Origin of the sequence: Pseudomonas sp. AD21 (genome assembly GCF_002878485.1) — a bacterium.
GTDB lineage: Bacteria > Pseudomonadota > Gammaproteobacteria > Pseudomonadales > Pseudomonadaceae > Aquipseudomonas.
The window spans coordinates 1-56,180 of the sequence record NZ_NQYG01000026.1; the positions used below are offsets into that span (position 1 = coordinate 1).

Annotated in this window: 52 protein-coding genes (1 of these 52 running past the window's edge); 27 read left to right on the plus strand and 25 right to left on the minus strand. The window is 61.5% G+C overall.

Going from position 1 to position 56,180, the window contains the following annotated elements; translation table 11 throughout:
- Positions 1-100: 100 nt before the first annotated feature.
- From PseAD21_RS16615 to PseAD21_RS16625, 3 genes are all read left to right on the plus strand, one after another.
- Positions 101-1,027 carry a LysR substrate-binding domain-containing protein gene (locus PseAD21_RS16615; protein ID WP_102356614.1) on the plus strand — a complete coding sequence of 309 codons (927 nt, stop codon included), beginning with the start codon at positions 101-103 and terminating at the stop codon, positions 1,025-1,027.
- A gap of 103 nt (positions 1,028-1,130) precedes the next feature.
- Entirely contained in the window at positions 1,131-1,757 is a 627-nt protein-coding gene (locus PseAD21_RS16620; protein ID WP_102356615.1) for a glutathione S-transferase family protein, read from the plus strand.
- Positions 1,758-1,816: 59 nt separating this feature from the next.
- On the plus strand, positions 1,817-3,847 hold the full coding sequence (locus PseAD21_RS16625) for a pyridoxamine 5'-phosphate oxidase family protein (protein WP_102356616.1): 2,031 nt from the start codon (positions 1,817-1,819) through the stop codon (positions 3,845-3,847).
- A gap of 135 nt (positions 3,848-3,982) precedes the next feature.
- On the opposite strand, the gene PseAD21_RS16630 is transcribed toward PseAD21_RS16625, so the two are convergent.
- The 8 genes from PseAD21_RS16630 to PseAD21_RS16665 are packed head-to-tail and all read right to left on the minus strand — an operon-like array spanning position 3,983 to position 12,988.
- The gene (locus PseAD21_RS16630; RefSeq protein WP_102356617.1) at positions 3,983-5,113 is read right to left on the minus strand and encodes a glycosyltransferase family 4 protein; all 1,131 of its coding nucleotides are present in this window, start codon (positions 5,111-5,113) and stop codon (positions 3,983-3,985) included.
- Positions 5,114-6,244, minus strand: a complete 1,131-nt coding sequence (locus PseAD21_RS16635; protein ID WP_102356618.1) for a glycosyltransferase family 1 protein — start codon at positions 6,242-6,244, stop codon at positions 5,114-5,116.
- Entirely contained in the window at positions 6,228-7,604 is a 1,377-nt protein-coding gene (locus PseAD21_RS16640) for a glycosyltransferase family 1 protein (RefSeq protein ID WP_102356619.1), read from the minus strand. The genes PseAD21_RS16635 and PseAD21_RS16640 overlap by 17 nt, the downstream gene beginning before the upstream one ends.
- The gene (locus tag PseAD21_RS16645) at positions 7,601-8,866 is read right to left on the minus strand and encodes an ABC transporter ATP-binding protein (RefSeq protein WP_102356620.1); all 1,266 of its coding nucleotides are present in this window, start codon (positions 8,864-8,866) and stop codon (positions 7,601-7,603) included. Before PseAD21_RS16645 ends, PseAD21_RS16640 begins: the two co-directional genes overlap by 4 nt.
- A complete protein-coding gene (locus tag PseAD21_RS16650) occupies positions 8,866-9,663 on the minus strand; it encodes an ABC transporter permease (protein WP_102356621.1) in 798 nt (265 codons plus the stop codon). Before PseAD21_RS16650 ends, PseAD21_RS16645 begins: the two co-directional genes overlap by 1 nt.
- Positions 9,663-11,105 carry a mannose-1-phosphate guanylyltransferase/mannose-6-phosphate isomerase gene (locus PseAD21_RS16655; RefSeq protein ID WP_102356622.1) on the minus strand — a complete coding sequence of 481 codons (1,443 nt, stop codon included), beginning with the start codon at positions 11,103-11,105 and terminating at the stop codon, positions 9,663-9,665. The genes PseAD21_RS16650 and PseAD21_RS16655 overlap by 1 nt, the downstream gene beginning before the upstream one ends.
- 3 nt (positions 11,106-11,108) lie before the next feature.
- Entirely contained in the window at positions 11,109-12,077 is a 969-nt protein-coding gene (gmd, locus tag PseAD21_RS16660) for a GDP-mannose 4,6-dehydratase (RefSeq protein WP_007960806.1), read from the minus strand.
- Positions 12,074-12,988, minus strand: a complete 915-nt coding sequence (locus tag PseAD21_RS16665) for a GDP-mannose 4,6-dehydratase (RefSeq protein WP_102356623.1) — start codon at positions 12,986-12,988, stop codon at positions 12,074-12,076. The genes gmd and PseAD21_RS16665 overlap by 4 nt, the downstream gene beginning before the upstream one ends.
- Before the next feature lie 428 nt (positions 12,989-13,416).
- Between PseAD21_RS16665 and PseAD21_RS16670 the strand changes: the two genes are divergently transcribed.
- From PseAD21_RS16670 to PseAD21_RS16700, 7 genes are all read left to right on the plus strand, one after another.
- On the plus strand, positions 13,417-15,036 hold the full coding sequence (locus tag PseAD21_RS16670; RefSeq protein WP_102356662.1) for a glycosyltransferase: 1,620 nt from the start codon (positions 13,417-13,419) through the stop codon (positions 15,034-15,036).
- Positions 15,030-16,334 carry a glycosyltransferase gene (locus PseAD21_RS16675; RefSeq protein WP_102356624.1) on the plus strand — a complete coding sequence of 435 codons (1,305 nt, stop codon included), beginning with the start codon at positions 15,030-15,032 and terminating at the stop codon, positions 16,332-16,334. Before PseAD21_RS16670 ends, PseAD21_RS16675 begins: the two co-directional genes overlap by 7 nt.
- Positions 16,331-17,227 (plus strand): class I SAM-dependent methyltransferase, encoded by an 897-nt coding sequence (locus PseAD21_RS16680; protein WP_102356625.1) that lies wholly within the window; start codon positions 16,331-16,333, stop codon positions 17,225-17,227. The genes PseAD21_RS16675 and PseAD21_RS16680 overlap by 4 nt, the downstream gene beginning before the upstream one ends.
- The gene (locus tag PseAD21_RS16685; protein WP_102356626.1) at positions 17,224-18,378 is read left to right on the plus strand and encodes an acyltransferase; all 1,155 of its coding nucleotides are present in this window, start codon (positions 17,224-17,226) and stop codon (positions 18,376-18,378) included. Before PseAD21_RS16680 ends, PseAD21_RS16685 begins: the two co-directional genes overlap by 4 nt.
- Entirely contained in the window at positions 18,372-19,205 is an 834-nt protein-coding gene (locus PseAD21_RS16690) for a class I SAM-dependent methyltransferase (protein WP_102356627.1), read from the plus strand. Before PseAD21_RS16685 ends, PseAD21_RS16690 begins: the two co-directional genes overlap by 7 nt.
- Before the next feature lie 148 nt (positions 19,206-19,353).
- Positions 19,354-20,544 (plus strand): DUF3142 domain-containing protein, encoded by a 1,191-nt coding sequence (locus PseAD21_RS16695; RefSeq protein WP_102356628.1) that lies wholly within the window; start codon positions 19,354-19,356, stop codon positions 20,542-20,544.
- On the plus strand, positions 20,531-22,663 hold the full coding sequence (locus PseAD21_RS16700) for a hypothetical protein (protein WP_102356629.1): 2,133 nt from the start codon (positions 20,531-20,533) through the stop codon (positions 22,661-22,663). Before PseAD21_RS16695 ends, PseAD21_RS16700 begins: the two co-directional genes overlap by 14 nt.
- Here the strand turns inward: PseAD21_RS16700 and PseAD21_RS16705 are convergent.
- A complete protein-coding gene (locus PseAD21_RS16705) occupies positions 22,660-23,289 on the minus strand; it encodes a LysE family translocator (RefSeq protein WP_102356630.1) in 630 nt (209 codons plus the stop codon). The two genes, PseAD21_RS16700 and PseAD21_RS16705, sit on opposite strands and share 4 nt — an antisense overlap.
- 144 nt (positions 23,290-23,433) lie before the next feature.
- On the opposite strand from PseAD21_RS16705, the gene PseAD21_RS16710 reads away from it, so the two are divergent.
- A complete protein-coding gene (locus PseAD21_RS16710) occupies positions 23,434-23,907 on the plus strand; it encodes an Lrp/AsnC family transcriptional regulator (RefSeq protein WP_102356631.1) in 474 nt (157 codons plus the stop codon).
- A 98-nt stretch (positions 23,908-24,005) separates the two neighbouring features.
- Here the strand turns inward: PseAD21_RS16710 and lpdA are convergent, their stop codons facing one another.
- On the minus strand, positions 24,006-25,406 hold the full coding sequence (lpdA, locus tag PseAD21_RS16715) for a dihydrolipoyl dehydrogenase (RefSeq protein ID WP_102356632.1): 1,401 nt from the start codon (positions 25,404-25,406) through the stop codon (positions 24,006-24,008).
- A gap of 210 nt (positions 25,407-25,616) precedes the next feature.
- On the opposite strand from lpdA, the gene hflK (PseAD21_RS16720) reads away from it, so the two are divergent.
- The 8 genes from hflK (PseAD21_RS16720) to cfaB all read left to right on the plus strand — a co-directional run bounded on the left by hflK (PseAD21_RS16720) (position 25,617) and on the right by cfaB (position 34,915).
- Positions 25,617-27,593: a protease modulator HflK gene (gene hflK, locus PseAD21_RS16720; protein WP_102356633.1), complete on the plus strand. Its 1,977-nt coding sequence runs from the start codon at positions 25,617-25,619 to the stop codon at positions 27,591-27,593.
- Positions 27,590-28,630: a protease modulator HflC gene (gene hflC, locus PseAD21_RS16725; protein ID WP_102356634.1), complete on the plus strand. Its 1,041-nt coding sequence runs from the start codon at positions 27,590-27,592 to the stop codon at positions 28,628-28,630. The genes hflK (PseAD21_RS16720) and hflC overlap by 4 nt, the downstream gene beginning before the upstream one ends.
- Positions 28,627-29,688, plus strand: coding sequence for a protease modulator HflK (gene hflK / locus PseAD21_RS16730; protein WP_102356635.1), 1,062 nt, complete (start codon positions 28,627-28,629; stop codon positions 29,686-29,688). The genes hflC and hflK (PseAD21_RS16730) overlap by 4 nt, the downstream gene beginning before the upstream one ends.
- A complete protein-coding gene (locus PseAD21_RS16735; RefSeq protein ID WP_102356636.1) occupies positions 29,685-31,592 on the plus strand; it encodes a heavy metal translocating P-type ATPase in 1,908 nt (635 codons plus the stop codon). The genes hflK (PseAD21_RS16730) and PseAD21_RS16735 overlap by 4 nt, the downstream gene beginning before the upstream one ends.
- Positions 31,593-31,702: 110 nt before the next feature.
- Entirely contained in the window at positions 31,703-31,954 is a 252-nt protein-coding gene (locus tag PseAD21_RS16740) for a membrane protein (protein ID WP_025112611.1), read from the plus strand.
- Positions 31,955-32,018: 64 nt separating this feature from the next.
- Positions 32,019-32,864: a DUF692 domain-containing protein gene (locus PseAD21_RS16745; RefSeq protein WP_102356637.1), complete on the plus strand. Its 846-nt coding sequence runs from the start codon at positions 32,019-32,021 to the stop codon at positions 32,862-32,864.
- Complete coding sequence (locus PseAD21_RS16750) at positions 32,855-33,643, plus strand: DNA-binding domain-containing protein (RefSeq protein ID WP_102356638.1); 789 nt, start codon at positions 32,855-32,857, stop codon at positions 33,641-33,643. Before PseAD21_RS16745 ends, PseAD21_RS16750 begins: the two co-directional genes overlap by 10 nt.
- 84 nt (positions 33,644-33,727) lie before the next feature.
- On the plus strand, positions 33,728-34,915 hold the full coding sequence (cfaB, locus tag PseAD21_RS16755) for a C17 cyclopropane fatty acid synthase CfaB (protein ID WP_102356639.1): 1,188 nt from the start codon (positions 33,728-33,730) through the stop codon (positions 34,913-34,915).
- A 42-nt stretch (positions 34,916-34,957) separates the two neighbouring features.
- Here the strand turns inward: cfaB and cls are convergent, their stop codons facing one another.
- Positions 34,958-36,397: a cardiolipin synthase gene (gene cls, locus PseAD21_RS16760; protein ID WP_102356640.1), complete on the minus strand. Its 1,440-nt coding sequence runs from the start codon at positions 36,395-36,397 to the stop codon at positions 34,958-34,960.
- Positions 36,398-36,528: 131 nt separating this feature from the next.
- On the opposite strand from cls, the gene PseAD21_RS16765 reads away from it, so the two are divergent.
- On the plus strand, positions 36,529-37,047 hold the full coding sequence (locus tag PseAD21_RS16765) for a DUF3617 domain-containing protein (protein ID WP_102356641.1): 519 nt from the start codon (positions 36,529-36,531) through the stop codon (positions 37,045-37,047).
- An 83-nt stretch (positions 37,048-37,130) separates the two neighbouring features.
- Here the strand turns inward: PseAD21_RS16765 and PseAD21_RS16770 are convergent, their stop codons facing one another.
- Genes PseAD21_RS16770 through folE2 form a run of 6 tightly spaced genes read right to left on the minus strand, consistent with a single transcriptional unit; the run spans position 37,131 to position 42,337 of the window.
- Positions 37,131-38,462 carry a dihydroorotase gene (locus PseAD21_RS16770; protein ID WP_102356642.1) on the minus strand — a complete coding sequence of 444 codons (1,332 nt, stop codon included), beginning with the start codon at positions 38,460-38,462 and terminating at the stop codon, positions 37,131-37,133.
- A gap of 3 nt (positions 38,463-38,465) precedes the next feature.
- Positions 38,466-39,026 (minus strand): DapH/DapD/GlmU-related protein, encoded by a 561-nt coding sequence (locus tag PseAD21_RS16775; protein WP_025112617.1) that lies wholly within the window; start codon positions 39,024-39,026, stop codon positions 38,466-38,468.
- Complete coding sequence (locus PseAD21_RS16780; protein ID WP_102356643.1) at positions 39,023-39,898, minus strand: metal ABC transporter substrate-binding protein; 876 nt, start codon at positions 39,896-39,898, stop codon at positions 39,023-39,025. Before PseAD21_RS16780 ends, PseAD21_RS16775 begins: the two co-directional genes overlap by 4 nt.
- Positions 39,899-39,909: 11 nt before the next feature.
- Positions 39,910-40,776, minus strand: coding sequence for a metal ABC transporter permease (locus PseAD21_RS16785; protein WP_102356644.1), 867 nt, complete (start codon positions 40,774-40,776; stop codon positions 39,910-39,912).
- Entirely contained in the window at positions 40,776-41,444 is a 669-nt protein-coding gene (locus PseAD21_RS16790) for a metal ABC transporter ATP-binding protein (protein WP_102356645.1), read from the minus strand. Before PseAD21_RS16790 ends, PseAD21_RS16785 begins: the two co-directional genes overlap by 1 nt.
- The gene (gene folE2, locus PseAD21_RS16795; RefSeq protein WP_102356646.1) at positions 41,441-42,337 is read right to left on the minus strand and encodes a GTP cyclohydrolase FolE2; all 897 of its coding nucleotides are present in this window, start codon (positions 42,335-42,337) and stop codon (positions 41,441-41,443) included. Before folE2 ends, PseAD21_RS16790 begins: the two co-directional genes overlap by 4 nt.
- An 84-nt stretch (positions 42,338-42,421) precedes the next feature.
- On the opposite strand from folE2, the gene PseAD21_RS16800 reads away from it, so the two are divergent.
- Entirely contained in the window at positions 42,422-43,624 is a 1,203-nt protein-coding gene (locus PseAD21_RS16800) for an N-acetylmuramoyl-L-alanine amidase (protein ID WP_102356647.1), read from the plus strand.
- Here PseAD21_RS16800 and PseAD21_RS16805 read toward each other — a convergent pair.
- Complete coding sequence (locus PseAD21_RS16805) at positions 43,621-43,998, minus strand: glutamine synthetase (protein ID WP_102356648.1); 378 nt, start codon at positions 43,996-43,998, stop codon at positions 43,621-43,623. The genes PseAD21_RS16800 and PseAD21_RS16805 overlap by 4 nt on opposite strands.
- 235 nt (positions 43,999-44,233) lie before the next feature.
- Here PseAD21_RS16805 and zigA point away from each other — a divergent pair, with 235 nt between their 5' ends.
- Together zigA and PseAD21_RS16815 are read left to right on the plus strand one after the other, a co-directional pair.
- On the plus strand, positions 44,234-45,439 hold the full coding sequence (gene zigA, locus PseAD21_RS16810) for a zinc metallochaperone GTPase ZigA (protein ID WP_102356649.1): 1,206 nt from the start codon (positions 44,234-44,236) through the stop codon (positions 45,437-45,439).
- The gene (locus PseAD21_RS16815; RefSeq protein WP_102356650.1) at positions 45,439-46,089 is read left to right on the plus strand and encodes a DUF1826 domain-containing protein; all 651 of its coding nucleotides are present in this window, start codon (positions 45,439-45,441) and stop codon (positions 46,087-46,089) included. Before zigA ends, PseAD21_RS16815 begins: the two co-directional genes overlap by 1 nt.
- Positions 46,090-46,093: 4 nt before the next feature.
- Here PseAD21_RS16815 and PseAD21_RS16820 read toward each other — a convergent pair whose 3' ends face one another.
- Positions 46,094-46,450, minus strand: a complete 357-nt coding sequence (locus PseAD21_RS16820) for an NADH:ubiquinone oxidoreductase (protein ID WP_102356651.1) — start codon at positions 46,448-46,450, stop codon at positions 46,094-46,096.
- Positions 46,451-46,478: 28 nt separating this feature from the next.
- On the opposite strand from PseAD21_RS16820, the gene PseAD21_RS16825 reads away from it, so the two are divergent.
- Positions 46,479-47,450, plus strand: a complete 972-nt coding sequence (locus PseAD21_RS16825; RefSeq protein WP_102356652.1) for a GTP-binding protein — start codon at positions 46,479-46,481, stop codon at positions 47,448-47,450.
- Here PseAD21_RS16825 and PseAD21_RS16830 read toward each other — a convergent pair whose 3' ends face one another.
- On the minus strand, positions 47,451-47,864 hold the full coding sequence (locus PseAD21_RS16830; protein WP_102356653.1) for a DUF3301 domain-containing protein: 414 nt from the start codon (positions 47,862-47,864) through the stop codon (positions 47,451-47,453).
- A gap of 117 nt (positions 47,865-47,981) precedes the next feature.
- On the opposite strand from PseAD21_RS16830, the gene pdxY reads away from it, so the two are divergent.
- The gene (gene pdxY, locus PseAD21_RS16835) at positions 47,982-48,854 is read left to right on the plus strand and encodes a pyridoxal kinase PdxY (RefSeq protein ID WP_102356654.1); all 873 of its coding nucleotides are present in this window, start codon (positions 47,982-47,984) and stop codon (positions 48,852-48,854) included.
- Between the two features lie 132 nt (positions 48,855-48,986).
- Here pdxY and PseAD21_RS16840 read toward each other — a convergent pair whose 3' ends face one another.
- A complete protein-coding gene (locus PseAD21_RS16840; RefSeq protein ID WP_007934430.1) occupies positions 48,987-49,469 on the minus strand; it encodes an acyl-CoA thioesterase in 483 nt (160 codons plus the stop codon).
- A 283-nt stretch (positions 49,470-49,752) separates the two neighbouring features.
- Here PseAD21_RS16840 and PseAD21_RS16845 point away from each other — a divergent pair, with 283 nt between their 5' ends.
- Entirely contained in the window at positions 49,753-51,516 is a 1,764-nt protein-coding gene (locus PseAD21_RS16845; RefSeq protein ID WP_102356655.1) for a cation:proton antiporter, read from the plus strand.
- Between the two features lie 24 nt (positions 51,517-51,540).
- On the opposite strand, the gene PseAD21_RS16850 is transcribed toward PseAD21_RS16845, so the two are convergent.
- From PseAD21_RS16850 to uvrD, 4 genes are all read right to left on the minus strand, one after another.
- Positions 51,541-51,948 (minus strand): SMI1/KNR4 family protein, encoded by a 408-nt coding sequence (locus tag PseAD21_RS16850; protein ID WP_095113175.1) that lies wholly within the window; start codon positions 51,946-51,948, stop codon positions 51,541-51,543.
- A gap of 136 nt (positions 51,949-52,084) precedes the next feature.
- Complete coding sequence (locus tag PseAD21_RS16855; RefSeq protein ID WP_102356656.1) at positions 52,085-52,960, minus strand: Tim44 domain-containing protein; 876 nt, start codon at positions 52,958-52,960, stop codon at positions 52,085-52,087.
- Positions 52,961-53,135: 175 nt separating this feature from the next.
- Positions 53,136-53,576 (minus strand): EamA family transporter, encoded by a 441-nt coding sequence (locus tag PseAD21_RS16860; protein ID WP_102356657.1) that lies wholly within the window; start codon positions 53,574-53,576, stop codon positions 53,136-53,138.
- Positions 53,577-53,721: 145 nt separating this feature from the next.
- Positions 53,722-55,905, minus strand: a complete 2,184-nt coding sequence (gene uvrD / locus PseAD21_RS16865) for a DNA helicase II (RefSeq protein ID WP_102356658.1) — start codon at positions 55,903-55,905, stop codon at positions 53,722-53,724.
- 201 nt (positions 55,906-56,106) lie between these two features.
- Between uvrD and PseAD21_RS16870 the strand changes: the two genes are divergently transcribed.
- Positions 56,107-56,180, plus strand: the 5' portion of a protein-coding gene (locus PseAD21_RS16870) for a bifunctional diguanylate cyclase/phosphodiesterase (RefSeq protein WP_178082138.1). 2,857 nt of this gene lie beyond the right edge of the window; the window shows 74 of its 2,931 coding nt (coding positions 1-74); its start codon is at positions 56,107-56,109; the stop codon falls past the right edge of the window.

Sequence of the window (56,180 nt, forward strand, 5' to 3'; positions counted from 1 at the left end):
GCCCGCTCCCACCATTGATCTTCGTTGCTTTGAGCATTGAGTTCGCTTAACTGATCGGCATTAGCCATTGCCGCGAGTTTTTATCCACTTCGGGGACACCATGGATCGCTTCCAGGAAATGCAGGTCTTCGCTGTCGTCGCTCAAGAGCAGGGCTTTGCCGTTGCGGCGCGGCGTCTGGGGTTGTCGGCCGCCAGCGTCACCCGCGCGGTGGCGGCGCTGGAGCAGCGCATTGGTACACAATTGCTGATCCGTACCACGCGCTGCGTGCACCTGAGCGAGGCCGGCCAGCGTTACCTGGAAGACTGTCGGAGAATTCTCGCCGAGGTGCAGGAAGCGGAAGACTCCGCCGCAGGCAGCCACACTCAGCCTCGTGGGCAATTGACGGTGACTGCGCCGGTGCTGTTCGGCGAGCTGTTTGTCACGCCAGTGATGGCGAGTTATCTGACGCAATACCCGGACGTTTCGATCAATGCGTTGCTGGTCGATCGGGTGGTGAGCATGGTCGAGGAGGGCATCGATGTCGCGGTGCGCATCGGTGAGTTGCCGGACAGCAATCAGCACGCGATCCGCGTCGGCGAAGTGCGGCGGGTAATCTGCGGTGCGCCGGGGTATTTCGCCACTCACGGTCGGCCGACCCATCCGCAGGCCCTGGCCAGTGCGCCGGTGGTGGCGACCTCATCCATCGGCCAGTTGCGCAGTTGGCCGTTTCTCGATGAGGGTGAGGCCATCGGTGTGCGGCCCGAACCGAGGCTGGTGGTTACCGCCAATCAGGCGGCGATTGCGGCGGCCTGCCTGGGGTTGGGACTGACCCGGGTGCTGTCTTATCAGGTGGCCGGCAAGGTGGCCTCGGGCGAACTGGAAATTGTCCTCGCCGACTTCGAACTGCCGCCGCTGCCGATCCACGTGGTGTATCAGGGCGGGCGCAAGGCGCCGGCTCGGGTGCGCAGTTTTGTCGACTATGCGGTGAAGGTGCTGCGCGAGCACCCAGCGTTGCAGAACGCCGCGTTATTTCATCCAGTGAAATAATCGATTGCGATTGCTGGTAATTCTGTTGCTTTGAGGATGAGTGGAAGATGGCGTCCAACGGTGCTGCCATCCCGAAGCGGCGCCACCTCCAGCGGAGTCGACCATGCAAGCGATCAAACTCTACAACTTCCCGCGTTCCGGCCACGCCCATCGGGTGGAGCTGATGTTGTCCCTGCTGCAACTGCCGACCGAACTGATTCTGGTCGATCTGGCCAAGGGCGAACACAAGCAAGCGCCGTTTCTGGCGATCAACAGTTTTGGTCAGGTGCCGGCGATCGATGATGGCGGTGTGGTGTTGGCTGACTCCAATGCGATTCTGGTGTATCTGGCGCTCAAGTATGGCAATGGCCGCTGGCTGCCGACCGATCCGCTGGGCGCTGCGCGGGTGCAACGCTGGTTGTCGGTGGCAGCGGGGCCGATTGCCTTTGGGCCGGCCGCAGCACGCCTGGTCACCGTGTTCGGTGCGCAACTGAACGCTGACGAACTCATCACCCGTGCCCACAACCTGCTCAAGGTGATGGAACTGGAACTGGGCAAGACCTCGTATCTGGCTGGCAGCGAGCCGACCATCGCCGACGTTTCCGCCTACAGCTACATCGCCCATGCGCCGGAAGGCAACGTGTCGCTGGACGACTACGCCAACGTCCGTGCCTGGCTGGCGCGGGTCGAAGCCTTGCGCGGTTTTGTCGGCATGCCGCGTACCGTCGCCGGTCTGCAAAAGACTGCCTGAAGGCTCGGCCTGGTTTGACCGGACCACCCTATTGCGCCAGCGGCGCGGGGAGAGGCGTGATGGAACGTTCACCGTGGCACGCTGGCGAGCAGCAATTGCAAGCCCATGTCGGCGTTGCCGAGCGTATGGAAGCTTTTGGTCGCAAGGTGATTCGCGACTGGATGCCGGATCAGCACCGCGCGTTTTATGCGCAATTGCCGTTCATGCTGTACGGCGCGGTCGATGCCGAGGGGCGTCCATGGGCCAGCGTGCTCGAAGGGGCACCGGGGTTCGCCGGTTCGCCCGATCCGCAGCGCCTGCAATTGTCCAGTCTGCCTGCGGGCGATGATCCGGCGCAGTTACACGACGGCGCGGCCATCGGTTTACTGGGCATCGAGCTGCACACCCGGCGGCGCAACCGCCTCAACGGCCATGTGGGCGGTCTCGACGCCGGCGGTTTTACGGTGATGGTGGATCAGTCGTTCGGCAACTGTCCGCAGTACATTCAACTGCGCCAGTTCCAGCGCGTGCCGCTGACCGATCCGCAGACACGGCCAGCGCAGCATCGCGACAGTCTCGATGACGCGGCCAGGGCCATGATCGAAAGCGCTGACACCTTCTTTGTCGCCAGCTACGTCGACGTCGACGGGCAACGCGCGGTGGACGTTTCCCATCGTGGCGGGCAGGCCGGTTTCGTCCGGGTCGAGGGCAATCGCCTGACCATCCCCGATTTTGCCGGCAACCTGCACTTCAATACCCTCGGCAACCTGCTGCTTAACCCGCGTGCGGGTCTGCTGTTCATCGACTTTTCCACAGGCGATGTGCTGCAACTGAGCGGGCGTACCGACATCATCCTTGACGGGCCACAGATCGAAGCGTTTCAAGGTGCCGAGCGCTTGTGGACGTTCGAGGTAGAGAAACTGGTGCGGCGTCCGGCGGCACTGGCCTTGCGCTGGCGCTTCGACGGCATGTCGCCGACCAGCCTGCTGACCGGCACCTGGGCCCAGACCGATGCACGTCTGCAGGCCAGGGCTCTGGGCGACAGCTGGCGGCCATTGCTGGTGACCCGCATCGAGCGGGAGAGCCAGCATATTCGCTCGATCTATCTGCAACCGGACGATGGCGCGGGCATGCCGGTGTTTCAGGCCGGACAGCATCTACCGCTGCGTTTCAATCTGGGCGGTGAAACACATATCCGCACGTACAGCCTGTCGAGTGCGCCATCGGATGATTTCTTGCGCATCAGCGTGAAGCGCGAGGGCCTGGTTTCAACGCATTTGCATCAGCAGATCCGCGTCGGCGATGTGCTGGAGGCACGGGCGCCACAGGGGCATTTCACGGTTGCGCCGCTGGAACAACGGCCGCTGGTGCTGCTGGCGGCGGGTGTCGGGATCACGCCGTTGCTGTCGATGCTGCGCGAGGTGGTGTATCAAGGCCTGCGCACCCGGCGGATTCGGCCGACATGGTTGCTGCAAAGTTCGCGCAGCCTCGCCGATCAGCCGTTTCGCCAGGAACTTGATCGTCTGCTGGAAAACGCGGGTGATGCGGTACGGGTGATGCGCTTGCTCAGCCAGCCCGAAGCCGATGTGCAAGAGGGTGAGGATTTCGACCGGCACGGGCGCATCGATGGGGCCCTGCTGCGCGATCTGCTGGAGGTCGAGGATTATGACCAGATCGATTTTGTCGTCTGTGGCCCCGGCGGTTTCACCCAAGGCCTGTACGACAGCCTGCGCGACCTGGACATTCGCGATGCGCGGATCCATGCCGAAACCTTCGGTCCCTCGACACTCAAGCGCCAGCCGGACCCGGATGCGGTTGTCATCGAGCAGCCACCGGCCGCCATTACGCCAGTACCGGTGATGTTCGAACGTTCTGCCAAAGAGGCGCGCTGGCAGCCGGACGGCGGCAGTCTGCTGGAGCTGGCGGAAAGCCGTGGGCTGCGACCCGAGTTCAGTTGCCGGGGTGGTTCGTGCGGCACCTGCAAGACACGTCTGATCAGTGGCGCGGTGAATTATCCACAGGCTCCGGCCGATATGCCGGAAGAGGGGCAGGTGCTGATTTGCTGTGCGGTGCCGGCGCAGAGCGAACAACTGCTGGTGCTGGATTTGTAACCCGATCTTCCTTTCACCCAATACCCCTGTTGGAGCGAGCCTGCTCGCGAATGCAATCTGTCAGTCGCCATTGATATCTGAAAGGACGCTTTCGCGAGCAGGCTCGCTCCAACAGGGGCATTCACCGGTCAATCATCAGGCGTAGGACAGGTCTTTCTCTTCCAGCAGTTCCTGATACAACTCGGTCCACTTGCGGCCCATTTCATCGGCGGTGAACAACTGCCGGTAACGCACCTCGGCCTTCACCCCCATGGCCGCCGCACGCTCCGGGTTGTCCCACAGGGTGCGCATCGCCTCGCGAAACGCCAATGGATTGCTCGGTGGAACCACCAGCCCGGTTTCGTTGTGGATATTGATGTAACTGGTGCCGGTGCCGATTTCGCTGGAGATCATCGGCTTGCCGTACATCGCGCCTTCGAGCAGCGAGATGCCGAATGCTTCGGAACGCAGGTGCGAAGGGAACACAATGGCGTAGCTCAGTTGCAGCAGGGCGACCTTGTCTTCATCGCCCAGGCGCCCGAGGAAGTGGATATTGCGCAGGCCCAGCGCAGCGGCCTGGGCGTGCAGTTCCAGCTCCAGCGGGCCGGCGCCGACGATCACCACCGGGTAGTCCACGTCCTTCAAGGCGTCGAGCAGGATGTGCAGGCCCTTGTAGTAACGCATGACCCCGACGAACAGAAAAAACTTATCCCCAAGCTGCTGGCGCCAGCGGTTCATGCGTTCACTGTCGGCCTGTGGATAACCGGCCTTGTTCAAGCCGTATGGAATCACCCGGGTCTTGTCCTGGAACTGCTGCAACACGTCGCTGGTGTGCAGGTAGTTCGGCGAGGCCGCGACAATTCGGTCGGCGCTGGCGAGGAAGCGGTTCATCAGCGGCCGGTAGAGTTTGAGCAGATGCTTCTGGCGAATGATGTCCGAGTGGTAGGTGACCACGCTCGGTTTATTCATGCCGCTGGCGAAATGCACCAGGTCCATGAACGGCCAGGGGAAGTGGTAGTTGACCACATCGGCTTCGGCGGCCAGCTCGCGAAACTGTTTGAACACACTCCAGGAGAACCCGGTGGAGGCGAACTGAATGTCGAGTCTGGCGCGGTGCACTTCGTGCTGGCCCAGTTGCACCACGGGTGGCGTCGGGTCGGCGCTGAGGGTCAGGACCTGGCCGTCGATGCCGTGATGCGCGCCGCTCTCGCACAGTTGGAAGATCACCTGCTCGATACCGCCGACCGAGTCAGGCAGGTAGGTTTTGAAAAAATGAAGAACTCGCATTCAGCCTCCCATGGCCTGGCGGTAGGCACCGGCCGTGGCCTGTGCGCAACGTTCCCAGGAAAAAAGCCGCGTCCGGTGCAATCCGGCTTCTCGGCAGGCCTGCCAGTGCGCTTGATCGTCGATCAGGCGATTGAGCGCATCGCGCAAGCCGTGTGCATCGTCAGGTTCAATGTAGTTGCCCGCCGGGCCGGCGACTTCCGGCATGGCTGAAGAGCCGGTGAGGATCACCGGAGTGCCGCTGGCCATGGCTTCCAGTACTGGCAGGCCGAAGCCTTCGTACAGCGACGGAAACACCAGTGCGCGGGCGCCGGCCAGCAGCTGCGCCACCTGTTCATCGGGCAGATAGCCGAGCAGGCACACGTGCCCTGACGCCAAGGCCTGACGCAGTTCGTCACTGAACTGCGTCTGTTGCCAGCCGGCCATGCCGACGATCAGCAGTGGAAAGCGCTGGCGCACGGCCTCTGGCAGCAAGGCATGGGCCCGCAGGGCCAGGCTCAGGTTCTTGCGCGGCTCCAGGGTGCCGACGCACAGGAAATACTCGCGCGGGGCCACGGCGTGCGCCTTGAGCACGGTCTCGATGGTGTGCGGTTCCCGTGGGTGAAAACGCTCGGCCACACCCAGTGGCGCCACCACAAAACGCTCGGCGGGCAGGCCGAAATAGGCCTGGGCCTCGTCGGCAATCGCTTGCGAGTCGGTCAGAATCCGCTGCGCCTGTTGCACGCCAGCGGTCAGGCGCCGTTCGATTTCCTTGAGGCGCGCCGCCGGTTGGGTGTCGGGGAAATGCAGATGTGTCAGATCGTGCAGGGTGATCACGGTCGGGCCATTGAAGGCCAGCGGCCACAGGCTCGGTTCGTGATACAGGTCGAGGTCTTGCGTGCGGCCCTGATCGAAGCGTTTCTGTTCCAGCCAGCGCCGTGCCTGATAGGCGCCGGGGATCTGCCGCAGCAGCGGCGTCAGCCGTGAGTAACCGGGCATGGCTGCCTCCGGCAGGGCCGAGCTCCAGCCCCAGCCGTGAAACAGCGCCACCTCGACATCGGTGCTGCTGCGCAAGGCGCGCACCAGTTCGGCGACGTAATGGCCGATGCCGGTGCGTGGCGCCTGAAGAATCCGCGCGTTAAGAGCAATGCGCATGCTGACTCTCGGGCGCGGGCAGTGAGCGGTTCAGGTTGCGCTCGATGCGCTGGACCAATTGCGCGCTGGCTTCGCGCCAGCTCAGCCAGCGCCATTGATCCAGGTTCATGGTCGCCGGAAACACCCCGGACTGTTCCAGTCCGATCACCAGATTAGTGAGGCTCTGCGGGTTGTCCAGAGCGAAGTACGCCATGTAATCGCCGCCGATTTCGCGGAACACCGGGATGTCGCTGGCCATCGCCGGCAGCCCGCGTTGCATGGCTTCCACCAGCGGCAGGCCGAAGCCTTCGACATGCGACGGGAACACCAGCGCCGTGGCGTGGGAGTAGGCGTGCTCGAGGCTTTTGTCCGAGAGCGTGTTGAACATGAACAAGCGGCGGTTCAGTTGCGGGTGCTGGCGGATCCGCTCGATGAGTGCCTCGCACTTCCAGCCGATTTTCCCGGCGATGCACAACCGTGCCTTGGAGCCAGCAGCCCAGGCCCGTTCGAAGGCATCGAGCAGATAGGCGTGGTTCTTGCGCGGCTCGATGGTGCTGACCATCAGGAACACCGGCTCCGGGCTCTTGAACATGTGCAGAAGGTTGCGATCGATTTCCGAGGCGGCATCGCTCAGGTCCAACTCGGAACCGAGGTGGAAATAGTCGAACCAGCGTTGCTGGACCTGTTGCGTGCCGATCCGGCGCACCATCTCCTGGCGCACCTGATCGCGGATGGTGGTCGAGATCGCGACATAGCCGTCCGCCGTGCGTGCGATCCAGTCGAACCAGTCGTTGAACACCTTGACCAGGCCCGCGTCGCAAAACTGCGGATGGGTCAGCGGGATCAGATCGTAGATCACCGAAACGATGCCCACGCCATCGCGTTTGAGCTGTTCGGCCAAGGGGAAAAAGTTGGCGTGCCAGGACGAGTCGAGCAGCACCAGTTGATCGCCGGCCCGGTGTTGCAACGGCACGCAGCGCTCGGGCACGGGTTTGCCCTTGAGCAGGCGCCCGAGCACGCGCATCGGCAGGCTGAAACAGGCGAACGCCGTCAGCCGACAGAGCACGTACAGCACCCGCCGGGCGAAATGCGACTGGCTGAACGGGCGGCGGCGTTCGAGCGCGCGATGGCGCAACCAGAAGTTGTTGGCCCACTGTTCCAGCTTCACCCGCAGGCTGGTCAGATTGATTTTTGGGGTTTTGATCGGGGCCAGGCTTTTCACCTGATACAGGGCGCCGTCGAGCATCACCACGGGGATGCATTCGCGCTCGGCGTCGGCGTCGGGCAACTGTTGAATGACGTTGCGCACCACCCGTTGAATCCCCGAGTTGGCGGACGGGTGTTCGAAGACGTATGTGCACTCCACCAACAGTCGTGTCATCGCGAGATCTCCTTGTCAGGCAATTGCTCTGTGCGTTCACTGGAGCGGCTGATCTCGGTCCGGGCTTGCAGCCACGAGCAGCCGACGAAGTCTTCCTGGCGATTGTTGATGACATGGAAGACCAGGCCGTAATCGCGCCATTCGAAATTGCGATCCAGGTGCGAATCCAGCCGCGACAGGCTCAGCGCCACCGAATAGCTGCCCTTGCCCAGGCGCATGTCGAAGGCGAAGCGGAAGGTCACTTGTTCACCGGCACTCAGGTCGTTGATTGCCTGATCCTGACGATGGGTATTGATCCCGTAGATCGCCTGGCCGAGGCGATCCTTGATCAGAAAGCCCAGCACCAGGCGCTCGATGTCCTCGCGGACTTCGGCCTGCACTTCCAGCACCACCGGCTGGCCGACTTCCGCCACTTCCAGACTGCGACCCTGAGCGTCGAGCAAACGCACGCTGACTATCCCCGCCTCACCGGTACCGGAAATGGTTTGCACCTGGCCGTTGGCGAGCATTTCCTGGCGCACGATCTGGCCTTCGCGCTGGGCGAGCATGGCGTTGTAGTAGTCCATGACTTCTTCGGGTTTGCCGCGCATGGCCAGGCGGCCGTTTTCCAGCAGGATCGCGGTGTCGCAGATCGACTGAATCGCCGAACGGTCATGGGACACGATCAGCAGGGTGGTGCCGGCCTTGCGGAAGTTGCGGATGCGCTCGAAGCTTTTGTGCTGGAAGTAGGCATCGCCCACTGACAGCGCTTCATCGACGATCAGGATGTCCGGGCGCCGGGCGGTGGCAACACTGAAGGCCAGGCGCATCTGCATGCCGCTGGAATAGGTGCGCACCGGGTGGTCGATGGCTTCGCCGATTTCGGCAAAGCTCTCGATTTGCGGCATCAGCGCTTCGATCTCTTCGACCTGCATGCCCAGCAACTGACCGGCCATGAAGGCGTTCTGGCGGCCGGTGAAGTCCGGGTGAAAACCCATGCCCAGTTCCAGCAGGGCGGCAACGCGACCTTGCAGTTGTATCTGCCCGCAACTCGGTTGCGTGGTGCCGGTGATCATCTTCAGCAGCGTGCTTTTACCCGCGCCGTTGACCCCGACGATGCCGACGGCTTCGCCGGGCTGAATCTCGAAATCGATGTCCTGCAGGACCCAGTGCAAGTGGTTCCGGGTGCCCGAAAACGGCACCAGCCACTCGAACAACCGGCTCCAGCGATTGGGGTATTGCTTGTAGGCCTTGCCCAGGCCGCTGACGCGTATATGTCCCATCAGAGTTCATCCACCATTTCGCCGACGCGTTGCCGGAACAGACGCAGGGCCATGGCGCAGAACAGCAGGCCGATGATCAGCAGTGGCATCAGCGACGGCCAGTTCGGCCACTGGTTGTAGAGGAACACGTTCTGGTAGCTGGTCATCAGCGGCGTCATCGGGTTGAGGCTGATCAGGTGCTGGATACCCGGCGGCAGGATCGACAGCGGGTAAACGATCGGCGTCAGCCAGAACCAGAACTGCAGGCAGATGCCGAACATCTGCCCGACATCGCGGAAGAACACGTTGAGGATGCCGAGGATCATCCCCAGCCCGGCGGCGAAGATCACCTGCACGATCAGCAGCGGAATCAGTGCCAGCAAGGCCATGCCGGGCAGGCGTCCGCTGATCAGCAGAAAACCGAAGAACAGCGCCAGGATGATCGCGAAGTTGATCCCGGCGTTGAGCAGCGCAATCACCGGCAGGCAGATGCGCGGGAAGCTGATTTTCTTCAGCAGGTTGGCGTTTTCCAGAAACATGCTCTGGCTGCGCGAGGTGATTTCCGCAAACAGCCCCCAGGTCAGCAGGCCCGCGCACAGGTAAACGCTGTAGGCCAGGCCATCATCCACACCCGGCAGGCGTGCGCGCATGATCTGGGAAAAGATCACCGTGTACACGACGATCATCGACAACGGATTGAGCACGGTCCACAGCGCGCCGAACAGCGAATTGCGATAACGCGCCTGAAACTCCCGCTTGACGCTGCCGAGGATGAATCCGCGGTAGCTGCGCAGCGAGCGGTACAGGGAAAGCAGCATCAAACCGTCCTGCCGTATTGGTCTTCAAAGCGCACGATATCGTCTTCGCCCAGGTATTCACCGCTTTGCACCTCGATGATCACCAGATCGATCACGCCGGGGTTTTCCAGGCGATGCCGGTGGCCGGCGGCAATGAACGTCGATTCGTTCTTGGCCACCAGATGGGTACCGGTACCGTTGTTGGTGACCTTGGCCATGCCTTCGACCACCACCCAGTGTTCGTTGCGGTGATGGTGCATTTGCAGCGACAGCTTGCCGCCGGGCTTGACCACGATGCGCTTGATCTTGAAGCGCGGGCCTTCCTCGAGCACGGTGTAGGTGCCCCATGGGCGGCTGACCGTACGGTGCAGGCGATAGGCTTCGTGGGATGTGTCCTTGAGCTGTCTGGCGACGCGCCGCACATCCTGGGCGCGGTCGGCGTGGGCCACCAGCACCGCGTCGGCGGTGTCGACGATGATCAGGTTATCCACACCCACTGTGGCCACCAGCCGGCCTTCGCTCTGCACGAAGTTGTTGTGGCTGTCGATGAAGATCGCTTCGCCGCTGGCGCGATTGTTGTCGGCATCGGCCGGGACCAGCGCCGCCACGGCGCCCCACGAACCGATGTCGCTCCAGTCGAAACCGGCGGGCACCACCACGACTTTTTCCGAGCGTTCCATCAACGCGTAATCGATCGAGATATCGGTGATTTCAGCGAACAGTGCCGGCGACAGTTCCTGTTGCAGGCAACCGACAGTTTCGATCGGGGCGCTGGCGGCCATGCAGGCGCGGGTTTGCTCCAGCAGTTCAGGCGCGTGCAATTGCAACTCGGCAATCACCGTGGCGGTGGTGAAGCAGAACATGCCTGAATTCCACAGGAAATTGCCGCTTTCCAGATAATGCGTAGCGGTTTGCAGATCGGGCTTCTCGACGAAACGCTGTACTTTCGCCGCGCCTCTGGCGTCCAGCGGGGCACCGGTTTCGATGTAGCCGAAGCCGGTTTCCGGGGCGCTCGGCACCACGCCGAAGGTCACCAGGTAACCGTCCTTCGCCAGATTGACGGCGTGTTCAACGGCGCTCTTGAGTGCGTCCTGATTGACGATCAAATGGTCGGCGGGCATTACCACCATGATTGCCTCGTCACCGTGCAACGCCTGCAGCGACAGCGCGGCAGCAGCGATCGCCGGGGCGGTGTTGCGCCCGGTCGGCTCCAGCAGGAAGTGCCCGCGATGGCGCGACACGTGGGCCGCGCAATAGTGATCCTTGCTCTGGAAGTAGTACTCGCGGTTGGTCACCGTGACGATGTCGCCCCAGCCGTCCAGCAATGCGGCGGCACGCTGATAGGTCTTGCCGAGCAGCGACTGGCCGTCGGGCAGGCTCATGAACGGCTTGGGATGGCCCTCGCGGGACACTGGCCACAAACGAGTGCCGGCACCGCCGGACAGAATCACGGGGATCAGCATGACCTACTCCTTGGCGACGCGTTTCATGTCCGCATCCATCATCATGCGGATCAGGGTGTCGAGGTCGGTTTTCGGTTTCCAGCCCAGTACGCGCTGCGCCTTCGCCGGATTGCCGAGCAGCACTTCGACTTCGGCCGGGCGGAAGAACGCCGGGTCGATCTTCACGTAGTCGCGGTAGTTCAGGCCGACGTGATCGAAGGCGATACGGCACATCTCGCGCACGGTAGTGGTGACACCGGTGGCGACCACGAAATCGTCAGGTTTGTCCTGTTGCAGCATCAGCCACATGGCTTCGACGTAATCACCGGCAAAGCCCCAGTCGCGTTTCGCGTCGATGTTGCCCAGGGCCAGTTCCTGCTGCTTGCCCTGTTTGATGCGGGCGGCGGCGTCGGTGACCTTGCGGGTGACGAATTCGATGCCGCGCAGCGGTGATTCGTGGTTGAAGAGGATGCCGCTGCTGGCGTGCAGGTCGAAGCTTTCGCGGTAGTTGACGGTGATCCAGTGGCCATAGAGTTTGGCCACGCCGTAGGGGCTGCGTGGATAGAACGGGGTGTTCTCGTCTTGCTGTTCAGCCTGGATCAGGCCGAACATTTCGCTGGTGGACGCCTGATAGAAACGGGTGTGCGGGCTGAACTGGCGGATCGCTTCGAGCAGGTGGGTCACGCCCAGGCCATCGACGATACCGGTGGTCACTGGTTGATTCCAGGACGCGGCGACAAAGCTTTGCGCGGCCAGGTTGTAGACCTCGTCCGGCGCTGACTTGATCACCGCGCGCTGCACCGAGCAGGCATCGGCCATGTCACCGTCCAGGTAGACGATGTCGCCTTCGACGCCCATCTCGCGCAGACGCCAGCGCGAATCGCTGCTGCGCCGGGCGACCAGACCGTGAACCTTGTAGCCCTTGTCGAGCAGCAGTCGGGCCAGATAAGCGCCGTCCTGGCCGGTGATCCCTGTGATCAGTGCACTTTTCATTCTTGTCGTACTCGCTGCTCCCAGTCGGACAGGATCGCCCGCAGGGATTGTTGTGTTGTGATTTCAGGCGTCCATCCCGTGGTCTGGGCCAGCCTTGCGTGACTGCCGCAAACGCGACGCTGATCCGCGCGGCGCATGCGCGCCGGATCCTGGACCAGTTGCAGGTCGACCTCGGCGAGGTCACCCATCTGCTCGATCAAACTACGGATGCTTTGCTCACGGCCCGAGCAGATGTTGTAGACCCGCCCCGGCGTGCCTTTCTCCAGCAATGCGAAGTACGCCGAGATCACATCGCCGACATCGAGGAAGTCCCGCGTGACGTCAATGTCGCCGACCTCCAGTTGCGGAGCCTGCAGGCCTTGTTTGATGCGGTTGATCTGGCGCGCAGCACTGGCAATGACAAAGTTGTCTTTCTGCCCGCTGCCGATGTGGTTGAACGGTCGCGCCACCAGCACCGGCCAGCTTTCGCTCAGGCCCCATTGCAGGCTGAGAAATTCAGCCGACAGTTTGCTCACCGCGTACGGATTGCGCGGGCAGGGCGCTTGCTGTTCGGTGATGGGCAGGGCGCTTTCGTCGACCTGACCATAGACGTCGCCGGAGCTGACATACAGGAAGGTCCCCTGAAATCCGCGTGCCTTGAGGGCCTGCAGCAGGTTGAGGGTACCCATCAGATTGATTTCGAGAGTGCGGGCCGGATCGCGGAACGCTTCGGGAACGAAGGTCTGGCCGGCCAGATGAATCACCGCGTCGGGCAATTGCGGCCACAGGTCGACGAAGCTTGGTGCTGCCGTGAGATCGTAGGGTGCGGTGGCAGGCAGCAGCTCCCACGTCGAGTCAGGCTGAGCCAGACGTGACTGGAGATGTTGTCCCACGAATCCACTGAGGCCCGTGATGAACAGACGCTTTTTCAAACAGCGACCCCTTGGTCTTTAACGTTCGCCACTTTCCCACAGGCTTTGAGGAGAAGTCTGTCAGGCCGGATTAAAAAGACCGGCAAGACGACAGGCGAAGTCTTTGTTGTAGTTGTTTGTTACCAATCTGTGCCAAATGCGCAGCAATTTCAACAGCGCAAACCGTGACCGGTCAGTTCTCGTCAGCGTAGCCCGATTTATTCTCGTCGGGCGGTTCCCGGATTCGCGACGGATGTGTTTAGAATGGCCCTCGTCGCCATCTCCCAAGGTTCGCCGGGGATGTTGCGCAACAGGGTAAACCCAGCCACTAAAACAAGAACGAAGACGAGCTCCATGACGAAGGACGAGCAGCGGTGATCCCGACTCGATCCAGCGCTTGGCCGTCATAGCGTGAAACTGCCGGGATGGTGGTTTCACCGTGGGATGCCATGAATTTCATTCTTTACTCGGACGTCAACGACCGCTCCATCAGCCAGAGTCTGGGACGTGCGGAATACAGCTATTACTTCGTGCTCAAGGCCTACCGTCCCGTACTGGAAAGCCTTGGGCAAGTGCACGTGGTGTCGTCGGCGGCCGAAGTCGACCCGTTGTACCGGCAGTTGCAGCAGGCCGGTCAGGACAGCCTCTTCCTTTCGTTTGCCCCTCCGCATAAAACCCCGACCGATCTGCAATGCCCCGTGGTCTGCGTGATCGCGTGGGAGTACGACTCGATCCCGGTTGACCCTCGTGATAAAGACTCCCGCCACGACTGGAGTCAGGTACTGGCCCGTCATGGTCGGGCGATCACCTTGTCCAGCCACACGGCACAAGCCATTCGCCGGACCATGGGTGAAGACTTTCCTGTGCTGGTTCTGCCGACGCCGTTGTGGGAAGGCTTCACCGGGGTGCGTGAGCAATACCCTGCTTCGCCAGTGAACCCGGGCGCGCTGTTGCAGATCAAGGGCTGCATCATCGACAGCCGCACCCTCGGCCTGTCTGCTGACGGACTGATTGCCCCCACGCCCAATGAGCCAGTTTCGGAGCCCGACGAGCCGCTCGACGTCGCTGTGCCGTCCGAGCCTGCGCCGCCACCGGAACTGACCCTGCGCCGGCGTGTGTTCATCACCAAGCACTATTTGCGCGAAGGCTGGCGGGCAACCGCGACCCCCAACGAACACCGACCGCTGTTTCTGCTCAAACACAATCTGTTGCTGTGGTATCGCGAAGCGGTTCGCGATTTGCTGCCGATCGCCCTGCGCCGGCAGTTGTTCCGTTTGCGTGCACCTGCCGCCGCGCCCTTGCTGCCGGCCGACAGTGAGGCGCCAGCGGTGGCCGAGCATCCACAGGCCAGCCTGCCGGACACCAGTGCCACGGTGCAGGTCGAGGTCAGCGGCGTGGTGTATGTGAGCGTGTTCAACCCCGAAGACGGGCGCAAGAACTGGCATCACTTGATCACGGCCTTCTGCTGGGCCATGCGCGACGTCGAAGATGCCACGCTGGTGCTGAAGATGACGCAGAACGATCTGGCGACCTATTACGTGCACCTGATCACCCTGTTGTCGCAGCTTTCACCGTTCGCCTGCCGGGTGGTGGTCATGCACGGCTACTTGCAGGACGACGAGTTCGCCAGGCTTTACGGTGCTGCCAGTTTCTATGTCAACGCGTCCCGCTGCGAGGGCTTGTGCCTGCCGCTGATGGAGTTCATGTCCTGCGGCCGTCCGGTGATTGCGCCAGACCATACGGCGATGCACGACTACATCGATGAGCGTGTCGGCTTCATCGTCAAGTCCAGTCGTGAGCCGACGATCTGGCCGGATGACGTGCAGATCCTCTATCGCACCCTGCGCCATCGCCCGGATTGGGGCTCGTTGAAAACCGCCTACGAAAACAGTTACGCCATGGCCAAAAACGATCCGGCGGCCTACCAGGCCATGGCCCTGGCCGCCAATGAGCGCATGCGCGAGTACTGCAGTTTTGCCCCGGTACAGCTGCGCATGGCGCAATTTTTTCAGCTGACGCCGAGTGCAACCCCACAGCTGGTCGCCGAGGTCGGAACCGCATCATGCTGATCATCATTCATTCGGAAACCAACAAGAGCAACATCCAGCAGAACCTCGGACGCCCCGAGTACAGCTACTACTTTGTGCTCAAGGAATTCCGTCCGGTGCTCGAGCGCCTGGGGCAAGTGATTGAAGTGAGCAACCCCGACGAACTGGTCGATAGGCTGTACTTCGATTGCCTGAGTCGCGGCGAGGCGTGTGTGTTCCTGTCGTTCTCGCCGCCGCACCGCACGCCGATTCATTACGCCTGCCCGACCATTCCGGTGTTTGCCTGGGAGTTCAGCACCATCCCCACCGAGAGCTGGCACGGCGAACCGCGTCATGACTGGCGCGTGGTGTTGAATGCCTGCGGCATGGCGATTACCCATTCGAGCTTCACGGTAAACGCCGTCTGCGACGTGATGGGCGCGGACTACCCGATCTGCGCGATTGCTGCACCGGTGTGGGATCGCTTCGCCGCACGCGGCGCGCAGTTGCGCAAGCAGCCAGTGGTCGAAGCGGTGCAGTTGAAGCTGCGCGGCCTGTTGCTCGACAGCCGCAGCGTGGACCTGCGCGCGTACGGTCCACCGGGGTTGTGCGAAGGCACGCCGCTGTCGTTTGCCGGGCCGCCGCAGGACTGCCAGTTGCAGCTGGACGGCGTGGTCTACACCTCGGTGTTCAACCCTTACGACGGGCGCAAGAACTGGCAGGACATGATCAGCGCATTCTGTACCACGTTCCGTGACGTCGCCGACGCCACCCTGGTGCTGAAGCTCACGCACCATGACATCGCCAATGCCCTGAGCGACATGCTGCATCACCTGTACAAGAACCAGTCCTACCAGTGCCGGATCGTGCTGATCCATGGGTATCTGGCAGACGCCGATTACGAAGCGCTGGTGCAAGCCACCAGCTACGTGGTCAACAGTTCCTATGGCGAAGGGCAGTGTCTGCCGCTGATGGAATTCATGTCCTGTGGCAAACCGGCGATTGCGCCGTTGAACACGGCGATGGCCGACTACGTCGACAGCGACAACGCGTTCATCGTCGACTCCACCGATGAGCTCACGGCCTGGCCCCACGACCCGCGCGCGGCCTACCGCACCTTGCGCTACATGACCGATTGGGACTCGTTGTGCGCGGCGTATCGCGACAGTTACGAGGTGGCGAAAAACGATGTCGAACGCTATGCGCGGATGTCCGAGCATGCCGTGCACAACCTGCAGCGCTTCTGCAGTCAGGCGAGTGCAGAGGAACGCCTGCGGACGTTTTTTGCCCAGCGCGCAGAGGCCATCAAGCCGTTGTCCGTGGAAGCCTTGGGCGCATGATCCGGCGCCTGCTCGCACGCTTGCGCCCGGCACCGTTGCCTGTTGCACCTGCACCTGCACCTGCACCGCCAAGCCAGGTTTCGCCACGGGACGTGGGTTTGCATGACGCGATTCTCGATGGCTGGTTCCTGCACGACAGTGGTGAGTTGCTCAAGGGCTTCGCCATCACGGCTGATGACACCTTGCTCGACGTCGGGTGCGGTGAAGGCGTGGCGACGCTGTTCGCCGTGCGGCAGGGTGCCTCGGTGATATTCACCGACAGCCAGCATGACAAGGTTCGCGAGCTGGACCGTCAGGTTCGAGCACAAAGCAGCCAACCGAGTCTGGGGCTGGTCAGCAACAGCCTGCCATTGCCGCTGGCCGCTGGTTGCGCCAGCAAAGTGGTGTGCATGGAAGTGCTGGAACACATCGATCAGCCGGAACCGTTCATGGCCGAACTGGTGCGCATGGGCCGCCCCGGCGCGCAGTATCTGCTGAGTGTCCCGGCACCGGTGGGCGAGCACCTGCAGCAGGGCATCGCCCCGGCCAGTTATTACCAGACGCCCAACCATGTGCAGATTTTCACCGAGCAGCGCTTTGCCGAGCTGGTGGAGAACGCCGGGCTGGTGATCGAGCATCGGCAGGCCACCGGGTTCTTCTGGGTGATGGGCATGATCTTCTTCTGGGCCAGTGAACGCGCCGCCGGCCGTGACCTCGGTGGTGCGGTGCGCGACCGGATTCAGGCCCCATACCCGCCACTGATGGAGAGCTGGGCGCGGACCTGGCAAGACCTGCTGGCGCAGCCCGACGGTCTGGCGATCAAGCAGATGCTCGACCGCTTCATGCCCAAGAGCCAGGTGATCATCGCCCGCAAGCCGCTGGCTGACGAAACATGCGCCGGGAGCCGGCCATGAGTGCCAAGCGGATCATGGACATCGAGGTGCTGCGTGCCATTGCCGTCCTCGGCGTGTTGTTCCATCACCTGCAGGGCAGCCTGTTCACCGACACGGTGCCGCTGCTGGAAAAAATCCACGCCTGGGCGCAACCGTGGTGGGGCGTCGATCTGTTTTTCGCGATCTCCGGTTTTGTCATCGCCCGCAGCCTGATCCCCGCATTGCATGGCTGCACCACGCGTCAGGAGTACTGGCAACAGACGCGCAATTTCTGGCTGCGTCGGGTGTTTCGCCTGTTACCCTCGGCCTGGTTATGGCTGGCGCTGATCCTGCTGGCGTGCGTGTTTCTCAACCGCTCCGGCGCCTTTGGCAGCTTGCACGCGAACCTGCAGGCGACGCTGGCGGGGGGGTTGCAATACGCCAATTTCCGCTTTGCCGACAGCTTCTTTCATTACGAGTACGGCAGCAGTTTCGTCTACTGGAGCCTGGCCCTGGAGGAGCAGTTTTACCTGCTGTTTCCGCTGCTGATTGTTTTGTGCCGCAAGCATTTGGTCTGGGCATTGCTGGCGCTGGTCGCGGTGCAACTGTTGACCCTGCGCACGCCGTTGCTGATGGTGGTGCGCACCGACGCTCTGGCGCTCGGCGTGCTGCTGGCGATGTGGAGTGCGCAACCTGCTTACTGGCGCTGGCAGCCGACGTTTCTGCGGCGTCCGTGGGCCGGCGTATCCGTGCTGATCGGTGTGGCACTGCTGATGAGCTTTATGGCCACCGACCGTTTCACCTTCGCGCCTTACCGCATCGGTTCGATTGCCGTGCTCGGCGCGCTGCTGGTGTGGATTGCCTCGTACAACCGCGATTACTTGCTGCCGGCGGGCCATTTGCAACGGCTGATGGCCTGGATCGGCAGTCGCTCCTACGGCATTTACCTGATTCACATCCCTGCCTATCTGCTGGTGCGTGAGCTGATTTTCCGTTTGCAGGCTGCCGGTTTGCCGAGTCCGGCGGGGCACCCGATTCTGACTTTGCTGATCGCTTTCGGCCTGATCGTGCTGCTCAGTGAGTTGAATTACCGTTTCATCGAAATGCCGATGCGCAATCGTGGTGCTGCCCTGGTGCGGCGCCTTGATACGTCCCGAACCGCCGTTTCAACCCCCGGAGCCACCTCATGCTGAGCCTATTGAAAAAACTCACGGCGGCGACGCCTGCACCGGCCCCCGCCCCCGCGCAACCCCTCGCGCCGATGGTGGACAAGGTCGATCCGTACATGCTCGGCCTCTACGACGCCAAGCTCAGCGGCTGGTTCAACCAGGAGACCAACGAGCTGTTCAAGGGCTTCCCGGTGACCGCCGATGACACCTTGCTCGATGTTGGCTGTGGCGACGGTGGCAACGTGCACTTCTGCGGCATGCGCGGGGCGAAGATCATCATCGCCGACATCGACGGCGCCAAGGTCGAGGCCACCCGCCAGCGCCTGAGCGATACCCCGGCGCGCAGCGTCGAATGCCACGTTACCGACTGCAACCCGTTGCCGATTGCCGATGGCACCGCCACACGGGTGGTGTCCACCGAAGTCATCGAGCACGTCGACGACCCGGCGCAGTTCCTTGCCGAACTGGTGCGGGTCGGCCAGTCCGGTGCGCTGTACCTGCTGAGCGTGCCGCACCCCAGTTCCGAAGATTTGCAGAAGGACATTGCGGCGCCGGAGTATTTCCAGAAGCCCAACCACATTCGCATCATCAGCGAAGAACAGTTCAAGGCGATGGTCAGCGATGCGGGCCTTGAGATCATCAGCCACAGCCAGTACGGCTTTTACTGGTCGATGTGGATGTTGCTGTTCTGGGAAGCCAAGGTCGATTTCAGTAACCCGGATCACCCGTTGCTCAATCACTGGGCCGACACCTGGCAGGCTGTGCTCGATTCACCTCGTGGCGCGCAGATCAAGCAGGCGCTGGATGCGGTGGTGGCGAAAAGTCAGGTGATCATTGCCCGCAAGCCTTGAGTCGCTTTCCCTACAGGAGTGAGCCTGCTCGCGATAGCGCAGTTACAGTCGACGTCGATGTTGCCTGACACTCCGTTATCGCGAACAGGCTCACTCCTACAGGGATTTGTGTACCCTGCACGTTTGTATCAGCAGGGAACAGGCCTTCATGCGGTTCGGCGTTTCGATTTTGATCGCGGCAATGGTGTTGCTCGCTGCTTGCGAGCGGCCTGATGCCCCCGCCCTCGATCAACAACTTTATATCTGGCAACGCCAGTGGACGCCGGCGCATGACGCCGCGCTGCGCGACAGCCGCGAGAGCTTTTCGACATTGCGCGTGCTTGCCTTGCAGGCGTTCCCCAATGACGGCTGGCACCGGGCGCGAATCGATGCGCCGTTGCTCGAGCACGATGGCCGGCCATTGATTGCGGTGATTCGCCTCGACGGCCAGCTCAAGGGGCTGGATCAGGCGCAGGTCATGGCGCAGATTCTTCAGGTTGTTGCCGACTGGCAGGCGCAGGGGCTGATCCTGCACGGCGTTGAGATCGACCATGACGCGGGTAACGCGCGCCTGCCGGAGTACACCGAGTTCCTGACGCATCTGCGTTCCGCATTGCCCGCCTCGTTGCCGCTGAGCATCACCGCGCTGCCGGCGTGGCTCGGCAGTCCACAACTGCCGATGTTGCTGGCCACGGTCGACAGCAGCGTGCTGCAGGTGCATGCCGTCAGTGATCCGCGACACGGGTTGTTCGACCCCGAGCAGGCGCAACGCTGGGCAAGTGACTGGGGAAAAGTCAGCCGCAAGCCTTTCTATCTGGCGCTGCCGGCCTATGGTGTGGCGCTGCTGCCGGATGCCGGCGGTGCTCCAGTGGTGGAGAGTGAAGTGCCGGTCGAGCGCGATGGACAACGCCAGGAACTGCTCGCCGATCCGTTGCAACTGAGCTCGCTCGCAAAAGAGCTGCGCGAGGATCCGCCGGAGCATCTGGCGGGGCTGATCTGGTTTCGCCTGCCGTTGCCCAATGACCGTCGGGCCTGGAGCCTGACTACGTTGCGCGCCGTGGCCCGCGGCGATGCATTGAGCAGCCGGCTCGGCCTGACCTTCAGTGAGCGCGACGGCCTCTATGACATCCACCTCACCAACCCGGGGAATCTCGATGCGGCCTGGCCTGCGCACTTGCGCATCAAGGCGCGCGGCTGTGAAGGCGCCGATGCGCTCGCCGGTTACTCGTTGCAACAGAGCGCGGATCTGCTTACCTTCACCCGCCTGCGTGACGGCCGATTGCCGGCGGGCGGACAACGTGCCATCGGTTGGGCGCGCTGTGCATTTATTGATCAAGGAGGTTCGCATGTTGACCCGTAACTGGCCCCGCCATCTGCTTTGCCTGAGCCTCAGCCTGCCGCTGGGTTCGGCGTTGGCCTGTGGCCCGGACTTCCCGATGCGCCTGCTCGACAATCGTGGGCAAACCCTGTCCGAGCTGCCGGAGGGCAACTTCAACTTCGAGATCAGCCGTCTGGGCAAGACCATTGCCGGGCTGAAGAACGTCACCGCGGCGACGCACAACCCGAACGACTTTTACGCCGACCAGACCGAGGCGGCCGATCAGCGCGAGAAGGCTGAACAGGCCGGTCTGACAGCTGAGCAGCAGGCGCTGGTCAAGCAACTGCGCGGCCTGACCGATGCGCGTCAGGTCGAGGCGCAGGGCGCCAGTCTGCCGGCGGAAATCCGTCTGTACGTGGCCGGTGCGGTGGCGTTTGCCACAGGCGATCATCAACTGGCCGTCGAGTATTTCAACAAGGTGCTGGCGCTGCCGGCCGATCAGCGTCCGCTGCGCAGCACCTGGGCGGCATATTCTCTGGGGCGCACCTGGTTTGCCATGAGTGCCGAGGCCGGCGACGCCATCGAGGCACTGGAGGACGCGCGCGAAGCCTTCCGTCAGACTCGCCAGATGAGCATCGATGGCTTCAGCGATCCGCTGGAGCTCGGTGTGGCCAGCCTCGGTGAAGAGGCGCGGGTGCTGCGAACCGCCGGCGACTGGGACGATGCCATCGAGCTGTATGAAGCGCAGAACCTGCACGGCTCGGCCGTGGGTTATACCTCGCTGAAACAACTGATGAATGAACTGGCCGAGCTGCCTGAGCCGGAACTGGCCAAGCTGCTGAATCGAAAGGCCGTGCAGCAACTGGTCACTGCGTCGTTGATCAGCCGTATGGGCTGGTCATTCGACGAGCAGCCGCCGAACGAGAAGAAACTCATCAAACTGCTGCAGAACAGCACCCGTGGCAGCCTGGAAAACGCTGATCGACTGGCGGCGATGAATTACCAACAGGGCGATTACGCCAGCGCCAAAGCCTTCCTCGAGAACGCCGGTGACGGCGGACTGGCGTGGTGGCTGCGGGCCAAACTGGCGGTGCGTGACGGCGACAAAAATGCGGCCGCTGCCGCCTATTCCAAAGCCGCGCAGGCCTTCCCGCAGACCGAAGACTGGGGTTACCGGCGCACCCCGGACTGGGACTTCGAAACCCTGCAGCCCAAATGCCGGGTCGAGGGCGAGAGCGCGATCCTTGCACTGCAACGCGGCGAATACCTGCAAGCGTTCGTGCAGTTGTATCGCAGCAACAGCATCTACTGGTTCGACGCCGCGACGGTCGCCGAGCGCGTGCTGACGGTCGATGAGCTCAAGCGCTATGTCGATGACAACGTGCCGGCGCCTGCGGCGCTGACTCAGCAGGAACGCGACAACTACGTGCCGCTGCCGGTCGCTGCCAGCCTGCGCAACCTGTTGGGACGGCGCTTGCTGCGCGAAGGGCATTACGAGGAAGCGGTCGGCTATTTCGACAATCCCGATCTGCAGCACAAGGCCCGGCTCTACGGCGAACAACGGATGAAGGCCGACGCTGCCTGGTGGCCGACCAAACGCGCCAGCGCTTTGTACAACGCGGCGTGGACGGCGCGTGAATGGGGCATGGACATCCTCGGTTACGAGATGGCGCCGGACTACGCCACGTTAGGCGGCAACTACAGCCTGGAAAGCACCGAGCTGAAAGTCGGGCCACTGGTGGCCGAGGCCGAAGTGCAACGCCAGAAGGCCAGTCAGGCACAGCCGGATGAGCGTTATCACTACCGCTTTGTCGCCACCGCGCTGGCCGGCCGGGCTGCCGACAACTTGCCGCACAGCAGCCAGGCGTTTGCCGCTGTGCTGTGCAATGCCGCCGGTTTCAACAGCAGCCTGGAAGAGCAGAGCGCGCTGTATCGCCGTTACGTCAACGAAGGTCCGTACGTGCCTTGGGCGGTGGACTTCGGCAATCAATGCCCGTACCCGGATTTCGAAAACGCCGACAAGCGTTACGTGACCCAGGTCACCGATGCTGTGCGCAATACGTTGCGCCCGTACAAGTGGCCGGTGATCGGTGTCCTGGTGTTGTTCAGTGCTGGCGCGTTGGCGTTGATCAGTCGCCGGCGCAAGGCGCGCAAGCCCTAAGCCTGCTGGATAAACGTCAGGCGCACGGCGAAGCCGATCAACAGGCTGCCGAACAGCCATTGCTGGACTCGCTGGGCGGTTGGACTGTGTTGCAGCCAACGGCCTAGCGCGGCCCCGGTCAGGGCATAGGCGCTGTCGAACAGCAGCCCGACGCCCACCAGCAACACGCCGAGGGTGGCAAATTGGGTCAGCACCGGTGCGCCGTCATTGACGATGAACTGCGGCAACAGCACCGAGCAGAACAGCAAGGCCTTGGGGTTGAGCAGATTGGTCAGCAAACCGCGACGTATCGCTTCGCGCCATTGTCCGTGAGCGTCGGTTTCAGGGGAGGCATTGAGGTTTGGCAGCAACGTGCTGCGCAGGCACTGAATACCGATCCACAGCAAATACGCCGCACCGGCCAGACGCACCACATCGAACGTCCACGGCGCCGCCTTGAACAGCGCTGCCAGGCCCAGCGCCGCCAATGCCACATGACAGCCCCGGGCAACCCCCAGCCCCACGGCGGTCGCCAGCGCCGCACCGCGACCCTGGCGGGCCCCGGTTTGCAGCAACAGGATCATGTCCGGGCCGGGCAACAGATAGACCACTGCCAATGCCAGAAAAAACAGCCAGAAACTCGCCATGCCGCAGCCCTTTCGTTGTCGATTCGGTGACCACAGTCTATGGCTGAAGGGTGGGGCAGGTGCTTGCGTAGTCAGCTTCAAAAACTCACTGGATTGGCATAACCTGCTTTCTTTTTGCGCCTTGACCATCAGGATCTGCCAACCATGAAACTTGACGCCTTTGATCGCAAGATTCTCGCCGCGCTGCAACGCAACGGACGGCTGAGCAATGTCGAGCTGGCGGACGAGATAGGGCTGTCGGCGTCACCTTGCCTGCGCCGGGTGCGGATGCTGGAAGAGGCCGGGGTGATTCGCGGCTATCAGGCCAACCTGGATCGCGATGAGGTGGGGCTGGGGCTGACGGTGTTTGTCGGGGTCAAGGTCGAGCGTCACAACGATGAACAGGCCGAGGCCTTTTATGCCGCGGTCACGGCGCTGCCGGAGGTGATCTCGGCGTTTCTGGTGTCGGGGGAGTCGGACTTTCTGTTGCAGGTGGTGGTGCCGGACTTGCGCGCGTATGACCGTTTTCTCAGCAGCTGCTTGCTGAAGTTGCCGGGGGTGAGTGACATTCGCAGCAATTTTGCGATTCACACGGTGAAGACCCCAGGGGCATTGCCGTTGGGGCATCTACCGGATTGAGATCGAGCTGCTCCTTTCGCGAGCAGGCTCGCTCCCACATTCGAATGCGATCAAATGTGGGAGCGGGCCTGCTCGCGAATAGGTCGCCCGGTCGATACTTACATCTGCGTCGCCATCCCCTCGACATTCATTGCCGCCTGCCGCAGCGCTTCTGAACGCGTCGGGTGCGGGTGGCAGGTCAGCGCGATGTCTTCGGCCGATGCGCTGAATTCCATGGCCACGCAGTATTCGCCGATCATTTCACTGACGCTCGGGCCGACCAGATGCACGCCGAGGATTTCGTCCGTGCGCTCGTCGGCGAGGACTTTGGCGAAGCCCTCGGTTTCGTGGTTGATCTTTGCCCGGCTGTTGGCGGTGAACGGGAATTTTCCGACTTTATAGGCGCGGCCTTCGGCCTTGAGCTGCTCTTCGGTCTTGCCGACGCTGGCCAGCTCCGGCCGGGTGTAGATGACGTTGGGAATCAAGTCGTAGTTGACCTCGCCGGCCTTGCCGACGATCTGTTCGACACAGGCCATCGCCTCGTCTTCGGCCTTGTGCGCGAGCATCGGCCCGGACGTCACGTCGCCGATCACCCAGACGCCAGGTGCTTCGGTGCGGTGCTGGCGGTTGGCGAGCATGCCGCGCTTGTCGGTGGTCAGGCCCACGTTCTCCAGACCCAGCCCTTGGGTGTATGGACGCCGGCCGATCGCGACCAGCACGTAGTCGGCTTCGAGCAACTCGGCGTTGCCACCGGCGGCGGGTTCGACGCTGAGCTGCACGCCGTTGGCCGAGGTCGTGGCGCTGGTGACCTTCGAACTCAACTTGAAGCTGATGCCTTGCTTGCTCAACGAACGCTGCAGGGTCTTGCCGGCCTCGCCATCGACGCCGGGGCAGATGCGGTCGAGGTATTCGACCACGGTCACCTGGGCCCCGAGGCGGCGCCATACCGAACCCAGTTCGAGGCCGATCACTCCGGCACCAATCACCACCAGATGCTGGGGGACTTCACTGAGGGACAGCGCGCCGGTGGAGTCGAGGATGCGTTGGTTGTCGATCTCGACGCCGGGCAGGGGCGTGGGCTCGGAGCCGGTGGCGATGATGATGTCCTTGGCGCTCAGCTCGGTCTTGTTGCCTTGATCATCGGTCACGCTGACTTTGCCCGGGCCGTCGATATGGCCCCAGCCCTTGATCCAGTCGACCTTGTTCTTGCGAAACAGAAACTCGATGCCTTTGGTCAGGCCGCTCACGCTCTGGTCTTTCTGTTTCATCATTTGCGCGAGGTTGAGCGTGGGTTTGACCTCGATGCCGAGGTTGGCGAATTCCGCACCCATGGCCGCGTCGTATAGCTCCGAGGCATGCAGCAAGGCCTTGGACGGCATGCAGCCGACGTTCAGGCAGGTGCCGCCCAAGGTGGCGCGGCCTTCCACGCACGCGGCTTTCAGGCCCAGTTGGCCAGCGCGGATCGCCGCGTTATAACCACCGGGGCCGCCGCCCAGAATTACCACGTCGTAGTGACTCATGCGCTTGCTCCTCGTTGGGGATGCGGATCGCTAAAAGTAGTCGGCCGATAAAATTACAAACGTAATATGTGCGTTTCCGGACATTTCGGTCAAGGCTTCAGGCAAGCGACAGGTTGCGCATCTTTAGATAAGTGAATTTGTGTACGAATATTTCACGCTTTTCGTTATATCGTAACGATTAGACCGGTGAATCAATGGCTTTGGGGTGATATGCAAGTCGATCTGGATGTCGATGGCACGCAAGTGACCGGGTTGCCGCGCTTTCAACAAGCGGCCACGCAGGGGCGCCGTTTGCGCCGTCTGGCCATGGGTCTCGGCGGATTGGCCGGGGCAGGGTGGGTACTGGCGTCTTTTGTCGGGCTGTTTGCTGCACAGTCGTTGTGGCCGGCATTGCTGGTGAATCTGGGCGCGTCGTTGCTGGTGCTGGCCGCCGGCTTGCAGTCGGCGTGGTGGGTGACGCAGTGGCGCGCACGGGTGATAAACCCGCCGCCGCTGGTGGCGCTGACCGAGGAGGCCGAGCCAGCGGCGCCTGACGGCTGGTACGAACAGCTGCTGGAGCGCCTGAGTCAACGTGGAGTGCAACTGCTCGGGCAGATCGGCGCGGCCACGTTGTGGCTCGGCGGCTGGTCGGCGTTGGTGGTGCTGAGCATCGAGCAGGTGTGGAACCTTGCGTTGCCGGCCGGCGCGGTCGGGTTGTCTGCCACCGTCGGTGCGGTGCTGATGTTGCTGGTGGGTTTTGGCTTGCTGGTGCTGGAACGTCAGTTGGCCCAGGAAAACTCGGCGCAATGGCCGGAGGCCGGATCCCTCGCGCAATTGGCGCGGGTGGCGATCATCAGTCTGGTGCTCGGCGCCCTGTGTCTGTTATTTGCCAGCGACGCTTCGGTATGGCCGGTGCGACTCGCGGTGTTGATCGGGATCTTGCCGGGATTGGTTGCGATCGAGTTGCTATTGCGCGCGGTTCTGTCGATATTCAGCCCGCATCGGGAACAGCTCGAACCGACCCTGCTGGCGCGCAGTTTTATCGCCGACATGCTGCGTTGGCCGCCTCAACCGTTGCTCGCCTTGCAGCACGAATTGCACAACCGTTTCGGCATCGATCTGCGCCAGATCTGGGCCTTCAGCTACATGCGCCGGGCATTTCTGCCGGTGCTGGCGCTGGTTGCCGCAGTCGGCTGGGTGTTGACTGGCATCCATGAGATTCCGCTGCAAGGGCGCGGCATCTACGAGCGTTTCGGTAAACCGGTGCAAGTCTTTGGCCCTGGGTTGCACGCCGGTTTGCCATGGCCGCTGGGCCGCGTGTTGAACGTCGAGAATGGCGTGGTGCACGAGTTGGCGACCAGCGTCGTCGATAGCTCGGCACCGGCGCAAGCACCGACCCAGGCCGCGCCCGCCGAAGGTCCGGCCCCCATGACCGCCAACCGCTTGTGGGATGCCAGCCACGTCAACGACAAATCCCAGGTCATTGCCAGCAGCCGTGGCGATCAGCAGAGCTTTCAGATCGTCAACATGGACGTGCGTTTCGTCTATCGAATCGGCCTGCGTGATCAGGACGCCTTGGCCGCCACCTACAACAACGCTGATGTACCGACGCTGATTCGCAGCACCGCGAGCCGGATTCTGGTTCATGACTTTGCCTCGCGCACCCTCGACGGTCTGCTGGGGGCGGACAGGGTAGGGTTGGGCGAAGAAATCGGCCGTGCGGTGCAAGGCGATCTGCAGAAACTCGACAGCGGTGTGGAGATTCTCGCCACCGTGGTCGAGGCGATTCATCCACCCGCCGGCGCCGCCAATGCATATCACAGCGTGCAAGCGGCGCAGATCGGCGCGCAGGCGTTGATTTCCCGTGAGCGCGGGGCTGCGGCTGAGGCCAGTAACCAGGCGCAGTTGCAGGCGAGCCTTGCCCGGGATCAGGCCACTGCCAGCGCGCGTGAAGTCAACGCCACGGCGCAGGCAGCGGATCTGAAGTTCAAAGCCGAACAAAATGCTTATGCCAGCGCCGGTCAGGCGTTCGTGCTGGAGCAGTATTTCAGTCAGCTCAGTCAGGGCCTGAGCAAGGCCAGACTGCTGGTGCTCGACCACCGTTTAGGCGGCAGCAGCAATGCGCCGACCATCGACCTGCGTACGTTCACGCTGCCGGCTGACCCGACGCCTGCGCGCACCACCGCTCAACCAGGAGTTGCCCATTGAGCCAGTCGCACACTCACGATTCGCATGACCACAGCGGCCACAATCACGGCCACGCCGGGCATCACCATCATCATGGGCACCATCACCACGGTGCGCCGGAGGAGGTGGGACCGTTCCCGTGGCGGCGCATGGGCTGGGCGGTGTTGCTGGTGGCGTTTGCCATCGCGGCGGCGAGCCTGGTGCAAGTGCGTTCAGGGGAGGCTACGGTCATCACCCGTTTCGGCAATCCGTCGCGGGTGTTGCTTGAACCCGGTTTGAGCTGGCGTTGGCCGGCGCCGTTCGAAGCGGCGATCCCGGTGGACCTGCGCCTGCGCACCACCTCCAGCGGTTTGCAGGATGTCGGCACCCGCGACGGTTTGCGCATCATCGTTCAGGCCTATGTGGCGTGGCAGGTGCAGGGCGACCCGGACAACGTGCAGCGTTTCATGCGTGCAGTGCAGAACCAACCGGACGAAGCGGCACGGCAGATTCGTACCTTTGTCGGCTCGGCACTGGAAACCACCGCCAGCAGTTTCGACCTGGCGAATCTGGTGAACACCGATGCCAGTCAGGTGCGCATCGCTGACTTCGAAGCGCAATTGCGCAAGCAGATCGATCAGCAACTGCTCGCGACTTACGGCGTGCGCGTGGTGCAGGTTGGCATCGAACGGCTCACTTTGCCCTCGGTGACGCTCACGGCCACGGTCGATCGGATGCGTGCCGAGCGTGAAACAATCGCCACCGAACGCACGGCCATTGGCAAGCGTGAAGCTGCGCAAATTCGCTCGGCTGCCGAGCGCGATGCGCGAATTGTGCAGGCCGATGCCACGGTGAAAGCCGCAGAAATCGAAGCGCAGTCCCGGGTCGAAGCCGCTCAGATCTATGGTCGCGCCTATGCCGGTTCGCCGCAGCTGTACAACCTGCTGCGCTCACTCGATACCCTCGGCACCATCGTCACACCGGACACCAAGCTGATCCTGCGCACCGACGCCGCGCCATTCCGCGTGTTAGTAGACGGTCCGCCGACTGTTGATAACAAATCCGGATCGCAGCCATGAGTGATGAAGTTCCACGTGGAACACATTCGTTGAGCAGTCCGTGGATTCAGGCCGGACGCCTGGCGTTTTTCGCCTTGTATGCGGTGACCGTCCTGGCCGCGTTGGCGTGGGCATTTTCCAATGTGCGGCAGATCGATCCGCAAAATCGTGCCGTGGTTTTGCACTTTGGTGCACTGGATCGCATTCAGAATGCCGGTCTGTTGTTGGCATGGCCACAGCCGTTCGAACAGGTGGTGTTGCTGCCTGCAGCGGATCGGGTGATTGAGCGCCGAGTGGAAAATCTGCTGCGCAGCAGTGAGGCGATCAAGGCCGATCGTGTTGCGACCTTCGCCACACCGCTGAGCGATGCACTGGCCGGGTCCGGCTATTTGCTGACCGGCGACGCCGGTGTGGTGCAGCTGGATGTACGGGTGTTTTACAAAGTCACCGACCCGTACGACTTCGTGTTGCAGGGTGATCATGTATTGCCGGCCCTGGATCGGCTGGGCACGCGCAGCGCCGTGGCTTTGACCGCCGCCAGGGATCTGGACACGATTCTGGTCGCCCGACCGGAGTTGATCGGTGCTGATAACCAAGCGGCCGAACGCCGCGAACGTCTGCGCGGTGATCTGGTGCAAGGCATCAACAAGCGCCTGGCAGAACTGAAGGCGAGCGGGCAGGGCATCGGCATCGAAGTGGCGCGGGTCGACGTTCAGTCGAGTCTGCCGGACCCGGCCGTCAGTGCCTTCAACGCTGTTTTGACCGCCAGTCAGCAAGCCGACAAAGCGGTCGCCAACGCACGCACCGAGGCGGAGAAACTCACCCAGACCGCCAACGAACAAGCCGACCGCACCCTGCAAGTGGCCCATGCCCAGGCTGGCGAACGGTTGGCGAAAGCCTCCGCCGACACCGCCACAGTCCTGAGCCTGGCCAAGGCGCAGCAACAGGGCACCGACCCGCAGATGCTCCTGCGTCTGTACCGCGAACGCATGCCGAAGATTCTCGGCCAGGCCGGTTCCGTGACCACGGTCGATCCGAAAGACGATTCCCGCCTGATCATTCAGGGAGCCAGTAAATGACTGCGACCACTGCCGCACCGAGCCTGTTGTCCTCGGCTGAACAGCGCCGCGCCGCTCGGCAATTGACCTTGGCGATGCTCGCCCTTGGCTTGCTCGGCCTCGGTTTGATCTGGCGTTGGCTGGTGCCGGAGCAAACCGGTGTCAGTCAGTTGCTGCTGGGTTTTGCTTCTTTATTGGTGGCGGTGCCGGTGATGCGTTCGGCGTGGTACAGCCTGCGTTATCCGAGCCTGCACGGCATCACTGATCAACTGATTGCACTGGCGATGCTCGGCGCTTGGGCGACCGGCGATCTGCTGACCGCTGCGCTGCTGCCGATCATCATGATCTTCGGCCACGTGCTGGAAGAGCGCAGCGTGATCGGCTCGCAAGAGGCGATTCACGCCCTCGGCCAGTTGACCCGCAGCCACGCACGCAAGATTCAGGCGGACGGCTCGGTCATCGAAGTGGATAACGGCACGCTTAAACCCGGTGACACCGTAGAAGTGCGCGCCGGTGATCGGGTGCCGGCGGATGGTCGGGTGTTGTTCGGTCAGGCCAGCCTCGACACGGCATCGATCACTGGCGAGTCGGTCCCGGTTGAAACGGCAGCGGGCATGACGGTCTTCGGCGGTGCGATCAACCTCGACGGCTTGCTTCGTATTGAAGTGACCCGCACCGGCGACCAATCGACGCTGGGCAAGGTCATCGCACTGATGCAAAACGCCGAGCGTTCGAAGCCGCCGATCACCCGTCTGCTTGAGCGGTATGCCGGCAGCTACATGGTGCTGGTGTTGCTGCTGGCGGCGGTGACCTGGTTCGTGACCAACGATGCGCAAGCGATGCTCGCGGTGTTGGTTGCAGCGTGTCCTTGCGCCTTGGTGCTTTCGGCACCGGCCACGGCGATTGCCGGGGTGGCGGTGGCGGCGCGTCACGGCATTCTGATCCGCAGTTCGGCCTTCCTCGAAGAACTGGCGGACCTGACCTCACTGGTGGTCGACAAGACCGGCACCCTGACTTACGGCACCCTGCGTTTGCAATCGATCAGCAGCCCGCGACTGGATCAGGCCTCAGTGATGGCATTGGCGGCCAGTCTCGGCGCGGCCAGCAGTCACCCGGTCAGCCGTGCGTTGGCCGGCTTGGTCAGCCAGGAGCAAAGCCTGACACTGACTGATATTCATGAGCGCCAAGGCCTCGGCGTGGTTGCCATGACCGCGCAGGGCGAGGCGGCGTTGGGGCGGCCCGAGTTGTTCGCCCAATTGGGTATCGTCACCACGACCGTTCCCGAGCATGACGGTCCGATCGCCGGGTTGGCCTTGAACGGCGAATTTGTCGCCTGGATGTTGCTGGCCGACAGCGTCAAACCGGAAGCGCGCTTTGCCCTAGGCGAATTGCGCGAGCTGGGTCTGGGGCGCCAGTTGCTGCTGACCGGCGACCGCCAGAGTGTCGCGCAGACCCTGGCTCGCGAAGTGGGTCTACAAGAGGTACAAGCGCAGGCACTGCCCGAGGACAAACTCAACCGCGTGCTCAAGGAAATCGACAATGGCTTCCGGCCGATGGTGGTGGGCGACGGCATCAATGATTCGCTGGCGCTCAAGGCTGGTGTGGTTGGTGTGGCGATGGGCGCCGGCGGCGCCGACATTGCGCTGGCGTCGGCGGATATTGTGCTGATCGGCAGCGACCTGCGCCGCCTCGGCACTTGTGTGCGGCTCAGTCGCCAGTGCCGCCGGACCTTGCAGGTCAACGTCATCATCGGTCTGGGCTGGACACTGGCGATCGTGGTATTCGCAGCCTTTGGTTGGCTTGGGGCGGCAGGGGCGATGATTGCCGCGTTGCTGCATAACTTCAGCACGCTGCTGGTGCTGGGCAATGCCGGGCGTTTGTTGCGGTTTCAGGAGCCGCTGCTCAAGCTCCAGAACGATTACTGAAATTATTTTTTGCACCTCTGTAACGCCGTCGGGGCAGCCCTCTCTAGTGCTATGTCGGGACTGAACAACCTTCCAGCCGACACCCCTGACGCTTACCGAGGATATAAAAAATGACCATCAAGACCGCTGCTGCTGGTGCCGCTCTCGCTTTGGCCGCTGCCACGATGTTTGCCGGTGTCGCTACCAACGCGATGGCTGCCGATGCCCAGGTTCACTGCTACGGCGTGAATGCCTGCAAAGGCCAGAACGACTGCAAGACCAAGGACCATGCGTGCAAAGGCATGGGTTCGTGCAAAGGCCAGGGCTTCAAGGCGATGACTCAGTCGGCTTGCGAAAAAGCCGGTGGCAAGGTCGGCGAGTAAGCCACCTGTGAGTGCTGCCGCAGCGGGTGATGCCGCTGCGGCCACTTTGCAAAGGAGTCCTGGCATGTCAGCTTCCGTTCCTTTCCTGGGTTATGGCCTGGGTTTGCGCAGCGCCTATTACCAACAGATCCTCGAACAGTCGCCGGCCGTGGACTGGTTCGAAGTGGTCTCCGAAAACTTCATGGTGCAAGGCGGCAAAGCCTTGTACTTCCTCGACGCCATCGCCGAGCGCTACCCCGTGGTGATGCATGGCGTGTCCCTGTCCATCGGTGGGCCGCATGCCCTCGATCCGGACTATCTCAAACAGCTCAAGCAACTGGCCGACCGGGTCAAACCGGCGTGGATCTCCGATCACCTGTGCTGGAGCCGTGGCAACGCCCATCAGTTGCATGACCTGCTGCCACTGCCGTACACCGAAGAAAGCCTTGCCTACATCGCCGGGCGAGTAGTGCAGGTGCAGGACGTGTTGCAGCGGCCGTTGGTGCTGGAGAACGTTTCCAGTTACGTGCGCGCAGCCACCGATGACTTCATCGAGTGGGAGTTTCTGCAGGCCCTGAGTCATGTCAGCGGCTGCGAGTTGCTGCTGGACGTCAACAACGTCTACGTCAGCTCGCGCAATCATGGCTTCGATCCGTGGACGTTCATTCAGAGCCTGCCCAAGGACAAGGTGCGCCAGCTGCATCTGGCCGGGCATAGCGATTATGGTGACTACGTAATCGACACCCACGATCATCCGGTCAGCGATCCTGTCTGGGCGTTGTATCAACGCACGCTGGAGCATTTCGGCCCGGTGGCGACGCTGCTGGAGCGTGATGATCACTTCCCGCCGTTCGCAGAGCTGCTCGACGAACTGCATAAGGCCCGCGAACTGGGTGACCTGGTTTTGGCCGGGAGACAGCAATGCGCCTGAACGAATGGCAACTGGCATTTGAGGCGTTTCTGCTGGAGGAGGCGAAGACCGCACCCCCGACCTTGAGTGCCAGCCTGATCGGTGGCCCGACGCTGGATGTGGGCACGGGGCTGGCGATCTATCACAACGCCTACAAGGCGCGGTTGCTGGAGGTGCTACGCAACGACTTCCCGGCTATCCATCACTGGTTGGGGGATGAGGAGTTCGATGGGCTCGCGAGTGCGTACATCCGCCGATACCCGTCTACGAACTACAGCCTGCGTTGGCTCGGTCGTGGTGTTACAGCGTTTATCCGCGAGTATCTGATGCCGCAGCAGAGCGCGCCGTTGAGTGAACTGGCGGCGCTGGAATGGGCATTCACTCTGGCGTTCGACGCGCCGTCTGGTTCGCCGTTGACGATTGAGGCGATGGCGGCGTTGTCCGCGCAGGAATGGCCCGCACTTCAGGTCAAACCGACACCCTCGGTGCAATGGCTGGAGCATCGATTCAACAGTCTGGCCCTGTGGCGTTCGGTCAAGCAAGCAACGGATTTCCCGGACAGCGAGGCACTTCAGACCCCGCAGTTGTGCCTGATCTGGCGCAATGATCTGCTGTGCAATTACCGCAGTCTGGATCCGGCCGAGGCCGATGCCCTGAATGGCATGATCAATCAGGGCTGGAATTTCGCCGAACTGTGCGCCGAGTTAGCAGTCATCTATGGTGAGGGCGCACCACTTCAGGCCGTTAGCTGGTTAAAGCAGTGGGTGCATGACGGCCTGCTGGAGCGCCTGGAACGATAGGCTCGGCTAATCAAATCGATAGCCTGCTATTTTTCAAGGATGGTCTACCCTCAGATCTGACGTCTGAAACAAGGGGGATTTTCCATGTTCGCGCAACTTCCACCGGCCTTACAGAAACTGCAGCTCCCGCTTCGCCTGCGGCTCTGGGACGGCCATGAGTTCAATCTGGGGCCGGCGCCCAGCGTCACCATCGTGGTCAAGGACCCGACGATGGTCACCCAGTTTACGCATCCAAGTCTCGACGCGCTGGGGGCGGCGTTTGTCGAAGGCAAGCTCGAACTGGAGGGCTCGATCAGCGAGGTCATCCGGGTCTGCGACGAATTGAGCAGTGCCTTGCTCGATGAAGACGACGACGCCCAGCCAGTGCGTGCGTTGCACGACAAGGAAACCGACGCCAAAGCCATTTCCTATCATTACGACCTGTCCAACGCGTTCTACCAGCTGTGGCTGGACAGTGAAATGGCGTATTCCTGCGCGTATTTCGAAACCGGCAGTGAAACCCTGGAGCAGGCGCAACAAGCCAAATTCCGCCATCTGTGCCGCAAACTGCGCCTGCAGCCCGGTGACTATCTGCTGGATGTCGGTTGCGGCTGGGGTGGCCTGGCGCGTTATGCCGCGCGGGAATTCGGCGCCAAGGTGTTCGGTATCACCCTGAGCAAGGAGCAATTGGAGTTGGCCCGGGAGCGGGTCAAGGCTGAAGGCCTGGAAGACCAGATCGAACTGCAACTGCTCGACTACCGTGATCTGCCGCAGGACGGTCGCTTCGACAAGGTGGTCAGCGTCGGCATGTTTGAACACGTCGGCCACGCCAATCTCGCCGAATACTGCCAAGTCCTGTTCGGTGCGGTGAAGGAGGGAGGCCTGGTGATGAACCACGGCATCACCGCCAAACACACCGATGGCCGTCCGGTGGGACGCGGTGCTGGCGACTTCATCGAGAAGTACGTATTTCCCAACGGCGAGCTGCCGCATCTGTCGATGATCTCGGCCGAGATCAGCGAAGCCGGGTTGGAGATTGTCGACGTCGAAAGCCTGCGCCTGCATTACGCGCGCACGCTGGACCACTGGAGCGAGCGTCTGGAGGACAACCTCGAAGCCGCCGGGAAACTGGTACCGGATCAGGCGTTGCGCATCTGGCGGCTGTATCTGGCCGGGTGTGCCTACGCGTTCGCCCGTGGCTGGATCAATCTGCACCAGATTCTGGCGGTGAAAGCACATCCGGACGGCAGCCATGAACTGCCCTGGACCCGCGACGACATCTACCATCCTTGAGACCTGAACCATCCCCCTCTGTGGCAGAGGGGGATGTCCGTTCTAAAGAATCGGTGAAATAAGCCGGGCGATCCGCATGCCGAGCTGTTGCAGGCGGTGGACCTCCCGGCTTTCCTCTTTAGCGACTTCGTAAGCCTGTTCGAAGTCGTCGTTGAGCATCTGTTCCACGTTGGCGGCGAACTCGCTGTCGACCGTCAGCAGCATCACTTCGAAATTCAGCCGGAACGAGCGGTTATCCAGATTGGCGCTGCCGATGGCGCTGATTTCGCTGTCGATCAACACTACTTTCTGATGCAGGAACCCGGGTTCATAGCGGAATACCCGCACGCCGGCACGCACCGCTTCGAACGCATAAAGACTGGACGCTGCGTAAACAATGCGGTGATCGGGACGCGAGGGCAGCAGCAGGCGCACATCGACACCGCGCAGCACTGCCAGGCGCAATGCGGCGAATACCGCCTCATCGGGAATGAAATACGGGCTGGTGATCCACACCCGTTCCGTCGCCGCATGGATCGCTTCGACGAAGAACAGCGAGCAGGTTTCGTAGGCATCAGCCGGACCGCTCGCCAGCAGTTGGCAGAGCACGCCATCCTCCGGGTAGACATCCGGCAGGATCAGCGGCGGTAGCGTGCGTGCGGCCCAGAACCAGTCCTCGGCGAACGACTCCTGCATGCAGGCCACCACCGGGCCGCGGACTTGAACGTGGGTATCGCGCCATGGCGCCAGTGGCGGCTTCTCGCCCAGGTATTCATCGCCGACGTTATGCCCGCCGACAAAGCCGAGCACGCCGTCGACCACGACGATTTTGCGGTGGTTGCGGAAATTCACCTGAAAGCGATTGAGCCAGCCGCTGCGCGTGGCGAAGGCTTCGACCTCGACACCGCCGTCGCGCAACGCTTGCACGTAGCTGTGGGGCAGGGCGTGGCTGCCGATCCGGTCGTAGAGCAAATGAATCGCTACGCCTTCTGCGGCCTTCTTCAGCAACAGGTCGCGCAGGCTTTGCCCGAGGCGGTCGTCATGGATAATGAAGAACTGGATCAGCACAGCTTCGCGCGCCTGATCGATGGCCTGGAAAATCGCCGAAAACGTCGCGTGGCCATTCACCAGCAGATGCACTTCGTTGTTCGCCAGACACGGCATGCGCCCCAGTTTGGGCATGGCGCGGAGCGAGGCGTAGGCATTCGAGGCGCGGGCGGTGAGGGCTTCTTCCACCCACGGTCGCCAGTTCAACTCGGAAATCGCCTGGCGCATCTGTTCGTTGGCCTGGCGCCGCGCCTTGATGTAACCGTCGAAGGTACTGCGGCCGAAAACCAGATAAGGGATGAGGGTCAGGTAGGGAATGAAAATAAGCGACAATGCCCAGGCGATCGAGCCTTGCGCGGTGCGTACGGTCAGCACCGCGTGAATGGCGGCGATCAAGCCGAGGCTATGTATGAGGGCGATCAGATAACCGAAAATGTGCGGTCCAAAATAATCCATGGGGCAGCCTTGCTCCTGAAGATTCAATGCGTAACAGACCATGTTCCGGCGCGATTGTCGCTATTTAATTGGCCCATGAACCGAAGCCATCGGCCGACGTCTAACGGCCACTACTGATCAGGAGTTTTTCGATGAACGTTCGTCTGCTGGGTTTGGCGCTGGGCCTGGGTTTGGCAATGCCGGTGATTGCACAGGCGCAAATGCTGCAGCCGGGGCTGTGGGAGATGACCTCAAGCAACGTCAAGGTCGATGACCAGCCAATGGATGTGCAATCGATCCTCGGCCAGCTTCAAGGCCAGATGACTCCACAACAGCGCGCGGCGCTGGAAAAGAACGGGATCAACATCGGCGGCAAGGGCATTCGTGCCTGCCTGACGCCGCAGCAGGTTGCGACCAACGATATACCGCTGGCCGATCCACAATCAGGCTGCAAACAGCAGATCACCGAGCGCACCGGTAACCAGTGGAAATTCCGTTTCAGTTGCCCGAAAGCGCAGGGCACTGGCGTTGCCACGTTCCTCAGTGATCGTGAATTCACCACCGTGGCCAACGGCACGTTCAATGCCATCGGGATCAACCAGAAGGGCAGTCTGGAAACCCGCGCGGTGTGGTTGGGTCAGGATTGCGGCGCTGTTAAGCCAAGAGCTTAAATGCTTCGCGAGCAGGCTCGCTCCCACAGGGAAATGCATTCCAACTTGTGGGAGCGAGCTTGCTCGCGAAAGCGTTTTGATGATCAGCGCATAAACCGCAACGGCAAGCCCTGACACCCCTCATTCACCCGTCCGCCATCCCACGCAATCTGCCCCGACACCAGTGTTGTACTCACCCGATGCCGAAAAGCCCTGTTGGCAAATGGCGTCCAGCCGCACTGCGACAGAATCGGTTGCCGGGACACTTCCAGAGCCGCTGGCTCAATCAGCACCAGATCCGCCCAATAGCCCTCACGCAAATAACCCCGATCCGGAATCGCAAACAGATCCGCCACCCGGTGACTGGTCTTCGCCACCAATGTGGTGATCGGCAGCACGCCGTCGGCCACCAGTTCCAGCAGCGCCGGCAACGCCTGCTGCACCAGCGGCAAACCGCTGGGCGCCTCGGCATAAGGGCGCTGCTTTTGCGCCCAGGTATGCGGTGCGTGATCGCTGCCGATCACATCCAGTCGATGGCTCAGTAACGCCGCGCGCAAAGCGTCACGGTCGGCCTGGGTCTTGATTGCCGGGTTGCATTTGATCAGGTTGCCGAGGGCTGGATAGTCGCGGTCATCGAACAGCAGGTGATGCAGACAAACCTCAGCCGTGATGTGTTTCTGTGCGAGCGGTTTGTCCTCGAACAACGCCAACTCGCGAGCGGTGGTCAGGTGCAGGACATGCAGGCGGGTGCCGTGCCGTTTCGCCAGTTCCACCGCCAGTGAAGAGGAGCGATAGCAAGCCTCGGCATCGCGGATCAGCGCATGGATATTCGCCGGCAAGTGTTCGCCCTGGCGCCCGTGCAGGCGGGCTGCGTTGGCCTCGATGCTGGGCGTGTGTTCGCAATGGGCCAACAGAATCGTCGGCACTTCGGCGAACAGGCGCTCGAGGATCTTCGGGTCATCCACCAGCATGTTGCCGGTGGAGGCGCCCATGAACACTTTGACCCCGGCGACTTCGCAGGGATTGAGCGCGGCGACGGTGTCGAGGTTGTCCTGGCTAACGCCGAAGTGGAAGCCGTAATTGGCCACGGAGCTGATCGCCGCCCGACGCTTTTTATCGGCCAGCGCTTCGAGGGTGAGGGTGGCCGGCTGGGTGTTGGGCATGTCCATGAAACTGGTGATGCCGCCCGCCACTGCCGCTCGAGACTCGGTGTGAATGCAGCCCTTGGCCGGCGCCCCCGGTTCGCGAAAATGCACCTGGTCATCGATCATCCCCGGCACCAGCCACTGGCCACGAGCGTCGATTTCCACCCGCGCATTTTCACCGTCGATGCTGCGCGCGATCTTGACGATGCGGCCATGGCTGACCAACAGATCGCCGTCGAATTCGCGTCCTTCGTTGACCAGTCTGGCGTTGCGAATCAGCACGCTGCTCATGGTTCAGAACTCGTTCTGCAGGGCTTTGTAACCGCGCACCAGATCGACGTTGGTGCGCGCCACGTCTTCGGAAAACTCCGAGGCGCTGACACTCACCGGTGGGAACTGCGAGAGGTCGGTGTTGGGGCCGATGCGGGTGGTGGAGGGCACGTAGAACGCGTCGGGCAAATCGCGGCCATCGACCACCGAGTTGTGCCGCACCACGCAGCCGTCACCGACCACGCAATTGAACAGCACACTGTTGAAGCCGATGAACACCCGGTCGCCGACCACGCATGGACCATGCACGATAGAACGGTGAGCGATCGAAGTGAATTCGCCGATGGTCACGGCGGCGCCGGATTTGGAGTGGATCACCACGCCATCCTGGATGTTCGAATTGGCGCCGATGGTGATCGGCTCCATCGCGCCTGAGGCGTCCACCTCATCCGCACGAATCACGGCGTAGGGCCCGACGAACACGTTTTCGCCGATGACCACCTTGCCGCAGATGATCGCGGTTTTGTCGACGTAGGCCGACTCGGCAATCTGCGGCAGATCGCCTGAAGGATTCTTGCGGATCATGGTTGGCTCAGCGCGGCGTAAAGGGTGTTGAGGTTGTATTCGAACAGCCCGGCAAAGGTGCTGGCCGGGCCACTGGCGGCGAGGGCATCGGAGTACAAGGTACCGCCGATGTGTGCGCCGCTTTCCTCGGCGATCTGCTTGAGCAGGCGCGCGTCCTTGATGTTTTCCATGAACACCGCTTTGACTTTGGCCTGACGGATCTGCGTGATCAGTGCGGCGACTTCGGCAGCCGAAGGTTCACGCTCGGTGGAGAGACCTTGCGGGGCCATGAAGTCGATGCCATACGCCTGACCGAGATAACCGAAGGCATCGTGACTGGTGACGATCTTGCGATTGCCCGGCGGCAGCGAACCGAGCTTGGCCTTGGCTTCGGCAAGCAGAGCGTAGATCTGTTTCAGGTAGGTCTGGCTGTTGCGTTGGTAGTCGGCCTTGTTCGCCGGATCGGCCGCGATCAGCGCCTTGGTGATGTTGGCGATGTACAGCTCGGTGTTGGCCAGGTTATGCCAGGCGTGAGGGTCGGGAATGGTATCGCCGTCTTCATTGAGCGAGCGCGGAATCACACCGTGGCTGGCACTGATGAGCCGGGCTTGGGTGCCGGTGCTGGTCACCAGTCGATCGAGCCATGGTTCGAAACCGAGACCGTTCTTGATGATCAGTTTGGCTTTGAGCAATGCCTTGGCGTCGTCCGGCGTCGGCTCATAGGTGTGCGCATCAGCGTCCGGGCCGACCATGTTGGTGATCTGAATATGTTCGCCACCGACCTGATGCACCATGTCGGCAAGGATGCTGAAGCTGGTGACCACCGGCAATTTCTCCGCCGCCGACAACGACATCGACAGCAGCAGGCCGAACAACACGAGTAGAGCGCGCATCGGGAAACACCTCATTGGGATGTGAGCAAAGGCGGGCGGCGCAGCAAGCCGTGCACCGGCCCGAACACCACGGACAGCAGATAACCGATACCCGCGACCAGTACGATCGCCGGGCCGCTGGGCAGCGAGTAGTAGAACGAGATCAACAATCCGCACCACACCGACAGGCAGCCGATAAGCGCCGCAATGGCGATCAGCACCGGTAAGCGTCGGCTCCAGAAACGCGCAGCGGCGGCTGGCAATATCATCAGACCCACTACCATCAGCGCGCCGATGGCCTGGAAACCGATCACCAGATTCAGTACGACGAGGGTCAGGAATACGCCGTGGGCGAGTGGGCCGAGACGGCTGACGGTTTTCAGAAACAGTGGATCCAGCGTGTCGAGCAGCAGCGGTTTGTAGATCACCGTCATGGCGATCAGGCTGAATGCCGAGACCCATAACATGCCGTGAAGAGTAGGGCCGTCGACCGCCAGTGCCGAGCCGAACAACAGGTGCAGCAAGTCGAGGCGTTTGCCGGCGATGCCGAGAATCAACACACCGCTGGCGAGTGAGATCGGGTAGATCGCGGCGAGGCTGGCGTCTTCGCGCAGACCGGTGCGTCGGGTGATCCAGGCGGCCAGTCCGGCCATGCTCAGGCCGGCACCCAGACCACCGAGGGTCAACGCGGGCAGACTCAGACCGGCGAACCAGAATCCCAATGCGGCGCCGGGAAGAATGCCGTGGGCGACGGCGTCGCCGATCAGGCTCATGCGCCGCAGGATCAGGAACACGCCGAGTGGAGCTGTACTGCAAGCCAACAACAATCCACCTAATAGCGCTCGGCGCATGAACACGAATTCGTTGAACGGTTGCCAGAGGTGAACGACGGTGAGCATCAGGCTACCTGCGTATGCGGTGTTTGCTGGATGAGTTCACCGCTGGGGCCGAACACGCACTCGCTGTGTTTGATCAGCAGTGTTTGTGGAATGTGTTGGCGGACGGCGGCGAGATCGTGGCAAACCACCACCAGCGTCCGCCCTTGGTTGTGCCAGGCATGGATGTGTTGCCACAGCAGTTGCTGACCGTGTTCATCGAGCGCGGCGTGGGGTTCGTCGAGTAACAGCAACGGCGCGTCGGCCAGGCTCAACCGGGCGAGCAGGGCACGTTGCAGTTCGCCGCCAGAGAGGGCCATGAGAGGACGTTTTTCCAGGCCGCTCAGGTGCCAGTGCTCAAGGGCGTCGGCAAGGCGTTGCGTGCGCAATTGCGTGGAGAGCCGGCGTCCCCAGAATCCGGCGGCCACCAGTTCTTCGAGGCTGATGGGAAACTGACGATCAAGGTGCTGTTGCTGTGGAAGGAACGACAGTCCGCTTTGCCGCGGAACACTCAGCAGGGCTTTGCCAGACAAGGGCTTTTGTAGCCCGGCGATGACTTTCAGCAGACTGCTTTTGCCACAGCCATTGGCGCCGATGATGGCGGTCAGGCTGCCGCCGTCCAGCTCAAGATCCAGCGGTGATGTCAGGGGATAGCCGGGAGCGCCCCAGCTCAGGGCTTGGCAGCGAATCATGCAGGCTCCCGGGTCCAATGACTTTCAGCGACCGCGTCATGGGCGTGCAGGCTTTCAGCGTGAATCACCCGCAAGTGGAAGCCGCTGACACCTGGAGAGCGACGCAGTGCCAGGTTGAGTCGGCGGGCGGCGTCCTCGCAGAACATCAGGTTCTGTCCGTTGGCGAGGGCGAAGGCTTGTTCATCTGCGCGTTTTACTGCGGTTTGTACGGCGGTGCCGAGCGCGGTTTCAGCATCATTGATGATTGCGCTCAGTGGCAGTTCATCGATGAACTCGTCCAGATGCAGGTGTAACTGCGCAGTGCTGCGTTGGCTGTGAGGGGTAGCGACGATGCCTTGAGTTGAACCGAGCCAAGTCAGAACGTCGGCATGCAGCAGTGGTTTGTTGGCGAAGTCGTTGATGAATTGCTGCTGGATCAACTGTCTTGCCAACGCTGCAGAGCATGGGCAGGTCGAGGAATAGGGGAGTTCGATTTTTAGTTCCACGTGGAACATCTGATTTCTCAGACTGGCTTCGAGGGTCACTGGATAGGTTTTCCAGCCGGATAAAGGGCTGACCAGCGCCGGCCTTCTAAGCAGCAAATCGGTATGAATATTCAGGTAGGCGCTGTTGGACAGACCTTCATGGCTGTCCAGAAATCGCTGCAGTATCTGACGCAAAATTGCAGGAGAAAGGTGTTGCTGTTCGAGCTTATCCAGCGCCAGATACAGCCGCGACATGTGAATACCGCGTGTCTCGCCATCATCGAGACTCACGCCCGCATCAGCCTTCGCGTTCAGACGTTGCCCTTCCAGCAGAACGGGCAAAGCAACGCCGCGCATTCCCACCCACTCAAGCGGTAGAGCTTGGCGAGCGGCTTGAGTCGCGATATCCGGAAGTGTCAGCGAATTCATGTTCGGGACCATCGTGTTGAGTGAATTTAATGTTACATTATAACAATTCAAATCACGATGCCTTTTTCATGAACGGGTTTTCATATGCACAGACGCCACTTGCTCAATTTGTTCCTTGCTAGCGCAGCCTTCGCTTTGCCCTTCAGTGTTTCGGCCACGCAAGTGCGCAATGCGCGGCTCTGGCGTTCGGAGGAAAAGCTGCGGTTGGTCTTCGATTTGAGCGGACCAGTGCGCTACAAAACCTTCACTCTGAGTGCGCCAGAGCGCTTGATCATTGATCTTTCCGGGGCGAGTTTGAGCGGTGATTTCAGTCAATTGGCATTGGCGGATACGGTCATTCGCTCCATCCGCTCCGGACACTTTGGCCAAGGTGATACGCGGATCGTGCTCGATCTAAACAATCCGGTGCTATTGAACAGCTTTCTTTTGGCGCCCCAAGACGGTCAGGGACACCGCTTGGTGCTTGATTTGGTGAACGCCAAACAGGCACCGAATACGGCAATGGTTCCACGTGAAACACCCGCGAATAGTGTTCACGCCAAACGCGATATTATCGTCGTGGTTGATCCAGGACACGGCGGTAAGGACCCCGGCGCGGTCGGTGCCAAGGGCGAGCGGGAAAAAGATGTGGTGCTTTCCATCGCGCAATTGCTCGCCAAACGGCTGAAAAGGGAGAAGGGTTTCGACGTAAAACTGGTGCGCAATGATGACTTTTTTGTGCCCCTTCGCAAGCGTGTGGATATCGCTCGTCGGCACAAGGCCGACATGTTCATCTCGGTGCATGCCGATGCGGCACCGCGTCTGACCGCGTCTGGGGCTTCGGTGTATTGCCTGTCCGAAGGCGGTGCGACGTCAGCGACAGCGCGCTTTATGGCGCAACGTGAGAACGGTGCGGATCTGCTCGGCGCAACCAGTCTGCTCAACCTCAAGGACAAGGATCCGATGCTCGCCGGCGTGATCCTCGACATGTCGATGAACGCCACCATTGCCGCCAGTCTGCAACTGGGCAGCACCGTACTGGGTAGTCTGCAAGGCATTACCACGTTGCATCAGAAGCGCGTGGAGCAGGCGGGATTTGCGGTGTTGAAGTCACCGGATGTGCCATCGATTCTGGTGGAAACCGGTTTCATTTCCAACGCGCGTGACAGCCAGCGCCTGGTGACAACCCGACATCAGCAAGCTATCGCTAACGGTTTGTTCGAAGGATTGCAGCGTTATTTTCAGAAGAATCCGCCGATCGACAGCTACATCGCCTGGCAGCAGGAGCAGCAAAAAACTCAGGTTTAGCAGCCTGTGATCCGGCTGCAGGTGAATTTCGCGCTGCCGCCTCCTGAGCTGGAGAAACGATTGATCGTCGTCCAGCCGACCCGACGGGTATAGCCCACCCAGGCTTCCCCATCAGAGGCGATTCCGGTGAAGAACGTCAGTTGGCCGAAACGGCTGTTGGTCTGCGCCCAGTATCGTTTGCCGTCCTTTTCAAAGCCCCGTAGGTAAATCGTGCTGCCCACTGTGTTCACGCTGTAGGCGTTGCCTTGTGCATCGATACAGGCCAGCAGATTGGCGCTGCGCGTGCAGTTGGCGAGCATTGGAGTCTGTCCCCAGGCGTCGATACCCGACAGCAACGCAAGGCTCAACAGCGAGCATTTCAGGGCATTTTTCATGATGGTTCCCGATGGGCAGATTGCGTGCAGCTTCCTGCTCTTTATCGGTTTGGGCAAGAGCGGGTCTGGCGTATTTATATTGTTATACTATAACATAAAATTGAATTGAGCCTGAGCTCGCCGATTTAAAGCGTCTGCTTCTGCCACAACGCTGTTTTGAAGCCAGAGAGCGCGGTGCGTTACGCCATGTCCCGGCATAAACGCCCATCGGCCACAACCTGATGAGGATTATCCAATGTCATCGCCACTTCCCGTGACCGTTTTTTCGGGCTTTCTCGGCGCCGGAAAAAGTACACTTTTGAATTACGTACTACGTAATCGAGATGGATTGCGCGTCGCTGTCATCGTTAACGATATGAGCGAAATCAATATTGATGGCAGCGAAGTTCAGCGCGATGTCAGCCTGAATCGTGCTGAGGAGAAACTGGTGGAGATGAGCAACGGTTGTATCTGCTGTACGTTACGCGAGGATCTGCTTGAAGAAGTCAGCAAGCTCGCCCGTGAGGGTCGTTTCGATTATCTGCTCATCGAGTCCACGGGGATCTCCGAACCGCTGCCAGTCGCCGAAACGTTTACCTTCCGCGATGAACAGGGCCAGAGCCTCGCCGACGTTGCGCGACTCGACACCATGGTTACAGTAGTCGACGGCATGAACTTTCTCCTCGACTATCAGGCCGCCGAGAGCCTCGCCTCCCGAGGCGAAACATTGGGCGAGGAAGACGAACGCTCGATCACCGACCTGTTGATCGAGCAAATCGAGTTCGCCGACGTACTGCTGATCAGCAAGATCGACCTCATCAGCCGCCAGGCGCGCGACGAGCTGACAGCAATCCTCAAGCGCCTCAACGCTCAGGCGCAAATCATCCCGATGGTGATGGGCGAGGTGCCGCTGGAGCAGATCCTCAACACCGGACGTTTCGATTTCGACAAAGCCGCCCAGGCCCCCGGCTGGTTACAGGAGTTGCGCGGTGAACATGTGCCGGAAACCACCGAGTACGGCATTGCCTCCACCGCTTACCGGGCGCGCCGCCCGTTTCATCCGCAGCGCTTCTACAACTTCATCGACCGTCCGTGGACGAACGGCAAATTGCTGCGTTCCAAAGGCTTCTTCTGGCTCGCCAGCAAAGCCACCGATGCGGGCAGTTGGTCACAGGCGGGCGGCCTGATGCGCCATGGTTTTGCCGGACGCTGGTGGCGTTTCGTCCCTGAAAACCAATGGCCGCAGGATCAGGAAAGCACCGCGGCAATCATGAAAAACTGGACGCCGAGTGTCGGCGATTGCCGTCAGGAGCTGGTATTCATTGGTCAGAACATCGATTTCTCGCAGCTCTCAGCTGAACTCGACGCCTGCTTGCTGACGGATCAGGAAATGGCCGCTGGCGCCGAAGGCTGGCGCATGCTGCCGGATCCGTTCGGCCCCTGGCACGATGAGGCTGCCTGATGCTTGCGCTCAAACTGCAACAAAACCGGGTACGCCAACAGCACCAAGGGGCGACGCCGGAAATACTCACGCGAATCCTCGAAGATGACGTCAATCTCGCGGTCTGGCAGCGCCAACTGCCGCTGCACATCGCCGATTTCGCAGCGTTGTTGCTGTCGCTAAACGAGCCTTTGGCAGAATCGCTTTGCCTGGAGTTGCCGGACGAAGACGCCGCCCCCGATCTCAGCGGACTGGCCGCCGGATTCCGTGATCTGGAAGGCTACGAAGGCTTTATCGCTGATCTGCAATGGCTGGTCAGTGCCTTCACCTGTCTGCTGGGTGCACGCCGTGTCGGCCTGCGCCTGCGGGTGTTGGACAAGGCCATGTGCCCGCGCTTTCATGTCGATCACGTGCCAGTGCGCTTGATCACCACATACGCGGGAATCGGCAGTCAGTGGCTCAAGGAAGGGGTGATGGATCGCGAGCAATTGGGCCAGGCAAACGCCGAGCCGCAGGACATGGCGCAGATCCAGCAACTGCAGAGCGCGGACGTGGCGCTATTGAAAGGCGAGAAATGGCACGGCAACGAAGGCTTCGGCCTGATTCACCGCTCCCCGCAACCAGCACCGGGTGAACGACGACTGCTGCTGACCCTCGACTGGCTCGGCTGACGGCTCAAGGCTTGAGCCACTTGCCCTGGCTCTGGCCTTCGCAGTACGGCTTTAAATACGCCGCGTCGGAGGCAACACCGTAATAGTGGATATCTTGGCGATAGGGCATATTGGCGACTTGCGCGTTGCTGCACACGCCGAATGCGCCGCTCGGGCATTGGTCGACGTACTGCACCTCGACGTTCTGCCCGGCGAGCGTCGGCTGGCAGAAACCGTCGTTGAACAACTTCTCGGGAATATTGCGGTTCTGCTGGCAGACCTTGACGTCGAGCCGCTCGCCCTGGCTGTGCACCACGCAGGCTTGAGCCAAGGCTTCGCTCGACACCAGCGTCAACAGCAACGACCATCCCATCCAACGCATATCCAATCCCCTCAGAAAACGCCCAGCCATGTTGCAGAACATTCCTACTCATGTCATCGCCGGCCCCTTGGGCGCCGGCAAGACCAGCCTGATTCGCCAGTTGATGATGCAACGGCCGGAAGGCGAGCGCTGGGCAGTGCTGATCAACGAGTTCGGCCAGATCGGTCTAGACGCCGCGCTGCTGACCCGCGACGCCGATGGTATCGCACTGGGCGAAGTCGCCGGGGGCTGTTTGTGTTGCGTCAATGGCGCGCCGTTTCAGATCGGCCTCGGTCGTTTACTGCGCAAGGCCAGGCCGGATCGGCTGTTCATCGAGCCGTCCGGGTTGGGCCATCCGGCGCAATTGCTCAAGCAGTTGAGCGCTGCACCATGGCTGGGTGTACTCGCGGTACAGCCCTGTGTGTTGGTGCTGGACGCACAGGCGCTTGCCGCCGGGAAAGCCCTGCCGAGCGCTCAGCAAGAGGCGCTCGCCAGCGCTGGTTTGCTGTTGCTGAACAAGGCCGAAAGTCTGGATGAGGCCGTGCGGCAGACCATTGCCGAGCGCTTGCCATCGGTCAGGCTGATCTGGACGCAGCAGGCGCAACTGCCTTTGCGCGAGCTACCGGGTGTGACTGCGAAAGCCGTAGCGGGTGTGGATAACTTCGCTGTGCCCAAGGGATCTGGGCCGATCCCGTCGCTCTGGAGCGATCCGACAGTGCCGATCTGCCTGAATCAGGCGCAGGAGGGTGGCTGGAGTATCGGCTGGCGTTGGCACCCGAGCCAGACGTTCGTTACGCAACGCGTGAGCGAATGGCTGAAGGCCCTGAATTGGCGGCGGGCCAAACTGGTTATCCACAGCGAGGAGGGCTGGGTGTCGGCCAATGCTCTGGATAACGCTGAGCTCAATTGGCAACTGAGCGAATGGCGCCGGGATTCGCGTATCGAACTGATCTTCGCCGATCCGCAGAATGTCGATGCTTTGCAGGCCGGCCTGGCGCGATGCCGGGTTCAGGCGGATTAGCTACGGCTTCCACTTGTTGTGTTCCTGGCGCCACTGGCTCAGTTCGATCACTTCGGCCCGTGGGCGAGTGACTTCGACCACCGGTGGCGTGTCGTCGAACGGCGCCGGGTAGGGCGCCAGTTCGATCTGCGCGCTGTGCGCGCCAAACTGGGTGATGGTGCCGTTGTGCCGGGTTTCGCCGGTCACGGTGAATTCGAAGTTGTAGATCCGGGCCAGGCGCCGCCGACCGCTGGCATCTTTGATCAAACCGATTTTCTTCAACGCGACGTTGCCGTCCAGCAACTCGACGCCGACGTTGATGCAATGCTGCTTGACCCGCTCCAGCGCCCGTTCGCGCAAGCCGTGGTTGTGCCATAGCCATGCGCCGGCAGCGGCGAACAGCATCAGCACGAAGATGTTTTCGAGGGTCAGCATCAACAGGAAACTCCAAAAGATTGGCCCAGCTTAACTGCGTCGCCGGTCTGTCGTACAGGCTGTGTTTCGTCGCATACTGCGCGGCTTGAATTTCAATCGTTTTACGGAATAACCCGAATGAAACGTACGCCTCATCTGCTCGCCATTCAGTCCCATGTGGTCTTCGGCCACGCCGGCAACAGCGCTGCGGTTTTTCCGATGCAGCGGGTCGGGGTGAATGTCTGGCCGCTCAACACCGTGCAGTTTTCCAACCACACCCAGTACGGCCAATGGGCCGGTGAAGTGCTGGCGCCGCAGCAGATTCCGGAACTGGTCGAAGGCATCGCCGCCATCGGCGAGCTGGGCAACTGCGATGCGGTGCTCTCAGGTTATCTGGGCAGCGCGGCGCAGGGCCGGGCGATTCTCAGTGGCGTTGCGCGCATCAAGGCGGTCAATCCGAAGGCCCTGTACCTGTGCGACCCGGTAATGGGACATCCGGAGAAAGGCTGCAGTGTGCCAGCTGAAGTCAGTGACTTCCTGCTGGAGGAAGCGGCAGCGGTGGCAGACATCATGTGCCCGAACCAGTTGGAGCTGGATAGCTTCTTGGGGCGCAAGCCGCAGTCGCTGTTCGATTGCCTGGCGATGGCCCGGGCGCTGCTGGCGCGCGGGCCGAAAGCGGTGCTGGTCAAGCATCTGGATTATCCGGGCAAGCCGGCCGATGGTTTCGAGATGTTGTTGGTGACTGCTGACGAAAGCTGGCACCTGCGCCGTCCGCTGCTGGCGTTTCCGCGTCAGCCGGTGGGCGTGGGCGATCTGACGTCCGGCCTGTTCCTGGCGCGGGTGCTGCTGGGCGACAGCCTGGTGGCGGCGTTTGAATTCACCGCAGCGGCGGTGCATGAAGTGCTGCTGGAGACTCAGGCGTGTGCCAGCTATGAACTGCAACTGGTACGGGCGCAGGACCGGATTGCGCATCCGCGGGTGAAATTCGAGGCGACGGCGATCAGTCTGTAAGACCGCGTTACGCCCATTTGCGAGCAAGCCCGCTCCCACATTCGACCGCGTTCTCATGGGAGAACGGCGATTAAATGTGTGGGGCTTGCTCGCGAAGGCTATCTGTAAAACGACATCATTCCAAAGGGCCGATCAGGCGTCGCCCTTGATCTCCTGATAACGCTTCTCCAGCTCCTGGCGAATCTGCCGGCGCTGCTGGGCCTGCATGTAGCGGCGCTTGTCTTCGCTGTTCTGCGGTTGCAGCGGTGGCACCGAAGCCGGTTTGCGTTGGTCATCCACCGCGACCATGGTGAAGAAGCAGCTGTTGGTATGGCGCACCGAGCGCTCGCGGATGTTTTCGGTCACCACTTTGATGCCGACTTCCATCGAGGTGTTGCCGGTGTAGTTGACCGACGCGAGGAAGGTCACCAGTTCGCCGACATGGATCGGCTCGCGGAAAATCACCTGATCCACCGACAGCGTCACCACGTATCGGCCGGCATAGCGGCTCGCGCAGGCGTAGGCCACTTCGTCGAGGTATTTGAGCAGGGTACCGCCGTGGACATTGCCAGAGAAGTTGGCCATGTCGGGGGTCATCAGTACCGTCATCGACAGTTGGGCGTTTCCGGGTTCCATAACGTTCTCACGGATCAAGGCTGGATGGCTGGAAGCACCTCTGCGGGTGCCTGGTCGCTTTTTCAAAAGCACCGTTATCGGGACGCCAGGCGACTGGCTGCCGTCACGCCGGGATCGATCTGTTTCCTTATATTGCACCGCCTTTCAGCTGGAAGTCGCGGTGTTAACCTGCAAAAGGCCCTGCCCAAGGGCAATTCCCACACGAAAAGCGGATTTTTTACCTGGCGCGCTCGGACCTTTCTGATGTCTGACGGCGGGTCACGTCATACAAGGAGCCCACACCATGCATGCCATCAGCTTTATTCAGGACCTGGCAGTGATCATGTTGGTCGCAGGTGTGGTCACCGTGCTGTTTCACCGCTTCAAGCAGCCGGTGGTGCTCGGCTACATCGTCGCCGGTTTCATCATCGGCCCGCATACCCCGCCGTTCGGCCTGATCCACGACGAAGAAACCATCAAGACCCTCGCCGAGCTGGGGGTGATCTTCCTGATGTTCTGCCTCGGGCTGGAATTCAGCCTGCGCAAGTTGTTCAAGGTCGGCGCCACGGCGTTTATCGCGGCGTTCCTCGAAATTGTGCTGATGATCTGGATTGGATACGAAATCGGCCGCTGGTTCGACTGGAACACCATGGATTCGCTGTTCCTCGGCGCGATCCTGGCCATTTCCTCGACCACCATCATCGTCAAGGCGCTCAACGACCTGAAGATGAAGAACGAACGCTTTGCCCAGCTGATCTTCGGCGTACTGATCGTCGAGGACATCCTCGGCATCGGCATCATCGCCTTGCTGTCGAGCATTGCCGTCAGCGGTACGGTCAGCTCGGGCGAAGTGTTTTCCACGGTTGGCAAGCTGTCGCTTTTCATGATCGTCGCGCTGGTGGTCGGCATTCTGCTGGTGCCGCGCCTGTTGGCGTACGTCGCCAAATTCGAAAGCAACGAAATGCTGCTGATCACCGTGCTGGGCCTGTGTTTCGGCTTCTGCCTGCTGGTGGTCAAGCTCGAGTACAGCATGGTGCTCGGCGCCTTCCTGATCGGCGCAATCATGGCCGAGTCGCGGCAATTGCTGAAAATCGAGCGCTTGATCGAGCCGGTTCGCGACCTGTTCAGTGCGATCTTCTTCGTAGCGATCGGCCTGATGCTCGATCCGATGATCCTGCTGCAATACGCATGGCCGATTGCCGTGATTACCGTGGCTGTGGTGCTCGGCAAGATGTTGTCCTGTGGCCTCGGTGCCTTTATCGCCGGCAATGACGGACGCACCTCATTGCGCGTCGGGATGGGGCTGTCACAAATTGGCGAATTTTCCTTCATCATCGCTGCGCTCGGGATGACGCTGCAGGTCACCAGTAACTTCCTGTATCCGGTGGCGGTGGCAGTTTCGGTGATCACCACGCTGCTGACGCCGTACCTGATTCGCGCGGCCGACCCCCTGTCGATCAAGCTCTCTGCCGCAGTGCCCAAGCGTCTCGGGCGGGTGTTCGGTATGTATGGCGAATGGCTGCGCAGCATCCAGCCGCAAGGCGAGGGCGCGATGCTGGCGGCGATGATCCGGCGGATCCTGCTGCAGGTCGGGGTCAACCTGGCGCTGGTGATCGCGATTTTCTTCAGCGGTGCGTTCTTTGCCGGACGGCTGTCGGTGTGGATGCAGAATTGGATCGGCGATCCGAGCTGGCAGAAGGCATTGATCTGGGGCGGGGCGTTGCTGCTGTCGTTGCCGTTTCTGATCGCCGCCTATCGCAAGCTCAAGGCACTGTCGATGCTGCTGGCGGAGATGGGCGTGAAGCCGGAGATGGCCGGGCGGCACACCCAGCGAGTGCGGCGGGGGATTTCCGAGGGGATCCCGATTCTCTCGCTGCTGGTGATCTTTCTGCTGTTGGCAGCCTTGTCGGCCAGTATTTTACCGACCAACAAGTTGCTGGTGCTGATCGCCGTGGTCGCGGCCGCCGTGGCGGCGCTGCTCTGGCGCTGGTTCATCCGGGTGCACACGCGGATGCAGGTGGCCCTGCTGGAAACTCTCGACAACCACAAGGAGTCGTCGGGGCACTGATGATTGCCCGGGGAGTCTGGCCGATCAGCTTTCCAGCCAGACGTCCCGCGCCCAGTGCCACACCGACTCCCAGGATTCTTCGGTGATCAGCTCTTCTTCGCCCGACCACAGCACCACGGTGCCGTCTTCTTCGACGCAGTAGTAGTTGTCGCCGTCCTGGCAAATCGGGATCAGGTCACGCGGTACGCCGATGTCCCACGCATTGGCTGCGACATCCGGCAAATAGGTGTGCGATTGCGGGTCGGTGACAGTCACCGGCTCGAGGCTGCCGTAAACCACGTCGCTGACGGTCAGCAGAAACTCTTTGAAGACGAACGGGATGTTGATGAAGAGTTCTTCTTCTACCTCCACCAACTGGTCTTCGTCAGGCAACTCCAGTGGAACCGGTACGGGTTCGTTGGCTTCGCGCAGTTGTTCGATGATTTCTTCCACGTCCGGGATCCTCTTGCTTGAATGGCGCGGTTTATATGGGCCGGTTTATACAGTAGCTCGCTATAGATGCAACTGCGAAATAGAAAACCCCAGCCGAGGCTGGGGTTTTTATTACCACATGCGTAGCGCCGAGGGATCAGCCGTTCTGGCGGATACCGGCCACCAGCCAAGGCTGGTTGTCGCCCTGCGGACGTTCCATGTTCCAGCTTTCGCTGAACACTTCGCCCTGGTCGAAACGCGAGGTCTTCGACACGCCGCTGAAGGTCAGGGTGGCGATGGTCTTGTCGGCACGATCATCCACGCCGTCCAGCTGCACTTGCAGGTTGTCGATGTAGGTCGACTGGAAGCCGTCGCCCAGGTCGGCACGCTCACGCTTGAGGAAGTCGAGCATCTGCGGGGTCACGAACTCGGCGATCTTGTCCATTTCGTTGGCGTCCCAGTGCTGCTGCAGCGACTGGAAGTGGCTGCGCGCGGCGGCAAGGAAGTTCTGTTCGTTGAACCAGGCTGGCGCGTTGATCACCGGACGAGCGGCAACCGGAGCGGCCGAACCACCGAAGATCGAACCCATGGCAGCAGGCTTCTGCTCGAACACCTCACGTTGCATCGGCGCGCCGGCCGGAGCCAGGTGCTCCTGCTGCTTGCGTCGACGAGCGGCGATGAAGCGGAAGATCACGAACGCGATCACGGCCATGATCAGGATGTCGAAGATCTGCATGCCCTGGAAGCCGCCGCCCATGAACATGGACGCGAGCAGGCCACCGGCGGCGATACCGGCCAGAGGGCCGAGCCATTTCGAAGCACCGCCGGCCTTGGCCGCAGCACCGGCAGCGCCGGCAGCACCAGCGGTCGCTGCAGCGCCGCCCATGCCTGGAGAAGAAGGAGCCATCTGGCTGGTCTGGTGCGTCGGCGCAGCGCCGGCGCTTTTGCCACCACCAAAGCGCTTGGCGTTGGCGTCGAGGCTCATCGTCAGGCCGATGCACAACGCCATGGCGATGCTAAGAAAACGTTTCATAAAGGGAATTCCCGTTTGTGGAGACACGCGCGCCATGTTGCACAGCTGAAGTGTTACTGGCTAGCGAGAGAGTGTTTCGGGCTTTTGCCTGACAGGTTACGTTCAGCTCGGTCGAGGCAATAGGGCCATGTACTTTTGTCTGTAGGAAAATTGGATAGGTTCAGTGAGAAATGGCTTAGCGACGAAACGCCAGCATCACCACACCGGCCGTGATCAGGCCGATGCCGCCCCATTGACGCAGGTCGAGTTTCTCATCCAGCAGAATCACGCCGAGCACCGCCACCAGTACCACGCTGAGCTTGTCCACTGGAGCGACCAGCGAGGCCGGGCCGACTTTCAGTGCGCGGAAGTAGCACAGCCACGATGCGCCGGTACCCAGGCCGGACAACAGCAGGAACAGATAGCTCTTGGCGGAAATCGATCCCAAGGACTGATATTGGCCCGTGGCGTACAAAATCAAGGCCAGGCTGACCAGTACCACGATGGTGCGCAGCAGGGTGGCGAAGTCGGAATTGACGTTTTCGATGCCGACTTTGGCGAAGATCGCGGTCAGCGCGGCGAAAGTCGCCGAGAGCAGGGCCCAGAATGTCCAGGAAGAAAAGAAGCCTGAGCCCATGAATTGCTCCTGTGTCGAATCGAGGTTTACACAAAACCCTGTGGGAGCGAGCCTGCTCGCGAAAGCTTCACTGCGGTTTATCAGATAAGCCGTGGTGATTTCATTCGCGAGCAGGCTCGCTCCCACAGAAACGCAAAACCAGTATTTAGATCGCTTCCAGCTTGGCGTAACCCAGCATCAGCCACTTGCTGCCTTCGCCGAAATTCACCTGCACCCGTGCCTGCGCGCCAGCACCTTCGAAGTTCAGGATCACGCCATCACCAAAGATCGAATGACGCACGGTCTGGCCAAGGCTGAAGCCAGTTTCCGGAATTTCGCTGCCGCTGAACAGGTTGCTGCCGCTCATCGACTGGTTGCCGCCGAACGGTCGGCTGACGCTGTTCGACAGGCGCACTTCCTGAATCAAGCCCTTCGGCACTTCACGTACGAAACGCGAGACCTTGTTGTAAGTTTCGCTGCCGTACAGGCGTCGGGTTTCAGCATAGGTCATCACCAGATTCTGCATCGCCCGGGTAATGCCGACATAAGCCAGACGCCGTTCTTCTTCGAGACGTCCCGGCTCTTCCAGGCTCATCTTGTGCGGGAACAGGCCTTCTTCCATGCCCACCAGGAACACGTAAGGGAATTCCAGGCCTTTGGCGCTGTGCAGGGTCATCAGCTGAATGCTGTCTTCGTGCTCATCGGCCTGCGTGTCGCCAGCTTCCAGCGAAGCGTGGCCGAGGAACGCCGCCAGTGGCGTCAGCTCTTCGTCTTCTTCAGTGTGCTCGAAGTTGCGCGCGGCGCTGACCAGTTCCTCAAGGTTTTCTACCCGGGCCTGGCCTTTCTCGCCTTTTTCCGCTTCGTGATAAGCGATCAAACCGGACTGCTCGATGACAGTTTGCGTCATCAAGTGCAGCGGCATTTCCATGCACTTGGCGGCGAGGTTTTCGATCAGTTCGATAAATGCACCCAAGGCACCTGCCGCGCGACCGGTCAGGCCTTTGTTGGCGACCAGTTGGCGCATCGCTTCCCACATCGACACATCGCTGTGGCGTGCATGGTCGCGGATCGCTTCGACGGTTTTCTCGCCAATGCCACGGGCCGGCACGTTGATCACCCGCTCCAGCGCCGCATCGTTGCCGCGACCTTCGAGCAAGCGCAGGTAGGCCATGGCGTTCTTGATTTCCGCGCGCTCGAAGAAGCGCTGGCCGCCATAGATGCGGTACGGAATGCGCTCGCGCAGCAAGGCTTCTTCGAGAACGCGCGATTGGGCGTTGGAGCGGTACAAAATCGCGATATCGCTGCGAGCGAGGCCGGTTTTCAGCGCGCTTTCGATGGTTTCGACAACGTAGCGTGCTTCGTCGTGTTCGTTGAACGCGGCATAGAGGTTGATCGCTTCGCCATCGCCGCCGTCGGTCCACAGCTCTTTACCCAGACGCCCGGTGTTGTTGGCGATCAGGGCGTTGGCGGCCTTGAGGATGCCGGCGGTGGAGCGGTAGTTCTGCTCCAGACGAATGGTCACCGAATCCGGGAAGTCGGACGAGTACTGATGAATGTTTTCGATTTTCGCGCCACGCCAGCCGTAAATCGACTGGTCGTCGTCGCCGACCACCATCAGGCTGTCGCCGCCCTTGCCCAGCAGACGCAACCAGGCGTACTGCACGGCGTTGGTGTCCTGGAACTCGTCCACCAGGATGTGTCGGAAGCGCTTCTGATAGTGCGCCAGCAGGCCTGGGTGATCGCGCCATAGATCGAGGGCGCGCAGCAGCAGCTCGGAAAAGTCGATGACGCCGGCGCGCTGGCAAGCGGCCTCGTAGGCCTCATAGATGCCGCGCATGGTGGCCAGGTACAAATCGCCGCTGGCCTGAATGTGTTGCGGACGCAGACCTTCGTCTTTCTGCCCGTTGATGAACCACTGGGCCTGACGGGCCGGCCAGCGTTGTTCGTCCAGCCCCAGCTCGCGGATCACCCGCTTGACCAGTCGTTGCTGGTCGTCGCTGTCGAGAATCTGGAACGTCTGGCTCAAGCCGGCTTCCTGCCAGTGCGCCCGCAGCAAGCGGTGCGCCAGGCCGTGGAAGGTGCCGACCCACATGCCGGCCGGGTTGATACCCAGCAACTGCTCGATGCGATGACGCATCTCGGCAGCGGCCTTGTTGGTGAAGGTCACCGACAGAATGGAGTGGGGCGAGGCGTTTTCGACCTGGATCAACCAGGCGATACGGTGCACCAGCACTCGGGTTTTACCGGAACCGGCACCGGCCAGGACCAACTGACGGCCAACGGGGGCTGCTACGGCCTGGCGTTGGGCATCGTTGAGGGAGTTCAGCAGAAGGGAGAGATCATCGCGCATCGGGGCATTCTAGGGTGCGCCGCAGGCCCGGGCAAACCGAGCTTTGCATTAGCCGATGAAAGTGCCGCCGATGACGACCGGTCGGTCACTGGCTACAGGCTTTGGCCCGCTTCGCTTTGCGGGTTTTGCCGGTGATCGTGCGGGGAAAAGTTTCGTTCAAATTATGATCTGGAGCAGTTTGGCAACAGGGTCGGCTTGTGTATGCTCCGTCCACGTTTCGGGCCCATGCTCACTCTTATAAGAACAAAAACATTGCAAAAGACCCTCAGCTCAGA

Excerpts from the sequence above, each read along its gene's own strand:
- PseAD21_RS16750 (WP_102356638.1), top strand. The coding sequence starts at position 32,855 with ATGCGCCTGAACGAATGGCAACTGGCATTTGAGGCGTTTCTGCTGGAG.
- PseAD21_RS16785 (WP_102356644.1), bottom strand. The coding sequence starts at position 40,776 with ATGCTCACCGTCGTTCACCTCTGGCAACCGTTCAACGAATTCGTGTTC.
- PseAD21_RS16700 (WP_102356629.1), top strand. The coding sequence starts at position 20,531 with ATGTTGACCCGTAACTGGCCCCGCCATCTGCTTTGCCTGAGCCTCAGC.
- PseAD21_RS16855 (WP_102356656.1), bottom strand. The coding sequence starts at position 52,960 with ATGAAACGTTTTCTTAGCATCGCCATGGCGTTGTGCATCGGCCTGACG.
- PseAD21_RS16705 (WP_102356630.1), bottom strand. The coding sequence starts at position 23,289 with ATGGCGAGTTTCTGGCTGTTTTTTCTGGCATTGGCAGTGGTCTATCTG.
- lpdA (WP_102356632.1), bottom strand. The coding sequence starts at position 25,406 with ATGAGTCACTACGACGTGGTAATTCTGGGCGGCGGCCCCGGTGGTTAT.
- PseAD21_RS16630 (WP_102356617.1), bottom strand. The coding sequence starts at position 5,113 with ATGCGAGTTCTTCATTTTTTCAAAACCTACCTGCCTGACTCGGTCGGC.
- PseAD21_RS16770 (WP_102356642.1), bottom strand. The coding sequence starts at position 38,462 with ATGAGCAGCGTGCTGATTCGCAACGCCAGACTGGTCAACGAAGGACGC.
- PseAD21_RS16675 (WP_102356624.1), top strand. The coding sequence starts at position 15,030 with ATGCTGATCATCATTCATTCGGAAACCAACAAGAGCAACATCCAGCAG.
- folE2 (WP_102356646.1), bottom strand. The coding sequence starts at position 42,337 with ATGAATTCGCTGACACTTCCGGATATCGCGACTCAAGCCGCTCGCCAA.
- PseAD21_RS16860 (WP_102356657.1), bottom strand. The coding sequence starts at position 53,576 with ATGGGCTCAGGCTTCTTTTCTTCCTGGACATTCTGGGCCCTGCTCTCG.
- PseAD21_RS16765 (WP_102356641.1), top strand. The coding sequence starts at position 36,529 with ATGAACGTTCGTCTGCTGGGTTTGGCGCTGGGCCTGGGTTTGGCAATG.
- PseAD21_RS16670 (WP_102356662.1), top strand. The coding sequence starts at position 13,417 with ATGAATTTCATTCTTTACTCGGACGTCAACGACCGCTCCATCAGCCAG.
- PseAD21_RS16635 (WP_102356618.1), bottom strand. The coding sequence starts at position 6,244 with ATGCGCATTGCTCTTAACGCGCGGATTCTTCAGGCGCCACGCACCGGC.
- PseAD21_RS16685 (WP_102356626.1), top strand. The coding sequence starts at position 17,224 with ATGAGTGCCAAGCGGATCATGGACATCGAGGTGCTGCGTGCCATTGCC.
- PseAD21_RS16805 (WP_102356648.1), bottom strand. The coding sequence starts at position 43,998 with ATGAAAAATGCCCTGAAATGCTCGCTGTTGAGCCTTGCGTTGCTGTCG.
- PseAD21_RS16645 (WP_102356620.1), bottom strand. The coding sequence starts at position 8,866 with ATGGGACATATACGCGTCAGCGGCCTGGGCAAGGCCTACAAGCAATAC.
- PseAD21_RS16825 (WP_102356652.1), top strand. The coding sequence starts at position 46,479 with ATGTTGCAGAACATTCCTACTCATGTCATCGCCGGCCCCTTGGGCGCC.
- uvrD (WP_102356658.1), bottom strand. The coding sequence starts at position 55,905 with ATGCGCGATGATCTCTCCCTTCTGCTGAACTCCCTCAACGATGCCCAA.
- cls (WP_102356640.1), bottom strand. The coding sequence starts at position 36,397 with ATGGATTATTTTGGACCGCACATTTTCGGTTATCTGATCGCCCTCATA.
- zigA (WP_102356649.1), top strand. The coding sequence starts at position 44,234 with ATGTCATCGCCACTTCCCGTGACCGTTTTTTCGGGCTTTCTCGGCGCC.
- PseAD21_RS16800 (WP_102356647.1), top strand. The coding sequence starts at position 42,422 with ATGCACAGACGCCACTTGCTCAATTTGTTCCTTGCTAGCGCAGCCTTC.
- hflK (WP_102356633.1), top strand. The coding sequence starts at position 25,617 with ATGCAAGTCGATCTGGATGTCGATGGCACGCAAGTGACCGGGTTGCCG.
- PseAD21_RS16690 (WP_102356627.1), top strand. The coding sequence starts at position 18,372 with ATGCTGAGCCTATTGAAAAAACTCACGGCGGCGACGCCTGCACCGGCC.
- hflK (WP_102356635.1), top strand. The coding sequence starts at position 28,627 with ATGAGTGATGAAGTTCCACGTGGAACACATTCGTTGAGCAGTCCGTGG.
- PseAD21_RS16790 (WP_102356645.1), bottom strand. The coding sequence starts at position 41,444 with ATGATTCGCTGCCAAGCCCTGAGCTGGGGCGCTCCCGGCTATCCCCTG.
- PseAD21_RS16840 (WP_007934430.1), bottom strand. The coding sequence starts at position 49,469 with ATGGAACCCGGAAACGCCCAACTGTCGATGACGGTACTGATGACCCCC.
- PseAD21_RS16820 (WP_102356651.1), bottom strand. The coding sequence starts at position 46,450 with ATGCGTTGGATGGGATGGTCGTTGCTGTTGACGCTGGTGTCGAGCGAA.
- PseAD21_RS16735 (WP_102356636.1), top strand. The coding sequence starts at position 29,685 with ATGACTGCGACCACTGCCGCACCGAGCCTGTTGTCCTCGGCTGAACAG.
- pdxY (WP_102356654.1), top strand. The coding sequence starts at position 47,982 with ATGAAACGTACGCCTCATCTGCTCGCCATTCAGTCCCATGTGGTCTTC.
- PseAD21_RS16745 (WP_102356637.1), top strand. The coding sequence starts at position 32,019 with ATGTCAGCTTCCGTTCCTTTCCTGGGTTATGGCCTGGGTTTGCGCAGC.
- PseAD21_RS16625 (WP_102356616.1), top strand. The coding sequence starts at position 1,817 with ATGGAACGTTCACCGTGGCACGCTGGCGAGCAGCAATTGCAAGCCCAT.
- PseAD21_RS16710 (WP_102356631.1), top strand. The coding sequence starts at position 23,434 with ATGAAACTTGACGCCTTTGATCGCAAGATTCTCGCCGCGCTGCAACGC.
- PseAD21_RS16650 (WP_102356621.1), bottom strand. The coding sequence starts at position 9,663 with ATGCTGCTTTCCCTGTACCGCTCGCTGCGCAGCTACCGCGGATTCATC.
- PseAD21_RS16620 (WP_102356615.1), top strand. The coding sequence starts at position 1,131 with ATGCAAGCGATCAAACTCTACAACTTCCCGCGTTCCGGCCACGCCCAT.
- gmd (WP_007960806.1), bottom strand. The coding sequence starts at position 12,077 with ATGAAAAGTGCACTGATCACAGGGATCACCGGCCAGGACGGCGCTTAT.
- PseAD21_RS16680 (WP_102356625.1), top strand. The coding sequence starts at position 16,331 with ATGATCCGGCGCCTGCTCGCACGCTTGCGCCCGGCACCGTTGCCTGTT.
- PseAD21_RS16655 (WP_102356622.1), bottom strand. The coding sequence starts at position 11,105 with ATGCTGATCCCCGTGATTCTGTCCGGCGGTGCCGGCACTCGTTTGTGG.
- PseAD21_RS16815 (WP_102356650.1), top strand. The coding sequence starts at position 45,439 with ATGCTTGCGCTCAAACTGCAACAAAACCGGGTACGCCAACAGCACCAA.
- PseAD21_RS16845 (WP_102356655.1), top strand. The coding sequence starts at position 49,753 with ATGCATGCCATCAGCTTTATTCAGGACCTGGCAGTGATCATGTTGGTC.
- PseAD21_RS16695 (WP_102356628.1), top strand. The coding sequence starts at position 19,354 with ATGCGGTTCGGCGTTTCGATTTTGATCGCGGCAATGGTGTTGCTCGCT.
- PseAD21_RS16615 (WP_102356614.1), top strand. The coding sequence starts at position 101 with ATGGATCGCTTCCAGGAAATGCAGGTCTTCGCTGTCGTCGCTCAAGAG.
- PseAD21_RS16640 (WP_102356619.1), bottom strand. The coding sequence starts at position 7,604 with ATGACACGACTGTTGGTGGAGTGCACATACGTCTTCGAACACCCGTCC.
- cfaB (WP_102356639.1), top strand. The coding sequence starts at position 33,728 with ATGTTCGCGCAACTTCCACCGGCCTTACAGAAACTGCAGCTCCCGCTT.
- PseAD21_RS16740 (WP_025112611.1), top strand. The coding sequence starts at position 31,703 with ATGACCATCAAGACCGCTGCTGCTGGTGCCGCTCTCGCTTTGGCCGCT.
- PseAD21_RS16775 (WP_025112617.1), bottom strand. The coding sequence starts at position 39,026 with ATGATCCGCAAGAATCCTTCAGGCGATCTGCCGCAGATTGCCGAGTCG.
- PseAD21_RS16830 (WP_102356653.1), bottom strand. The coding sequence starts at position 47,864 with ATGCTGACCCTCGAAAACATCTTCGTGCTGATGCTGTTCGCCGCTGCC.
- PseAD21_RS16780 (WP_102356643.1), bottom strand. The coding sequence starts at position 39,898 with ATGCGCGCTCTACTCGTGTTGTTCGGCCTGCTGCTGTCGATGTCGTTG.